Below are 57,459 nucleotides of genomic sequence, written 5' to 3' on the forward strand. Positions count from 1 at the left end.
GCCCCCGGCCCCCCCCGGGGGGGGGGGCCCCCGGCCCCCCCCGCCCCCCCCCCCCCGGGGGGGGGGGCCCCGCCCCCCCCCCGGCCCCCCCCCCGCCCCGCTGTTGTTCAGCCCGCCGCGCCGCTGCTCGCCAGCGCGTCCGACAGCTCCTTGGCCGCCTGCTGGAGGATCGGCACGATCCGCTCGGTGGCCGCCTCGGTGACCCGGCCCGCCGGGCCGGAGATCGAGATCGCGGCGGAGGTGGGGGAGTTGGGCACCGAGACCGCCAGGCACCGGACCCCTATCTCCTGCTCGTTGTCGTCCACCGCGTAGCCCACCCGGCGCACCTGGTCCAGCGCCTCCAGGAAGCCGTCCGGGGTGGTGATCGTCTTCTCGGTGGCGGCGGGCATCCCGGTGCGGGCGAGCAGGGCGCGCACCTCGTCCGGCGGGGTGTGCGCGAGCAGCGCCTTGCCGACGCCGGTCGAGTGCGGCAGGACCCGGCGGCCGACCTCGGTGAACATGCGCATCGAGTGCTTGGACGGCACCTGCGCCACGTACACGATCTCGTCGCCGTCGAGCAGCGCCATGTTGGCCGTCTCGCCCGTCTCCTCGACCAGCCGGGCCAGATAGGGGCGGGCCCAGGTGCCGAGCAGCCGTGCGGCGGACTCGCCGAGGCGGATCAGGCGGGGGCCGAGCGCGTAACGCCGGTTGGGCTGCTGGCGTACGTAACCGCACAGGACCAGCGTGCGCATCAGGCGGTGGATCGTCGGCAACGGGAGTCCGCTGCTCGCGGAGAGCTCGCTCAGGCCGACCTCGCCCCCCGCGTCGGCCATCCGCTCCAACAGGTCGAAGGCGCGCTCAAGGGACTGCACACCACCGCTGGAACCGGCGGGCTTGGAGTCGGAAGTGCTGGCGTGGGACGGCGGCACGTCAACGGTCCTTTCGAAGCGGAGGAGCAAGGCAGCAGCCTACCGGGCCCTTTCCGATCGGCCCACAGCCGACGAAGGCCGTCGTGGCCGGTCAGCGCCCGTTTGTCCGGGTGTTCGCAGGCCGGGCGTCGCCCCGGCCGTGCGGCACCTGGCCCATCCTACGTTCCGCACTCCGAAATTTACCTTTTACTTTGTGGAAACCTCTAGTGCGGCCCGGGTGCGAGGGTGAGGTCTTGACGGGTCGCGCTCCCGAGTGAAGACTCCTTCAACAGTTCGTTGAAAGTGCGAAGTGAGGAGCACCGGTGTCCGGTCCGGACGTGAAGCTGCTACTGCGCTCGACGCGCGTCGTCACCCCCGAGGGGACCCGGCCCGCGTCGGTCGCCGTCACCGGCGGGACCATCGACGCCGTTCTGCCGTACGACACCGAGGCCCCGGCCGGTGCCCGCGTCGAGGACTTCGGGGACGACGTCCTGCTGCCCGGCCTCGTGGACACGCACGTCCATGTGAACGACCCCGGCCGCACCGAGTGGGAGGGCTTCTGGACCGCCACCCGGGCGGCCGCGGCCGGCGGCATCACCACGCTGCTCGACATGCCCCTCAACTCCCTGCCGCCCACCACCACAGTGGAGAACCTGCGGGTCAAGCAGGGCGTCGCCGAGCCCAAGGTGCACGTGGACACCGGCTTCTGGGGCGGTGCGGTGCCCACCAACGTGAAGGACCTGCGGCCGCTGTACGAGGCCGGTGTCTTCGGCTTCAAGTGCTTCCTGTCGCCGTCCGGCGTCGAGGAGTTCCCCGAGCTGGACCAGGAGCAGCTGGCCCGGTCCATGGCCGAGATCGCCGGCTTCGGCGGGCTGCTCATCGTGCACGCCGAGGACCCCCACCACCTGGCGTCCGCGCCGCAGCAGGGCGGACCGGCCTACGCGGACTTCCTGGCGTCCCGGCCGCGCGACGCCGAGAACACCGCCATCGAGGGCCTCATCGCCCACGCCCGACGGCTGAACGCCCGCGTCCACGTCCTGCACCTGTCGTCCAGCGACGCGCTGCCGCTGATCGCCGCCGCCCGCCGCGAGGGCGTCCGGCTCACCGTCGAGACCTGCCCGCACTTCCTCACCCTCACCGCCGAGGAGGTCCCCGACGGGGCCACCGAGTTCAAGTGCTGCCCGCCGATCCGGGAGGCCGCCAACCAGGACGCCCTGTGGCAAGGGCTCGCCGACGGCACCATCGACTGCATCGTCTCCGACCACTCGCCCTGCACCACCGACCTCAAGACGCCGGACTTCGCCTCCGCCTGGGGCGGCATCTCCTCCCTCCAGCTCGGCCTGCCCGCCATCTGGACCGAGGCCCGGCGCCGCGGCCACACCCTGGACGACGTCGCCCGCTGGATGTCCGCCGCCCCCGCCGCCCTCGCCGGGCTGCACCACAAGGGCGCCATCGAGGCGGGCCGCGACGCCGACTTCGCGGTCCTGGCGCCCGACGCCGCCTTCACCGTCGACCCGGCCGAGCTCTTCCACCGGAACCAGGTCACCGCGTACGCCGGACGCACCCTGCACGGCGTGGTGCGCTCCACCTGGCTGCGCGGCGTACGCATCCAGCAGGACGGCACGCTCGCCGAGCCCACGGGCCGACTCCAGACGAGGAACAACTGATCATGACGGCGACAGCGCACTTCACCGGCGACGCGAACCCGTACGGCGGCGGCGATCCGTACGCCGACTACCGCACAGCCGACCACCCCTTCACCCACCTCGTGGACCTCGCCGACCGGCGGCTGGGAGCGGGCGTGATCGCCGCCAACGACGAGTTCTTCGCCGAGCGCGAGAACCTGCTCAAGCCGGAGCCCGCCCACTTCGACCCGGAGCGCTTCGGCCACAAGGGCAAGATCATGGACGGCTGGGAGACCCGCCGCCGACGCGGCACCGGTGCCGCGCGGCCGCATCCGGTGGACGAGGACCACGACTGGGCGCTCATCCGGCTCGGCGCCCCCGGCATCGTGCGCGGCCTGGTCGTCGACACCGCCCACTTCCGGGGCAACTACCCGCAGGCCGTCTCCGTCGAGGCCGTCTCACTGCCCGGCACGCCCTCGCCGGAGGACCTGCTCGCCCCGGACGTGAAGTGGACGACGCTCGTCCCCCGGACCGCCGTCGGCGGCCACGCGGCCAACGGGTTCGCCGTCGACGTGGAGCGCCGCTTCACGCATCTGCGGCTCAACCAGCACCCGGACGGCGGCATCGCCCGCCTGCGGGTCCACGGCGAGGTCGCACCGGACCCCGCCTGGCTGGCCGCGCTCGGCACGTTCGACGTCGTCGCGCTGGAGAACGGCGGGCGGGTCGAGGACGCGTCGGACCGCTTCTACTCCCCGGCGACCAACACCATCCAGCCCGGCCGCTCCCGCAAGATGGACGACGGCTGGGAGACCCGGCGCCGCCGCGACCGGGGCAACGACTGGATCCACTACCACCTGGCCGAAGAGGCGGACATCCGCGCCGTCGAGATCGACACCGCGTACCTCAAGGGCAACGCGGCGGGCTGGGCGCGGCTCACCGCCCGGGACGCGGAGAGCGGTGCGTGGACCGAGTTCCTGCCCCGGACCCGGCTCCAGCCCGACACCAACCACCGCTTCGTGCTGCCCGACGCGGTCCGCGCCGACCAGGTCCGCATCGACATCTTCCCGGACGGCGGCATCTCCCGGCTCCGCCTCTTCGGCTCCCTCACCGAACGCGGCGCGGCCCGGCTGGCCGCCCGCCACGCGGAGCTCGGCGGCTGAGCGACCGGCACTCCGAGGAGCACCGGGCTCAGAACTCCTCGTGCTCCTCGGGGTCCCCGCCGAACCGCTCCCGCCGCCCGTTCGAGATCCGCCCCAGCTCCTCGGGCGTCAGCTCGAAGCCGAACAGGTCCAGGTTCTCCTGCTGCCGCCCCGGGTCGGCGGACTTCGGGATCGGTACAGCCCCGAGCTGGGTGTGCCAGCGCAGCACCGCCTGGCCCGGGGTGACGCCGTGCGCCTCGGCGACGGCCACCACGTTCGGGTCGGCCAGCAGATCGCGGCCCCGCCCCAGCGGGCTCCAGCTCTGCGTGACGATCCCCATCGCCGCGTGCGCCGCGCGCAGCTCCTCCTGGGGCAGCCGGGGGTGCAGCTCGATCTGGTTGACGGCGGGCACCACGCCCGTCTCGTCCGCCAGCCGCTTCAGGTGCTCGGTGGTGAAGTTGGAGACCCCGATCGACCGGACGAGCCCGTCCTCCCGCAGCTTGACGAGCGCCCGCCAGGTGTCCACGTACAGCCCCACCTTGGGCAGCGGCCAGTGGATGAGATAGAGGTCCACGTAGTCCAGGCCGAGGTTGCTCCGGGACTCCTCGAACGAGGCGAGCGTCTTCTCGTAGCCGTGGTGCCGGCCGGGCACCTTGGTCGTGAGGAAGACCTCCTCGCGAGGCACCCCGCTGCGGGCGACGCCGCGCCCCGTACCGGTTTCGTTGCCGTAGTTCAGCGCGGTGTCCACGAGCCGGTAGCCGAGGTCCAGGGCCCCGGACACCGCCTTCTCCGCCGCGTCGTCGTCCAGCGGATAGGTGCCGAGTCCGACCGCCGGAATCGTATGGCCGTCGTTCAGGGTGTGCACCGGGATACCGGACATGATCGTCCCTTCTCGTCGCCTGCCGTTACGGGCGTGCCTCCCCGCCCAGCGTAGGCGGGGAGGCGGCGGGCGGCAGGGCGGCGTCAGGCGGCGTGACCGCCGTCCACGACCAGTTCGGCCCCGGTGACGAACGCGGCCTCCGCGCCCGCGAGGTACGAGATGAGCGCGGCGATCTCCTCCGCCGTGCCGAACCGGCCCACGGCGTTGGCCGCGCGCTGGCCGTCGGCGAAGGGCCCGTCGGCGGGGTTCATGTCGGTGTCCACGGCGCCGGGCTGGACCAGGTTGACCGTGATGCCGCGCGGGCCCAGTTCGCGGGCCAGCGGCTTGGTCAGGCCGGAGAGCGCGGACTTGCTCATCGCGTAGAGCGTTCCGCCGGGTCCGCCCGCGTGCCGGCTCAGGGCCGTGCCGAGGGAGATGATCCTGCCCCCGTGCTCCATCACCTCGGCCGCCGCCCGGCAGGCGAGGAACACCGCCCGGACGTTCACGGCGAGCACCCGGTCCACGTCGGCGGGCGTGAGCGTGCCGATGGGGCCGAGGACGCCGATCCCCGCGTTGTTGACCAGGATGTCCAGCCGCCCGAGCTCCTGTGCCGCCCGGTGCACCGCCGCGGCGGCGGCCTCCGGCTCGGCCGAGTCGGCGCGCAGCGCGACCGCGCGGCGGCCGGCCGCTTCGATCGCGGCGACGACCTCCTTGGCGGCGCCCTCGTCCTGTACGTACGTCAGCGCCACGTCGGCGCCGTCCCGGGCGAGCCGCAGGGCGGTCGCGGCGCCGATGCCCCGGCTGCCGCCGGTGACGAGCGCGGTGCGGGGCGTGGTCGGGGTGGTGTTCATCGCGGTTCCTGTCCGTTGCCGGTCGTGCTGACAGGGACCAGGAAAGTCGTTCGGCGGTCCGGAAACCGGCGGGAAATGGACGCCGAGTCCGAGGCGTCAGCGCCAGTCCGGTGAGCGGCCGAGCGCCGCCAGTACGCGGGGGAGCGGGCCGCCGTCCGCCACCGGCAGCGCCGGCCGGAAGGCGGCGGCCGGTCCTTCGCGCGCCGGTCCGTCCGGAACGCGCAACGCGAAGGGCAAGGCGGCCTCCAGCACCTCGTCCGGCAACGCGAGGGGCAGGCCGAGCGTCGCGGCCGCGTCCCAGGAGTGCACGACGTAGTCGATGAAGTGGAACCCCATCGCGACGGCCCCGGGGAACGTCGTCCCCGTGCTGATCTCCGGCAGCGCGAACCGCCGCTCCGCCGTCCCCGGTCGCGCGAACGCGTCGAGCACGGTCCGGGCCGTCTCCCGGTACCAGGCCACCGGATCGCCGCCGGCCGTCCGGTGCGCCCAGGCTTCGGGGTCGGCCCCCTCGCCCCGCGCGGCGGCGGCGAAGCCGAGGTGCTGGGCGCCCATGTGCTCCACCAGGAGGCGCAGCGTCCAGCCGTCGCACGGGGTGGGGCGGTCCCAGTCACCGGGGTCCGCGCGGCCGACGACGCGCACGGATTCCAGCACCGCGATCCGGTCGAGTTCGATGATGTCCATGGGGGATCCCTTCGTGAGCTGAAGGTGGGTCACGGCGTGCCGGCAGGCCACGGCACAGCCCCGGAAACCAGCCGCCACGCGGAGTCGTACACCGCCGAGCGGCTGGTGGGAGTGGCCGTCCAGGTGGCCGAGCGCAGGGTGCCCCCGTCCCGGTGGGCGCGGACGATCTCGCGGTGGTCGGGGCGGGCGACGAAGCCCATCAGGTGCTCCTCGGCCGTCCAGACGGTGATCGAGCCGGACCGGTTCATCCGGGGACCGAGGTCCACCCAGAGCCACATGCCGACCGCGCCCGGCGTCCGGGGCCAGGTGCGGCGCAGCCGCATGCCCGCCGCGCCGACGGAGAACGTGCGCCACGGGCGGTGCGTGACGAACTCGGTGACCCCGACGACCACCTCCGCGCCGGACTCCACGGCCCGGGCGGCGGGGCCCGGCTGCCACCGGGTGCTCCAGAGAATGTGCGGCACGGTCGTCTCCTCCAGGCACGCGGGGCGGTCCGGCACGGGTCTCCGCGGCGGATGCCCATGACCATACAAGTAGACGAACGATCGTGCTATTAGTTTGGCCGGACGCATTTGCTCCGACGCGACCTACACCCGACGCGGCCTACGCCTCCGCGGGCAGCGACGACGGGTCCACCGCCACCGCCCGGAGGCGTCCCAGGACCGCGCGCCAGGCCCTCGCATAGCTCTCCGCACTGCCGCGCAGCACCGAGTCACCGTTCGCCAGTTCCAGGAACGCGATGATCTCGAAGGCCAGTTGCGCGGCGTCGCAGTCGTCGCGGATCTCGCCCAGGGCCCGTGCCTCCTCGATCCGCCGCTCCACGAAGGCGAACCACCCGGCCTGCGCGGCGGCGAGCGCGTCGTGCACCGCGCCCTCGCGGGCGTCGAACTCCGCGAGCGCCGCGTAGAAGAAGCAGCCGCCGGGGAAGACCCGGTCCCGCGAGTAGGCGATCCATGCCTCGCACATCCGCCGCACCCGGCCCAGCCCGGCGGGCTCCTCGCGCGTGGGGACCACCACGTGCTCGTCGTGGATCGCGACGGCCGCCCGGACGGTCGCCAGCTGAAGCTCCTCCTTGGAGCCGAACAGCGCGAAGACCCCGCTCTTGCTCAGCCGGAGGTCCGCGGCCAGCCGGCCGAGCGACAGCCCGTCGAGACCTTCCACCGAGGCGACCGCGGCCGCCCGGGCGAGTACCAGCTGCCGGGTGCGGTTGCCGCGCTCGACCCTGCCGTCCTGGCGTGTTCCGGCCATCCGGTGACTCCGTGCTCCGGTGAGGTGCGGGCGGCCCGCGTCGGGCGCGCCGGGGGGCTCGTCATTCTAGGAGGGCGCCCGGTAGCGTGATCGCTCCCCAGTGCGAGCCGGACCCGTCTCCACGCCGTCCCCGTGGAGAGAGCAGGAACTCGAATGTCCTCCGCCGCCGTCCCCGCCCCCGTCCTGGCCCCGCCGCGCCGGGCCTGGCTCACCGATCTGCCCGTCCTGTTGGTCGCGGTGGTCTGGGGGTCGAGCTATCTCGCCGCCAAGGGCATCACCACCCCGCAGACCGTCGTCGCCGTGCTCGTGCTGCGGTTCGCCGTGGTGCTGCCCGTCCTCGCGGTCGCCGGGTGGCGCCGGCTGCGCGCGCTGAGCGCGGCGCAGTGGCGGGGCGCCGGGCTGCTGGGCCTGGTGCTCAGCGGGATCTTCCTGGTGGAGACGTACGGCATCGTGCACACCTCGGCGACCAACGCCGGGCTCATCATCAGCCTCACCATGATCTTCACCCCGCTCGCCGAGGCCGCCGTCACCCGGACCCGGCCGACCGGGGCCTTCCTCGCCGCCGCCGGGCTCTCCGTGGCCGGGGTGGTGCTGCTGACCCAGGGCGGCGGATTCACCAGCCCCTCGGCCGGTGACCTGCTCATGCTGGTCGCCGCCCTGGCCCGGACCCTGCACGTCCTGCTCATGGCCCGCATCAAGTCGGTCCGGGGCGCGGACGCGCTGTCCCTGACGACCGTGCAGCTCGGCAGCGCCCTCGCCGTCTTCGCCCTGCTGGCCGCCGCGCCGGGGACGGGCGCGGCGCCCTGGACGGTCGCCGCCGGGTTCGGGGTGCGGGAATGGGCCGGGCTGCTCTTCCTCGCGGTGTTCTGCACGCTCTTCGCGTTCTTCGTGCAGATGTGGTCCGTACGCCGCACCTCCCCGTCCCGGGTCAGCCTGCTGCTCGGTACGGAACCGCTGTGGGCCGCTGCCGCCGGCATCGCGATCGGCGGCGAGCGCCTGGGCGTCGCCGGGGCGGCGGGCGCTGTGCTGGTGCTGGCCGGAACGGCCTGGGGGCGGCGCAGCGCGGACCCGGGCGCGCCCTGACCGGCTCACTCCTTGATCGCGTCGGACGCGACCATCACGGCCGCGCCCGTCACCACCAGCACGATCGACACGAAGAGCGGGTACTCCGAGGCGAACGGCAGCCGCCGCCACAGGTTGAAGAAGCGGAACCAGTCCAGCCACAGATGGAGCAGCCCGGCGACCCCCTGGACGAAGACCAGGAACCCGGCCGTCTCGCAGAATTTCTTCATGACCCCGAGCCTCGCCGCCCGGGCGGTGCCGCCGCGTCGGCCGGTGGGCTGCCCGCCGGGTCCGAAAGTCTCCGGCTCCGCGACTTTGGTCGCTCCCGCGCCCCGGACCCCCGGAACCCGCCGCCCGCGTGCGTAGCTTTGTCGACATGACGCGTACGGAGTACCCCTGGCTGCTGCCCTCGGCGATGGCCGGACCCGAGCTGCCCGGCGACCGAGGCCGGTCCCGTCGTACCGTGCGGGACTGGGCCGTCGACCTCACCGCGTTCCTCTGCGCGGCGGGCATCGGCCTGACGACGCTCGCCGCCATCGAGGCCGACCCCACCACACCGGACACCTTCGTGCTGGTCGACTCCCTCATCGGTGCCGCCGCCTGCTGCGCCCTGTGGTTCCGGCGCCGCTGGCCGGTCGCGCTCGCCGTCGTCCTGACCCTGCTGGCCACCGTCGAACCGGTCGCGGCGGGCGCCCTGCTCGTCGCGCTGTTCAGCGTGGCCGTCCACCGGCCGTTCCGCCCGGTCGTACTCGTCGGCGCGGGGGCCCTGGCCGCCGCCCCCGTACAGCCGTATCTGCGCCCCGACCCGGACACGTCGTTCCTGGCGTCCACCGTCATCGGGATCCTGCTGATCCTGCTCGTCCTCAGCTGGGGCATGATCGTGCGCTCCCGGCGCCAGCTCGTCGTCTCCCTCCGCGAACGCGCCGTCCGCGCCGAGACCGAGGCCGCCCTCCGCGCCGAACAGGCGCAGCGGCTCGCCCGCGAGGAGATCGCCCGGGAGATGCACGACGTGCTCGCCCACCGGCTGACCCTGCTCAGCGTCCACGCGGGCGCCCTGGAGTTCCGTCCCGACGCGCCTCCGGCCGAGGTCGCCCGCGCCGCCGGGGTCATCCGGGACAGCGCGCACGAGGCGCTCCAGGACCTCCGCGAGATCATCGGCGTGCTGCGCGGCCCCCGCGACACCGACGGCAACCGCCCGCAGCCCACCCTCGCCACGCTCGACGCGCTCGTCGCCGAATCCCGGGAGGCGGGCATGAAGGTCGCCTTCGACAACCGCCTAGCCGACCCGGACGCCGTGCCCGCCGCCTCCGGCCGCACCGTCTACCGCATCGCCCAGGAGGCGCTGACCAACGCCCGCAAGCACGCCCCCGGCACCGAGGTCACCGTCGCCGTCACCGGCGGACCCGGACAGGGCATCACCGTGGAGGTGCGCAACCCGGCCCCCACCGAGCCCTTCACCCCGGTCCCCGGATCCGGCCAGGGGCTCATCGGCCTCACCGAACGGGCCACCCTCGCCGGGGGCCGCCTCGACCACGGGCCCGCCCCCGACGGCGGGTTCGCGGTGCGGGCCTGGCTACCGTGGGCCTCATGACCGACGCGCCCGTCCGCCTGCTCATCATCGACGACGACCCGCTCGTGCGGGCCGGGCTGAACCTGATGCTCGGCGGCGCCGACGACATCGACATCGTGGGGGAGGGCGCCGACGGCAGCGAGGCCGCGGCCCTGGTCGACCGGCTGCGGCCCGACGTGGTGCTGATGGACATCCGGATGCCGGTCATGGACGGCCTGTCCGCCACCGAAGCGCTGCGCGGCCGGCCCGACGCGCCGGAGATCGTCGTCCTGACCACCTTCCACGCCGACGAGCAGGTGCTCCGCGCGATCCGCGCCGGGGCCGCCGGCTTCGTCCTCAAGGACACCCCGCCGGCCCTGATCGTGGAATCGGTGCGCCGGGTCGCGGCCGGCGACCCGGTCCTCTCGCCCGCCGTCACCCGGCAGCTCATGGCCCGGGCGGCCGGTGCCGGACAGGAGGAGCGCGTGGACCGGGCCGCCCGGGCGCGCGAGCGGATCGCGCTGCTCGCGGACCGGGAGCGTGAGGTGGCCGTCGCCGTGGGACGGGGCCGGTCCAACGCGGAGATCGCCGCGGAGCTCTACCTCAGCGTCGCCACGGTGAAGACCCAGGTCTCCCGCATCCTGGCCAAGTTCGGCTTCAACAACCGCGTCCAGATCGCCCTCCTGGTCCACGACGCCGGCCTCCTGGACGACTAGGGCCTGTCTGACCATTCCCGTCCGCCGGGCGACGACGGGAATGGTCAGACAGGCCCTAAAGCGGATCGAATCCGGCCTGAACCGGCTCGATCCCGCAGGCCGCGCGGCATACGCTGAACGGGCCGGTCCTCGGAGCGGGGACGACACGACCGGGAGGGCGGGCCCATGTCCGAAGTCGTTGTGGATCTCAGCGGGTTGGCCGACTTCACCGCGAATCCGTACCCCTACTACGAGCGGATGCGCGCGACCGGACCCGTGCACCTCGTCCGCACCGACGAGTTCGACCGGATCTGGCTCGTCGTCGGCTACGACGAGGGCCGGGCCCTCCTGGCCGACCAGCGCTTCGGCAAGGACTGGCGGTCACTGCCCGGCGAGACCGGCGGTGACCCGATCAACGCCAACATGCTGGAGACGGACCCGCCCGACCACACCCGGCTGCGCAAGCTCGTCGCCCGCGAGTTCACCCCGCGCCGCATCGAGGCGCTGCGCCCCCGCGTCGAGGAGATCACCGCCGGACTCCTCGACCTGATGGTCCCCGAGGGCCGCGCCGACCTCGTGGACGCGCTCGCCTTCCCCCTCCCCATGACCGTGATCTGCGAGCTGCTCGGCGTCCCCGACCTGGACAGGTCCGCCTTCCGCAAGCTGTCCAACGGCGTCGTCGCCCCGGCGAACGCGGTGGAGGAGGGCGAGGCGGTCCGCGCGATGGGCGGCTACCTCGGGGAGCTGATCGAGGACAAGCGCCGCTCACCCGGCGACGACCTGCTCAGCGCCCTGATCGCCGCCCGCCACGAGGACGACGACGCGCTCTCGCCCGACGAGCTGGTCGGCATGGCCTTCCTGCTGCTCGTCGCCGGCCACGAGACGACGGTCAACCTCATCTCCAACGGCGTACGCGCCCTGCTCGCCCACCCGGACCAGCTCGCCGCGCTCCGCGCCGACCTCTCGCTCCTCGACGGCGCCGTCGAGGAGATGCTGCGCTACGACGGCCCCGTGGAGACGGCCACCCTCCGGTTCGCCCGGGAGCCGGTCGAGGTCGGCTCCCGGACCATCGCGACCGGCGACGCGGTCCTGGTCTCGCTCGCCGGCTCGGACCGCGACCCGGCCCGCTACCCCGAGCCCGACCGCTTCGACATCCGCCGTGACACGCGCGGCCACCTCGCCTTCGGACACGGCATCCACTTCTGCCTGGGCGCCCCGCTGGCCCGGATGGAGGGCCGCATCGCGATCCGGGCGCTCCTGGAACGATGCCCCGGCCTGGAGGCCGACCCGGAGGCCGCCCCGCTCGACTGGCTGCCCGGCACGCTGATCCGCGGGGTGCGCCGCCTGCCGGTGCGCTGGTGAGCGACGCGCCGCCGCCCTCTTCGTGCCCCTCCGGGTTGCGGCGGCACGCGCTCGGGGATACTTGCCCAGCCGGGCCGGGACCACAGGGCCCCGGCACCACCGGCAGCAGCACAGCGAGCAGCACAAGAAGGGCACGGCGTCGTGGCAAGGGTTCGGACAGGGGTACGTGCGATGGGCGCCGTGCTTGCGGCGGTGCTGGGGGTGTCCCTCATGGGATGCAGCAGCACCGGCGGCAAGCGGGCGGAGGAGCGTGCGGCCAAGGCCGCGGCCGAGGGCCGGGCCGCGGTGAACACGCCCCGCTGGACCTTCGCCATGGTCACCCACTCGGGCGACGGCGACACCTTCTGGGACATCGTCCAGAAGGGCGCCGACATGGCGGCCAAGAAGGACAACATCAACTTCCTGTACTCGAAGAGCGACGAGGGCCAGCAGCAGGCCCAGCTGGTCCAGGCGGCCATCGACAAGAAGGTCGACGGACTGATCGTCACGCTGGCCAAGCCCGACGCCATGAAGGACGTCGTCGCCAAGGCCGTCCGCGCCGGCATCCCCGTGATCACGGTGAACTCCGGCTCCGCCGAGTCCAAGGCGTACGGCGCGCTCACCCACATCGGCCAGGACGAGTCCATCGCCGGTGAGGCTGTCGGCGACGAGCTGAACAAGCGCGGCCGCAAGAAGGCCCTCTGCATCCTGCACGAGCAGGGCAACGTGGGCCACGAGCAGCGCTGCGCCGGTGCGAAGAAGACCTTCGACGGCCAGATGCAGAACCTGTACGTGGAGGGCACCAACATGCCCGACGTCCAGGCGTCCATCGAGGCGAAGCTCCAGTCCGACAAGGACATCGACGCGGTCGTCACGCTCGGCGCGCCCTTCGCGGACGCGGCCGTCAAGGCGAAGAAGACCGCCGGGAGCAAGGCCGAGATCGACACCTTCGACCTGAACGCCACCGTCGCCGCCGGGCTGAAGTCCGAGACCCTCGGCTTCGCCGTCGACCAGCAGCCCTACCTCCAGGGCTACGAGGCCGTCGACCTGCTCTGGCTCTACCGCTACAACCGCAACGTCCTCGGCGGCGGCCGCCCCGTTCTCACCGGCCCGCAGATCATCACCGCGAAGGACGCCGGAACGCTCGCCGAGTACGCCGACCGGGGCACCCGATGACCGCCGGGCCCGGATCGACCGCCGTCGCGGACGAACGACTGCTGCGCACCTCACCGCTGCGCAGGCTCCTCGGCCGCCCGGAGCTGGGCTCGGTCGTCGGCGCGCTCGCCGTCTTCCTCTTCTTCGCGGTCGTCGCCGACAGCTTCCTGCGCGTCACCAGCTTCGGCACGGTGCTGTACGCGGCCTCCACCATCGGGATCATGGCGGCTCCGGTCGCGCTCCTGATGATCGGCGGCGAGTTCGACCTGTCGGCCGGTGTGATGGTCACCAGCTCGGCGCTGGTCTCCTCGATGTTCAGCTACCAGATGACGGCCAACGTCTGGGTCGGCGTCTTCGTGTCGTTGCTGGTCACGCTCGCCTTCGGCGCGTTCAACGGCTTCATGCTGACCCGTACGAAACTGCCCAGCTTCATCATCACGCTGGGCACGTTCCTGATGCTGACGGGGCTCAACCTGGGCCTCACCAAGCTCATCAGCGGGACCGTCTCCACGAAGGGCATCGGCGACATGGAGGGCTTCCCCTCCGCCCGCAAGCTCTTCGCCTCGTACTGGACCGTCGGCGGCGTCGAGCTCAAGGTGACGCTCCTGTGGTGGGCCGGACTGGTGGCCGTCGCCACCTGGATCCTGCTCCGCACCCGCTTCGGCAACTGGATCTTCGCCGTCGGCGGCGGCGCGGACGCGGCCCGCGCGGTCGGCGTCCCGGTCATCCGCACCAAGATCGGGCTCTACCTCGGCGTCGCCTTCGCCGCCTGGGTCTCCGGGCAGCACCTGCTGTTCAGCTACGACGTCGTGCAGTCCGGCGAGGGCGTCGGCAACGAGCTGATCTACATCATCGCGGCCGTCATCGGCGGCTGCCTGATCACCGGCGGATACGGCTCCGCGATCGGCTCGGCGGTCGGTGCCCTGATCTTCGGCATGACCAGCAAGGGCATCGTGTACGCGGAGTGGAACCCGGACTGGTTCAAGTTCTTCCTGGGAGCGATGCTGCTCCTGGCCACCCTGCTCAACGCATGGGTACGCAAGCGCGCGGAGGCGACGACATGACGGCCCCCAAGGCCCCGGAAGGGCCCAAGGACACCGGCCGGCAGGCCCTCGTCGAGCTGGACGACGTGGCCAAGTACTACGGCAACATCAAGGCGCTGGAAGGCGTCTCCCTGGAGGTCCGCGCGGGCGAGATCTCCTGCGTGCTCGGTGACAACGGCGCCGGCAAGTCCACCCTCATCAAGATCATCGCGGGGCTGCACCGGCACGACGCCGGGCGCTTCCTCATCGACGGCGAGGAGACCACCCTCGCCAACCCGCGCGACGCACTCGACCGGGGCATCGCCACCGTCTACCAGGACCTCGCGGTCGTCCCCCTGATGCCGGTCTGGCGCAACTTCTTCCTGGGCTCCGAGCCCACGACCGGCGCCGGACCGTTCAAGCGCCTCGACGTGAAGCTGATGCGCGAGACCACGCGCTCCGCGCTGCTCCGCATGGGCATCGACCTGCGCGACGTGGACCAGCCCATCGGCACCCTGTCCGGCGGCGAGCGGCAGTGCGTGGCCATCGCGCGCGCCGTCCACTTCGGCGCCAAGGTGCTCGTCCTGGACGAGCCGACGGCCGCCCTCGGCGTCAAGCAGTCCGGCGTCGTCCTGAAGTACATCGCGGCCGCCCGGGACGCCGGCCTCGGCGTGGTCCTCATCACGCACAACCCGCACCACGCGTACCTCGTCGGCGACCGGTTCGTCCTCCTGAAGCGGGGCGTCATGGCCGGAAGCCACACCAAGGACAGCGTCTCGCTGGACGAGCTGACCCGGCAGATGGCCGGCGGCAGCGAGCTGGAGGAGCTGAGCCACGAGCTGGAGCGCACCTCCGGTCCGGGGACCGGCGACAGCGTGTAGCGGAGGCGCCCGGCGACCCCGCCCCCTCCGGGGTGGCAGAATCGGGACGGACGGGCGCCGTCCGCCACCGGGATCACTCCTGACCCGGTCACCCCACACCTTTCAGGGACGATGAGCACGTACCGCGACTTCGCACACCGCGGCTCCGCCCGCGCGACCGTCCTGCGGACCGTGGGCACCCGGGAAAGGCGCTCGCACCTCACGGCGCCCCGGGTCCCCACCGTCGGCATCGACATCGGCGGCACCAAGGTCATGGCCGGAGTCGTGGACGCCGACGGCACCATCCTGGAGACGGTGCGCACCGAGACCCCGGACAAGTCCAAGAGTCCGAAGGTCGTCGAGGACACCATCGTGGAGCTGGTCCTCGACCTCTCCGACCGGCACGACGTGCACGCGGTGGGCATCGGCGCGGCGGGCTGGGTCGACGCGGACCGCTCCAAGGTCCTCTTCGCCCCGCACCTGGCCTGGCGCGACGAGCCCCTGCGCGACGCCCTCGCCTCCCGGCTCGTCGTCCCCGTCATGGTGGACAACGACGCCAACACCGCCGCCTGGGCCGAGTGGCGCTTCGGCGCCGGGCGCGGCGAGGACCACCTCGTCATGATCACCCTCGGCACCGGCATCGGCGGGGCGATCCTGGAGGACGGCCAGGTGAAGCGCGGCAAGTACGGCGTCGCCGGTGAGTTCGGCCACATGCAGGTCGTGCCCGGCGGCCACCGCTGCCCGTGCGGCAACCGGGGCTGCTGGGAGCAGTACAGCTCCGGCAACGCGCTGGTCCGCGAGGCCCGCGAGCTGGCCGCCGCGGACTCGCCGGTGGCCCACGGGATCATCGAGCGCGTCAAGGGCAACATCCCGGACATCACCGGACCGCTCATCACCGAACTGGCCCGCGAGGGCGACGCGATGTGCGTCGAACTCCTCCAGGACATCGGGCAGTGGCTCGGCGTCGGCATCGCCAATCTGGCCGCCGCGCTCGACCCCTCCTGCTTCGTCATCGGCGGCGGGGTCAGCGCCGCCGACGACCTGCTCATCGGACCCGCGCGGGACGCCTTCAAGCGCCACCTCACCGGGCGCGGCTACCGCCCCGAGGCCAGGATCGCGAAGGCCCAGCTCGGCCCGGAGGCCGGTATGGTCGGCGCGGCGGACCTCGCCCGGCTGGTCGCGCGGCGCTTCCGCCGCACCAACCGCCGCCGCGTCGAGCGGTACGAGCGGTACGCGCAGATCTACGACCAGGCGGCGAGCACCCTCCGCAGCAACCGCAACACCCGCACTTCCTAGGGGCCCCACACCCATGACCGCAGCCGAGCACCCCGTCGTGCCGCGCCAGTCCCCGCCGCCGGACGAGGGGGACGGGCGGGCCCCGGAGACCCGCCGCCGCCTCATCCGCCGACGCCTGATCACGGCGACGATCATCGTGCTGCTCATCGGCATCCCCGCCGGATACCTGCTGATCTCGGCGGGCCAGAGCCGCCGCTCCGGCCAGGACAAGGCCGCCGAGGCCGCCGCGCAAGGGCTGCGCCCCGGCTGGCCGTCCCGGATGCTGCGCCGCATCTTCGAGGTCCCGATCCCCGGTTACGCGACCGGGGTGCAGTACTACGAGACGAACAACTGGAAGGCCAGCCGGATGTACGTGCAGTTCCGCACGACGTCCAACGGCCTGGACGCCTTCCTCACCGACATCGGCACCGGCCGCGCCGCGCTGGAACCCGGCAAGGTCACCATCAGCAAGCGCGACACGAAGATCGCCGGCTGGCACTTCGGCGACGGCGTCTCCTGGGCGGGCACCACCCACACGAACAAGGACCCGCGCCCCACCCAGGACATCACCGTCGACATGACGGACCCGATGTCACCCGTCGTGTACGTCGTCTCCGCCGCCACCCCCTGACCCGTCGCCCGGCGCCAGCGCCTGCACCTCGGCGTACGGGAGTGCTCCGCCCCGTACCGGACCCCCGTCCCGGATCGCGGCAGCCGTGGACACGGCCCCGGCCAGCGCCTCCCGGTACAGCAGCGAGCCCAGGCTGACCCGCCGCACCCCCAGGGCGCCCAGCTCGGCGATGCCCGGTCCGGCCGGGCTGTACAGCACGTTCAGCGGGGTGACGAGGGCGGCGGTGAGCGCGGCGATCCCCGCCCGGTCCGAGAGACCGGGCACGAACACCCCGTCCGCACCGGCCTGCTCGTAGACCGCGAGGCGGGCGGCGGTCCGCTCCTGTTCGCACCCCAGCCAGTACGTGTCCGTGCGGGCGTTGACGAACAGCCCGGGTGCGGCCTCCTTGACGGCGGCGACCTTCGCGGCGTGCAGCTCCGCCGGGGCCAGGGTGCCGTCGGCCCGCCCGTCCTCCAGATTGATCCCCGCCGCCCCCGCCTCGTACAGCCGCCGCGCGAACACGGCGACCTCCGCCGGGTCGTCGCTGAACCCCCCTTCCGCGTCCACGCTGAACAGGAACCGCCCCCGGCCGAGCCGCCGGGCCAGGTCCACGGTCGCCTCCTTCGTGGCCGCCGCCCCGTCCGGCAGCCCGAGTCCGGCAGCCACGCCGAGGCTGGTGGTCCCCACCGCTGCGAACCCCTCGGCCGCCAGTGCGGCGGCCGACGCGTAGTCCCAGGCGTTGGGCAGCAGCAGGGCCCTCCCCTCGTGGTGGAGCCGGGCGAACGGCGTCATCGGCCGGCCGAGCAGCCCCTCGGCCAGCGCGAGGGCGTGTGCCCTGCCCGGGCAGACCCGGGGCGGTGCGCCGAAGGTGAGCGGCACGGGGTGGCCCTGCTGGGCGGCCGCCAGGTCGAGGACCACCTCGTCGCCCTCGGCGATCTCCCGTCCGGCGACCCGGGTGGCCCGGGCGGCAACCCGGCGCATGACCCGCACCGGCGGATCGTCCCGCAGCACCCGGGCCGTCGGCGCTCCGGGCCCGGCCGCCGCGACGGCTCCGGCCAGCGCGGCGGTCGCGCCGCACGCCTGGGCCAGGAGGCCGATGCGATTAGCGACGGCCTCCAGCCCGGCCTCGTCCACCGGGTCCGGCGAGAGCAGGTCCACGAGCCGGGCGACGGCCCGGTCGGCGTCGGACCCGCCGTCCTCGCCGAAGTACGCGTCCGCCAGCACCGCCACCTCCCGGGCGACCCGCTCCGGCTCCGGCAGGTCCAGGGCGGCGGCGAGGCGGCTCACCACGCGCGTCCGCGGATCGCCCTCCCCGCCCGGCGCCGAGGCCGCCCGGTGCAGATCGGCCGGGGCCAGGCGGGCGAGTTCCGCCTCCACCCACGCCCGGCGCCGCAGATGCGGCTCACCGGAGGCGAACCTCGCCACCGCGGCCCGCAGCCAGGCGACGCTCGCGCCGGGCGGACCGTCGAACGGGCCGGGTGCCGGCGGGACGAGCGCGGGGTCGGCGAGCGCCGTGCGGATCTCCGCGTACTGACTGAACTCATGGGTCGTCGCGTGGCTCATGGCTCCGACCGTAGGCCCGGAACACTTCGGCCCCCGCCGAACCGTCCCTGCGCCACCATGGAGTCATGTCCTCCCTCGCCGAGACCGCCGCCCTCTTCGCCGACCGCACCCGCGCCGCCTTCTGCGAGGCGCTGCTCGACGGGCGGGCCTGGACGTCCGGTGAGCTGGCCCGGCACGCGGGGGTCACCGCGTCCACCGCCAGCGAGCAGATCTCCCGCCTCGTGGCAGGCGGTCTGCTGGCCGAGGAGCGGCAGGGGCGGCACCGCTACGTCCGGCTCGCGGGCCCCGAGGCGGCCGCGCTGACCGAGGCGCTTGCCGCGTACGCACCCGGCACGCCCCGCCCGCGCACCCTGCGCGCCTCGGTCCGCCAGGACGCCGAGGCCCGGGCGCGCACCTGCTACGACCATCTGGCGGGCCGGCTCGGCGTCGCCCTGGCGGACGCGATGACCTTGCGCGGCCTGGTCGACACCGGCTCCGGGATCGCCGTCACCCCGGCGGGCCGCGGCTGGCTGGCCGACACCCTGGACTTCCGGCAGCCCGCCGGGGCCCGGCGCCCTCTCGTCCGCACCTGCCTGGACTGGACCGAGCGCCGCTCGCACCTCGCGGGCGCCCTGGGCGCGGCGCTGTGCACGGCGTCCCTGGACCGCGGGTGGGTCCGGCGCGTCGGCTCGGGGCGGGCGGTGAAGGTGACGCCGGAGGGAAGCGCGGCGTTCGCGGAACTGCTCGGGGTGGAGGTGTGAGCCGTCCTCAGCGCCAGTCCACCTCCGTGGAGGCGAAGTAGGGCAGGCCCCGGTCGGCCCAGAGGCGGCCGTGGTGCGCCAGCCGCTCGCGGTATTCGGCCCATTCCGGGGCGCGCCCGCACCACGCGGCCTCCGCGACCGAGGCCAGCCGGGGCAGCAGGAGCAGGGAGACGTCCTCGAAGCCCCTGAACCTCTCGGCGAAGACCGTGGCCTCCACGCCCGCCACGTTCGCGTCCGGGACCGGGCAGGCGCCCGGGTCCCAGGCGGCCGTGTGCCGGACACCCAGCGGGCGGTAGCCGTCGAAGCCGAGCCGGGCGGCCTCGGCGGACTGCTCGGGCGGGGCGAACTCCGTCGCGTACCGGCGGTCCAGGTAGAGGTGCGACTGCGGGGAGAGCAGCACGCGGCCGCCGCCCTCGACGGTGCGGCGGAGGTCGTCGTCGGTGGGGGCGAAGAAGGTCTTCAGGGCCGTGATGATCTCCATGGTCCGCCCGGAGGCGACGAGTTCGGGGCGGGCGGCCAGTTCCTCCGCCGTGTCCGGGAGGTCCATCATCGCCACGTCCACCCAGTACTGCGCGATGTCCTCGGGGCCGATCCCGGCGCGTGAGGACTCCTGCCAGGCCACCGGGCGCTTGCCCAGGTCGCGGACGAGCGCGCGCAGTGCGCGTACGGAGGCGTCGAAGCTCTCCGGGGTCGCGCCGAACGCCTCGTCGGCGCCGATGTGCACGTAGGGGCCGGTCGTCAGCGCGCAGACCTCGGTGAGGACGCGGGCGACGGCGGCGCGGGTCGCCGCGTCGGTCAGGTCGAGCGGGGGCACGAACGGGAAGCGGTCGGCGAGCCCGGCCGGGGCGGGGGCCGGGGGGAGGCCGGGCACGGCGGCCCGGAGCGTCGCGCAGTGGCCCGGCAGGTCGATCTCCGGGACGACGGTGACGAACCGCCGGGCCGCGTACTCCTGAAGCTCCCGGTACTCGGCCGCCGTGTAGTACTCCGTGCCCGGGGGCGTCAGCGCCGGGGTGCCGGGGAGTTCGACGCGCCAGCCCTCGTTGTCGGTGAGGTGCAGGTGCAGGACGTTGAGCTTGTAGAGCGCGGCGAGGTCGATGATCCGGCGCACCTCGTCCGGCGTGAGGAAGCTGCGGGCCGGGTCGACCATGAGCCCGCGCCAGGCGTAGCGCGGGGCGTCGGTCAGTTCCTGGTGCGGGAGTCGACCCGTGGCGATGAGCTGGAGGGCCGTGGTCGCGCCCCGGAACACCCCGGCCGGGGTGCGGCCGCGGCAGGTGATGCCGTCGGCGTCCACCCGGAGCCGGTAGCCCTCGTCCACCGGCTGGGCGGCCCCGTCCGGGGAGACGCCGAGGGGCGGTTCCGACACCGACTCGTCCAGTCCGAGCACCAGTTCACGAAGCGGCGTGCCGGGCGCGTCCGGCAGGTGCGGGGCGAGCAGCGCCCGTACGGTCTCCGCCACCTCCGCCAGTGCCGGGTCGGTCGCCCGTATGTGCCAGGGGCCGGCCGCGGGCAGTGCGCCGGCGGGCGAGGACGGTCGGGCGTCGGGGTGCGGAATGACGGCGTTCACGGGCTTCTCCCTGAGGCGCGGGGCGTGGGCCGGGGGCCGGAGCGGCGGCGTCGGGTTCCGTCGGGTCCGGCCCCCCGGGCATTCGGTGCCGGAGCGGGACCGGACCGGCCGCCTCTTCTCCCGTACCGCTGCCACCTGTACGCTAACACGAAAACCGATCAATGAACGCTTTTTGCGGAGGGGGCGAACGGCCCGCCTCCGGGCGAAAGGAGAACCCGATGGTGCATGAGGCCGGACCCGGTTTCGCCCTGCCGGAAGGCTTCCTCATGGGGGCCTCGACCTCGGCCCACCAAGTCGAGGGCAACAACGTCTCCAGCGACTGGTGGACCCTGGAGAACCACCCCGAGAGCTTCGTCCAGGAGCCCAGCGGGGACGCGGCCGACAGCTTCCACCGGTGGCCCGAGGACATGGACCTGCTGCGCGAACTCGGCTTCGACTCCTACCGGTTCAGCATCGAGTGGGCGCGCGTCGAGCCCGAGCGCGGCCGGATCTCACGCGCCGCCGTCGAGCACTACCGGGCCATGGTGCGCGGCGCGCTGGAACGCGGGCTGACCCCGGTCGTGACCCTCCACCACTTCACCTCGCCCCGGTGGTTCAGCGACCTCGGCGGCTGGACGGCCCCCGGCGCGGACGAACTGTTCGCCGCCTACGCGCGCAGCTGCGGGGCCATCCTGCGCGAGGGCGTCCGCCATGTCGCCACCATCAACGAGCCCAACATCATGGCCCTGATGTACGCCCTCAAGCGGCACGCGGCCGAGCACGGCTGGGGGAGCGTCGCGCACGGGGCGAACGCCGCCCGCGAGGCCGGGGCAGCCGCCGTCGACCCGGCCTCCTTCGCCCCGGACTCCGAAGTGACCCGGGCCCTCATCCGCGCCCACCGGGCCGCCACCGCCGCGCTGAAGGAGGCCGTGCCCGGCGTCCGGGTCGGCTGGACCGTCGCCAACCAGGTCTACCAGGCGGAGCCCGGCTGCGAATCGGCCGCGACCGCCCACGCACGGCCCCGCGAGGACGTCTTCCTGGAGGCCGCCCGCGAGGACGACTGGATCGGCGTCCAGGCGTACACCCGCCACCGCATCGGCCCCGACGGCACCCTCCCCCCGCCCCCGGGCGCCGAACTGACGCTCACCGGCTGGGAGTTCTACCCCGAGGCGCTCGGCGAAGCGGTGCGGCACACGGCGGAGGTCGTCGGCCCGCACGTCCCGGTCCTGGTCACCGAGAACGGCATCGCCACCGACGACGACGAGCGCCGCATCGCCTACACCGCCCGCGCCCTGGCGAGCCTCGCCGGGGCGATGGCCGACGGCGTCGACGTACGCGGCTATCTGCACTGGAGCGCCCTCGACAACTACGAGTGGGGGAGCTACCGGCCGACGTTCGGGCTGATCGCGGTCGACCGGGACACCTTCGCCCGGACGCCCAAGGACTCGGCGCGCTGGCTGGGCGCCCTCTCCCGGGAGCGGCGGCTGCCCGCCGGAGCCCCGCTCGGGTCGGTGACCGCACCTTCCTCCCGTTAGGGTGACCGGCATGGCGAAACGGGGCCCGTACGAGAAGGGCGAGGCAAAGCGCAGCGAGATCCTGCACGCGGCACTGGAGATCTTTGCCGCCGAGGGGTACCGGGGTACCTCCCTGCGCAAGGTGGCGGCGAAGTGCAGCCTCAGCCTGCCCGGTCTGATGCACTACTTCGACTCCAAGGAGGACCTGCTCACCCAGGTCCTGCGGATGCGTGACGAGACCGCGCGGGCCCGGCAGGTGGAGCGCGCCGATCCGTACGGCTACCGCGAGATCATCCGGGAGGGCGCCAAGACCCCCGGCCTGGTCGAGCTCTTCGTCTCGCTGGCGGCCGCCGCCAGCGACCCGGCCCACCCCGCCCACGCCCACTTCGCCGAGCGCTACCCGGTGGTGCGCGAACGTGTCGCGGACTTCGTCCGGGAGGGGGTCGCGGAAGGACGGATCAGCTCGGCGGTCCCGCCGGAGCGGCTGGCCGTGCTCCTGGTCGCCGTGGCCGACGGCATCCAGCTGCAATGGCTGATCGACCGCTCCACGGACATGGAGCAGCCCATCGAGGACCTGCTCTCCATTCTGGATCCGCGTCCGGCGCCCGAAGGCCCCTGAACCGCGGAACGAGGAGGGGCGGCGCCGTGTGGCGCCGCCCCTCCTCCTCGCGTGTCCCGTACGGTCAGCGCGCCGCCGTGCGCGCCTCCACCTCGTCCGCGAGGGCGGGCAGGCTCTCGGGGGACAGCGGGCTCTGCGGGAACTCGCAGATCACGTCGAGCGGCACCCCGGCGAGGAACCGCAGCATCATGGGATCGGCGAGCGCGCCCGCGGACTCGTCCGTACGGGACTTCGCGAACGCCTCCATCAGCAGCGGGCCGCCCACCGGGTGCTCGAACCACTCGGCGAGGGTGTTGCGGCCGGTCAGCCGCAGGCCCGAGGGGTCGCCCCCGATGTCGTGCCCGACCGAGGCGCGGATGTCGCGCGAGGAGGCGCCGGCCTCGAAGCGGTAGCGTCCGCCCTCGACCTTCCAGCCGCCCTCCCGCTCGCTGAAGTACGCCAGATCCTGCCGCGCCACCCGCACCGCCACCCCGGCACTCGCGCCCGGCTCCAGGGACACCGAGGCGAAGCCGCGCAGTTCGCGCACCGGCCGCAGGACGCGTGAACCCTCGGGCCCGGCCACGTAGAGCTGGACGACCTCGCGCCCGGCCACCGCACCGGTGTTGGTGACGGTCAGCGTGACGTGGAAGGCGTCCCCGTCCTCCCGTACGGTCAGGTCCTCGTAGCCGAACGTCGTGTACGACAGGCCGTGACCGAACGGGAACGCGACCTCCCGGCGCTGCGCGTCGTATCCCCGGTATCCGACGAAGATCCCCTCGCCGTACCGGGCCCTGCCCTCCTCGCCGGGGAACGAGAGGTGGCTCGGGGAGTCCTCAAGGCGCAGCGGGACGGTCTCCGTCAGCTTCCCGGACGGGTTGACCGCGCCGAACAGGACGCGGGCGAGCGCGCCGCCGCCCGCCTGGCCGAGCAGCCACGCCTCCACGAGCGCCGGCACCCGGTCCTGCCAGGGCGCGGTGCGGACGACACCGCCGTTGGACAGCACCACGACCGTGCGCGGGCTGACGTCCAGGACCCGCCGCAGCAGCTCGGTCTGGGCGGCGGGCAGGTCCAGATGGTCGCGGTCGAAGCCCTCGGACTCGTCCTGCGCGGGCAGGCCGAGGAACAGCACCGCCGTGTCCGCCGACTCCGCCAGCCGCACCGCCTCGTCGGCCAGTTCGGCGTCCGCCGGACCGTCCTCCGCGCCCGGCAGCGCGTACCCGGCGGCGAACCGCACGTCCGCGCCCGTGGCCAGCTCGCGCAGGCAGTCCAGCGGGACGTCGAGCCGGGTCGGCGTGACCTGCGAGCTGCCCGCGCCCTGGAAACGGGGCGTACGGGCGAACTCGCCGATGACCGCGAGGCTGCCGCGCGCCGGGTCCAGCGGCAGCAGCGCGTCGTCGTTCTTCAGGAGCACCACGCACTGGTCGGCGGCCCGCCCGGCGACGCGGTGCGAGGCGTCCGCGTCGAAGGTTCCGGGCGCCCCGGTCCCGCCGGTCGCGCGGTCGGCGAAGAGGGCGAGCCGTTCGACGGTCCGGTCGAGCACCGCCTCGTCCAGCGCGCCGGACTCCACGGCGGCGGCCACTTCGCGGTCCGTGTGCCCGCCGGGGCCCGGCATCTGGAGGTCGAGACCGGCGCGGAGGGCGGCGACCCGGTCGCGTACCGCGCCCCAGTCGGAGACGACGATCCCGTCGAAGTCCCACTCGTCGCGCAGGATCTTGGTGAGCAGACGGGTGTGCTGCGCGACGGGCACGCCGTTGACGCCGTTGTAGGAGGCCATGACGGACCAGGGGCGATCGCGGCGGACAACGCGTTCGAAGGCGCGCAGATAGATCTCGCGCAGCGGGCGCTCGTCGATGTCGGCGCTCACCCGCATCCGGTCGGTCTCCTGGTTGTTGGCCGCGTAGTGCTTGAGCGACGCCCCGACCCCGGCCTTCTGGAGCCCGCGCACCATCGCGCCGCCCAGCTCCGAGGAGACCAGCGGGTCCTCGGAGAAGTACTCGAAGTTCCGGCCGCACAGCGGTGAGCGCTTGATGTTGATGCCCGGCCCGAGCACCACGTGGACGCCGTGCGCCACGGCCTCGGCCGCGATGGCGGCGGCGACCTCCTCGGCCAGCTCCGGATTCCAGCTGCTGCCGAGGGCGACGGCGGGCGGGAAGCAGGTGGCGGGCGCCGCGCTGTGCAGGTCGAGCTGGCCGCCGTCGCCGCTCTCCCGGGGCAGCCGCAGCCCGTGCGGGCCGTCGGACATCTTGACGGCGGGCAGCCCCGCCGCCTCGGACCCCTCGCTCACGAAGTCCCCGGAACCGCTGGTCAGGGCGGCCTTCTCGGCGAGCGGCAGGGCGGTGGCGGGGGAGGGGCGAGGGGTGGATCGCTGAGTCATACGAACACCTGTCGGGCTTCCGTGAGGGGGGCGGGGTGCCGGGGCGAGGAGCCGTCCGGCGGAGCGAACCGGGGCAAGACGGCATGCGACCCAAAAACGTATGGTGATCGGTTTTCGGTGTCAAGGGTCCCCGCGCGCGGCGTGCGGGGACCCTTCGAGCGGCCGGATTCCATTTCGGGCGCGGCCCTTGACGGCCAGAAACCGATCATCGTACGGTTTTCGAGCTCGGGCGGTCCGCTCCGATGAGCTCCCTGCTGCTGCCGTCCGTCCCGTCGGCTCCGCTCTCCCCTGAATCGAGGAACGGTCATGTCGGTATCCGGTCGGTCGACCACCCCCGCGCTCCGAGAGGCGGGGCGCTCCCGCGTTCCGCGCCTGGCCCTCGCGGCGGCGGCGGCCGTCGCGCTGCTCGCGGGCGCCGCCTCGCCCGGCGCCGCCGCCCCGGCCGCCCCGGCGTCCGGCGAGCCCGTCCGCTACGTGGCGCTCGGCGACTCGTACAGCTCCGGGCTCGGCATCCCGCAGCAGACCGACACCGTCTGCGGGCGCTCGGACCGCAACTACCCCTCGCTCGTGGCTGCGGCGGTGGGCGCCGCGTCGTTCACCGACGTCACCTGCGCCGGGGCCGACACCACACACATGGCGGGACCGCAGGACGCGGTGGCGCCGCAGCTCGACGCGCTGCGCCCCGACACCACCCTGGTCACCCTCGGAGTCGGCGGCAACGACCTGGACCTGGCCGGGGTCATCACCCGGTGCGTCCTCGTCGGCTACCTCGCGCCGCACGGGTCGCCCTGCAAGGGCAGCTTCACCCTGTTCGGCACCGACGAGATCGGCTCCCGCATCAACGCCACCGCGCCCAAGCTCGACGCGGTGCTCGACGCGATCCGCGCCCGCTCGCCGCAGGCCCGGATCCTCGTCGTCGGCTACCCGGCGCTGCTGCCCGACGACGGCAGCTCCTGCCGCGCCACGATCCCGCTCGCCGAAGGCGACTTCGGCTGGGTCCGGGACAAGGAGAAGCAGCTCGACGCGATGATGGCGCAGCGGGCCGGGACGCGCGGCGCGGGTTACGTCGACAGCTACGGCCCGTCCGTCGGGCACGACGCCTGCCGGGCCGCGGGGGTGCGCTGGATCGAACCGGCCGACTCGGCAGAGGGTGCCGGCTTCCACCCGAACGCCGCCGGACACCGGAGCACGGCCGATGCCGTCCTCGCCGCCCTCGGCCACTGACGCCTCAGCCGCGCCCCTCCGTCGCCACACCGCAGCGGCGGAGGAAGGCGCGGACCTGCTCCGCCATGTCGACCGCGTCCGGATCGAGGAGCCACTGCGTCTGGAGCCCGTCCAGCAGGGCCAGCAGCTGCTGCGCCACGGCCGCCGGATCCTCGTGGACGCCCGCCGCCGCGAACAGCTCCGCCAGCAGGCCGGTCAGCTCGCGGCGCAGGACCTCGTAGCGCCGTACGAAGTAGAGGTGGGCGGGGTGGCCCGGATCGGACGCCTCCGCCGACAGCTTCGCGTACAGCGCGACCAGGCCCGGCGTACGGGCGTTGCGCTCGACCACGTCGAGCAGCAGGCGCAGCCGCTCGGCGGCCTCCGGCTCCGGTTCGCCCGGGTCGAGGACGCCGGGGAAGAGGCGGCGCGCGTCCAGTTCGTCCCGGCGGCTCAGTACGTCCAGGAGCAGCGCGTCCTTGCCGGGGAAGTGGTGCAGCACCCCCGCGTGAGTGAGCCCGGCATGGGCGGCGATGTCCCGCAGCGAGACCGCGAGGAAGCCGGAGCGGGCGAACAGCTCGGCCGCGGAGTCCAGGATGCGGGCGCGGGTGCGCTCGCCCTTCGACCGTCGTCGGGGCGCCTCAAGAGCGGGGTCGGTCACTTCGGTCTCCTGCCGCGATCGAGTGTCGTCCAGCGGAACTTACCGGCTGGTTCATTCCACCCAGCAAAAACCTACCAAGTGGTTAATTCCGTGTGTAGGCTCACCGGCAATCTTCGCCGGGGCGGTGCCCCCGGCTCTCCAGACGGAGCGAAAGACATGAGCAGAACTGCCCGAACCGCGACGGCTGCCGCCTGCGTCGCGGCCTCGCTCACCCTCGCCGGATGCGCCGGCGACAACGGCGGCGCCGCGGGTGCCGGATCGTCCACGCTGAACATCGCGACGATGACCCTCCCGCAGAGCCTGGACCCCGCTGTCGCCACCGGCAGCGGCCTGCCGTACTTCCAGGCGGTGTACGACACCCTCATCAAGCGCGAACCCGACGGCACCTTCAGCCCGATGCTCGCGACGGAGTGGACGTACGACAAGAAGCACACCGCGCTCGCCCTGACCCTGCGCAAGGACGTGAAGTTCGCCGACGGCACCGCCTTCGACGGCGCGGCGGTCAAGGCGAACCTGGAGCGCTTCCAGAAGGGCGGCGGTGCCTCCGCGAAGTGGCTGAACGACCTGGAGGCCGTCGACGTCACCGACGCCACCCACGTCACGCTCAAGCTCAAGCAGCCCAACCCGGCCATGGAGTTCTACCTCAGCGACGCACCCGGTCTGATGGCCAACCCCCAGCAGTTCGCGAAGGGCGACAGCCTCAGGACCACACCGGACGGCACCGGCCCGTACCGCCTCGACAAGGCGCGGACCACCGTCGGCACCAAGTGGTCGTACACCCGCAACGCCGACTACTGGGGCGACGAACTTCCGTACAAGAACATCAGCATCAGCTTCTTCGACAACGAGACCGCCATCACCAACGGCCTCAAGACCGGGCAGATCAACGCGGCGCTCCTCCAGACCGCCGACCAGCAGATCGCCATCGAATCCGACCCCGAGGTCACGACGGAGAAGCAGGAGTTCGACTTCCAGGGGCTGCTGCTCTTCGACCGCGACGGCAAGATCACCCCGGCCCTGCGCGACCCCCGCGTGCGCCAGGCGCTCAACTACGCCGTCGACCGCGACACCATGCTGGACCGCATCCGACAGAACCGCGGCCGGACCACCTCGCAGGTCTTCGGGCCCGAGACCCAGGCGTACGACAAGAAGCTGGACGGCTACTACGCGCACGACCCGGCCAAGGCCAAGTCCCTGCTCAAGCAGGCCGGTTACGGAAACGGCTTCACGCTGAAGCTGCCGAGGATCACGGCGATCGTCAACGACGCGCTCGCCGCCTCGCTCCAGTCCGACTTCAAGGCCATCGGCGTGAAGCTCGTCTGGGACACCCTCGACGGCGCCTCGGCCGTGCAGAAGGTGTTCAAGGACCGCCAGTACTCCGGCATGGTCATGAACATGGGCCAGTCCACCTCGGACTGGGCGGCGGCCGACGAGCTGGTCACCCCGGGCGCGTTCAACATGTTCGGCACCACGGACAAGGTCACGCGGAAGCTGCTGCCCGCCCTCAAGGCCGGCAGCGAGGCCGAGGCGGAGTCGGCCGCCCGCGAGCTGAACCAGCACCTGGTCGAGGACGCGTGGTTCGTCCCCTTCTACCGGATGAGCTACCTGCACGTCTCGGACGGCACCGTGAAGATCGCGCCGCAGTCCGGCATGGCCGTCCCCTCGATCTACAACTACGCGCCCGCCAAGTAGCGCCCCGCGCCGACGGATACCGAGTGTCATGCTGAACTTCATCGCCCGCAGGATCACCTCCGGAGCCCTGCTCCTGGTCGTGATCTCCTTCCTCACCTATCTGCTGCTGTCCGTCCCGCACATCGACGTGGGCCGGCAACTGCTCGGCGAGAGCGCGTCCCAGAGCGCCATCGACGCCAAGAACGCGTCGCTGGGCCTGGACGACCCGGTGCTCCAGCAGTACGGGACCTGGCTGTCCCACGCCGTCCGGGGCGACCTCGGCACCTCCTGGTTCACGAGTGAGGACGTGGGCCGGGCCGTCGGCAACCGCCTCCCCGTCACGGCGAGCCTGATGCTCGGCGTCACCGCCGTCACCACGGTCCTCGCCTTCCTGCTGGGCGTGTGGGCCGGAGTGCGGCGCGGCGCCGCCGACCGCTTCGTGCAGGTGCTGGGCGTGGTGGGGTACGCCCTGCCGGGGTTCCTGCTCACCCTGGTCCTGGTGCTGGTCCTCGCAGTACGGCTGCGTTGGTTCCCGGCCATCGGCTACACCGGGTTCACCGACTCGCCCAGCGGCTGGCTGTCCACCATTACCCTGCCCGTGCTCTCGCTGTCCGTGGCGTCCGTCGCGGGTGTCTCGCAGCAGGTGCGGGGCGCCGTCATCGACGCGCTCCGGCAGGACTACGTACGCACCCTGCGCGCCCGCGGCCTGCCCGCGTCCCGCATCGTGTTCAAGCACGTCCTGCGCAACGCCTCGGCGCCCGCGCTCTCCGTGCTCGGCATGCAGTTCGTCGGCCTGCTCGGCGGCGCCGTCCTCGTGGAACAGATCTTCGGACTCCCCGGCATCGGCTCCATGACCGTCACCTACACCACCCGCGGCGACATCCCCGTGATCATGGCGCTCGTCATGCTCACCGTCGTCGGCGTCGTCCTGATCAACCTCCTGGTCGACATCCTGATCGGCTGGCTCAACCCCAAGGCGAGGGTCGCATGAGTACCGGCCGCACCCTGCGCAGGGTCCTGCGCAACCCCCTCGGCGGGTTCTCCGCCCTCCTGCTCCTGCTCATCGTCGCGGCCGTGCTCCTCGCCCCCGTGATCGCCTCGCAGGACCCGGGCGCCTCGTCGCTCAGCGAGGCGTTCGCCGGTCCCAGCGGCGGACACCCCCTGGGCATGGACTCGGCGGGACGCGACATCCTCGCCCGGGTGCTGTACGGCGGCCGCAACACGCTGGGCGGCGCGCTGCTCGCCCTCGCCATCGCGCTGGTGCTCGGTGTCCCGTCGGGGCTCTTCGCCGGGTACCGGGGCGGCTGGTTCGACTCCGTCGCCAACTGGACGGTCAACCTCGTCATGGCCCTGCCCGCCATGGTCGTCCTGCTCGCCTCCCGCGCCATCCTCGGCCCGGACGTCAAGGTCCTGATGATCGTGCTCGGCGTCCTGGTGGCGCCCAGCTTCTTCCGCCTGGTGCGCGGCATCGTCGCCAACGTCCGGGGCGAGCTGTACGTGGACGCCGCGAAGGTCTCCGGACTCTCCGACACGCGCATCGTCGCCCGGCACGTCCTGACCGTCGTACGCGGCCCCATCATCATCCAGACCGCCCTGGTCGCCGGCATCGCGATCGCCCTCCAGGCCGGCCTGGAATTCCTCGGCGTCGGCAGCGGATCGTCCGCGACCTGGGGCGCGATGCTCAACGAGGCGTTCCAGAACATCCAGCGCGCGCCCCGGCTCATCCTCTGGCCCGGACTCGCGCTCGGCCTCACCAACTGCGCGCTCGTCCTGCTCGCCGGAGCCCTGCGCGACGCCCTGGAGGACCGGGCGCCCCGGCCCGCCCGCCGCCGGCGGACCGGGCCCGCCGCCCCCGCCGAGTCCGTGGAGTCCACCGCCCCGCGCGCCGAACTGCTCTCCGTGCGCGGCCTCACCGTCGCCTACGCCCGGCCCGACAGCACCGACAAGGAGGTCGTGCACGGCATCGACCTCGATGTGCGCCCCGGCGAAATCGTCGGCCTGGTCGGGGAGTCCGGCTCCGGGAAGACCCAGACGGCCTTCTCGGTCCTGGGCCTCCTGCCCGAGGGCGGACGCGTCACGCGCGGCAGCGTCACGGTCAACGGCCGGGAGACGGTGGGCATGCGGGAACGCGACCACCGCGCGCTGCGCGGCCGCACCCTCGCGTACGTGCCGCAGGAACCCATGAGCAACCTCGACCCCGCCTTCACCATCGGCAGCCAGCTGATGGAGCCCGTACGCCACCACCTCGGGCTCGGGCGCAAGGAAGCCGTCGAAAGGGCGCGCGAGTTGCTGCGCCTGGTCGAGATCCGCGACCCGGACCGCACCCTGCGCCTCTACCCGCACGAGATCTCCGGCGGCATGGCCCAGCGCGTCCTGATCGCCGGAGCCATGTCCTGCGATCCCGACCTCCTCATCGCCGACGAGCCCACCACCGCGCTCGACGTACGCGTGCAGGCCGAAGTGCTCGCCCTGCTGCGCCGCCTGCGGGACGAACGCGGCCTCGGCGTCCTCCTGGTGACCCACAACCTCGGGGTCGTCGCCGACCTCTGCGACCGGGTGGCCGTGATGAACGCCGGGCGCGTCGTGGAGACCGGGACCACCGAACAGATCCTCGGCGCGCCCCGGGACCCGTACACCCGCACCCTGCTCGCCGCCGTCCTGGACGACGCACCCGCCCGCGCCCCCTGGCAGCCCCGAGAAGCAAGGACCGTCACCGCATGAAGACCCCAGACGCCGTCGCGCCCGACGCCGCCGCCGAGGAGGACGCCCTGCTCGCCGTGCGGGACCTGCGGGTATCCTTCCCCGGCAAGGGGCGGCGGGCCCCGGAGACCGAAGTCCTCAAAGGCGTCGGCCTCACCGTCCGGCCCGGGGAGACCCTGGGCCTGGTCGGCGAGTCCGGCTCCGGCAAGTCCACCATCGGGCGCGCGGTCCTCGGGCTCGTCCCGGTGCGGTCCGGCACCATCACCTTCGACGGCGAGCGCGTCGAGCACGCCGCGCCCCGGCGCCGCAGGGCCCTCAGCCGCGACCTCCAGGTGATCTTCCAGGACCCGTACACCTCCCTGAACCCGTCGCGCACCATCGGGGACACCCTCGCCGAGCCGCTGATCGGGCAGGGCACGGCGGCGCGGGAGGCCCGGGGGAGGGTCGCCGCGCTGCTGGACCGCGTCCATCTGCCGTCCGACGCGGCGGGGAGGCTGCCCCGGGAGTTCTCCGGGGGACAGCGCCAGCGGGTCGCGATCGCCCGGGCGCTGGCCCTGCGGCCCCGGCTGGTCATCTGCGACGAACCGGTGTCCGCGCTGGACCTGACGACCCAGCGCACGGTGCTCGACCTCCTCCTGGAGATCCAGGAGGAGACGGGGGTCGCGTATCTCTTCGTCTCCCACGACCTGGCGGTCGTCCGCTTCATGAGCCACCGGGTGTCGGTCATCCACCGGGGCGAGATCGTGGAGACGGGCGACGCCGCGTCGGTCACCTCCGAGCCGCGCCACGCCTACACGCGCACACTCCTGCTGGCCTCACCGGTGGCGGACGTGGCCGGGCAGCGCAGGCGGCGCGCGGCGGCCGCGGCGGCGGGCGGGCTGGACTGACCTGCGACGACACGGACGAGCGGGGCGCCCACCGGGCGCCCCGTTCCGCGTGCCCGGGGGCTCTTCGGGGCGGACCGCTATCGGCTACTCAGGGTACTTGTCGCACTTTTCAGTGTGTTACACGGCATTTATCCCGCGTGCCATGGCATCTCTTAGGTCGATCGATTGATCAGTACGACAATCATCCCGGCTCAAAGGAGTTCAGCATGCGCATTTCCGCTTCTGTCCGTGCCCGCAGCGTCCGCGCGGGCACCGTCGCGGCCGCCGTGGCCGCGGCCGCCGCCGCCACGCTGGGCGGGGCGTCCGCCGCCTTCGCCGCCCCCGGCGACAGCGGTGACATCGACATCCGCCCCGGCGGCTGGGCGGCGCGCGGCGGCGACGGCAACGAGGTCTGCAAGTTCGTCCTCCAGGCCAGCAACTTCGGCGACATGCCGGCCGTGCCGTGGACCATCACCGCGCAGCCCCCGACCGTTCCCCCGGGGGACACCCTCGCCAGCACCCTTCCGCTGGTGAACGGCTCGGCCCGCAGCCAGGAGTACCTGCTCCCCGAGGGCACGTACCAGCTGGTGTGGATCGTTCCGTCCGGCCCGAAGAACAAGGCGTTCAAGGTCAACTGCACCAAGCCGGCCGGTAACAACGGGTCGAGCGGCAGCGCCGAGCGCGGTTCCGCCGCCTCGGGCTCCGAGGCGGGTTACGAGCAGCCGTCCGGCGGCGTCCCCGCCGGTGGCGGCGGCGTCCCGGACATGGAGGGCGTCAGCTCCGAGAGCGACTCGAACGTCGGGGCCACCGCCGCGCTGGCGGCCGGCGCCGTCGGAGCCGCCGGGCTGATCATGGTCCGCCGAGCCGCACGCCGCCGTGCCCGCAACGAGGCATAGCCCGCGCAGAAGACGCCGACGGGGCCCGAGCCGGGCGTGTCGTCTCACGATGACATTGAGCGTGACCTCCTCGCTGGTGACCGGCATCGTCTGGGCGAGTTCCGACTCGTCCGACGATCCGGTCGCCGCCGCCCACGGCAACGACGCCGCGGGCGGCGGCGACCGGCCGGTCTCGCACGCCCCCCTGTCACCGTCGCGGCCGGTGAAGGTCGCGGTGCCCGCGATCTTCATCGAGGCGCCGGTCACCGGCCTCGGACTCGACAAGAAGGGGCACCTCGGGGCCCCGCCCATGAGCAGACCCAGGGAGGTGGGCTGGTACCGCGACGGGCCCTCGCCCGGCGAGAAGGGCACCTCGCTGATCGTCGGTCACCGCGACACGGAGACCGGACCGGCGATCTTCCTCAACCTCAACGCCCTGCACAAGGGCGACAAGGTCACCGTCACGCGGGCCGACAAGCAGAAAGCCGTCTTCACCGTCGACGCGGTCGAGACGTACACCAAGGACAAGTTCCCCGACGACAAGGTGTACGGCAGCACCGGCCGTCCGGAACTCCGCCTGATGACGTGCGGCGGGCGCTTCAACAAGAAGGACGGCTACGCGGCCAACGTCGTCGTCTTCGCCCACCTCACGTCGCTGAAGAAAGTATGACGCCCCCTCACCCGGCGCACCGCTCCCGTACGGCGAAGGCGTTCAGGGTCAGGGACAGGCTCGCGGTCAGCCGCCGTGCGTACGGCACGTGCAGCGACTCGTTCGGACCGTGGGCGTTCGCCCCCGGGCCCAGGACTCCGCAGGCCAGGAACTGGGCCCCGGGGAACTGCCGGGACAGCTTCCCCATCAGCGGGATCGTGCCGCCCTGCCCGATCCGGGCGACGTCCGCCCCGTCGAAGCAGGCCCGGCTCGCCCCGGAGAGCGCCGCGCTCAGCCACGGCTCCTCGGCGGGCGCGTGCCAGCCGTCGGCCAGGACCCGGTCGGGCGTGAAGCGGACCGTCGCCCCGTGCGGCGGGTCCGCCTCCAGGAGCCTGCCCAGCTCGGCGACCGCCGCGGCGCCGTCCACCGTCGGCGGCAGCCGCAGCGCGAGCTTCACCCGGGTGTGCGGGCGCAGCACATTGCCGGCCGAGGCGACCGGGGGCAGCCCGTCGGCGCCGGTGACCTCCAGGCTGGGGCGCCACGCCCGGTTGAGCAGCAGCTCCCCGGGGTCGTCGGCCACGGCCGAGGTGTCTCCGTACCAGTCGAAGCGCTCCCTGACCCGGTCGCCGAGCAGGGCCGCCGCCGCCCGGGTCTGGTCCCGGCGCTCCGGAGGCACCTCGCCGTGCAGGACGGCGGGGCGCAGCGTGCCCGTCGCCCCGTCCTCGACGCGGTCGAGCAGCTGCCGCAGCACCCGGAACGACGACGGCACCACGCCTCCGGCGTCCCCGGAGTGCGCGCCGTCGCCGAGGACCCGCACGTCGAGCGTGCCGCCGCAGGCCCCGCGCAACGACGTGACCAGCCAGAGCCGTTCGTAGTCGCCCGCGCCTGAGTCCAGGCAGACCACGAGGCCCACCTCGCCGATCCGGTCCGCCAGTGACCCGAACCAGTGGTCCAGGTCCGGGCTGCCGGACTCCTCCCCGGCCTCGAACACCCCGACGCAGCGGGGCCGGGCCGCGCCCTGTTCGGCCAGGGCCCGGATCGCGGTCACCGAGGCGGGCAGCGCGTACCCGTCGTCGGCGCCGCCGCGCCCGTACAGCCGGGTGCCGTCGAAGGACGGCTCCCACGCGGTGCGGCCCCCGGTCCAGCCCTCGCCCTCGGGCTGCTTGTCGAGGTGGCCGTAGAAGAGGACGGTCTCATCGGACCGGGTGCCCGCGCCGGGGACCTCGAAGAAGATCAGGGGCGTACGGCCGGGGGCGCGCAGGACCTCGGTGCGCAGGCCGGGCAGCGGCACCGCGCGCAGCCAGGCCGCCGCCGCGTCGACGGCCCGGTCCAGGTGCCCGCGGGCCTCCCACTCCGGGTCGTACGCGGGGCTGACCGCAGGGACCCGGATGTGGTCCCGCACCAGCGGCAGGATCCCGGTCTCCCACTGCGCGTCGCAGAACTCCCGTACCGGGACCGGGTCGACGCGGAACGGCTCAGACATGGGCGAGCGCGTTCTCTGCGGGCGCGAACTCGATGCCGAGCAGCGCCTCGACGGGGGCGTAGACCTCGGGCATGTACATCGTCGGGGACAGCAGCAGGTTCTCCGCCGGGGCGACCAGGACCTCGATCCGCTTCCCCACCTCGACGTCGGCGGAGGCGAGCGGCTGCCCCGCCTCGTCGAACGTCGTGATCAGGTCCGGGAACGCGGCGCGGCGTCCGCCGGCCAGGTCGAGCGCCATGTACTCGTTGACGAAGTGCAGGGTGGTACGGGCGGCGTCGTCCAGGACGGCGACGCCCACGTCCAGGCCCTCGCGCTGCTCGCAGCGGTACCCCAGGACCGTCCCCGCCGCGGCGATCTCGCCGCCCAGATGCCGGGCCGCGCCGGCCGGTCCTTCGGCCAGGAAGCGGTGGCCCAGCTCGATCGCGAAGCCGATGGCGCCCGGGGCGCCGTTGCGCACGGCGTAGCCGACCTCGACCGGGTTGCGGGCCACGCCCACCCAGCCGCCCGCCTCCACGGACGCGCGCCGGACCACGTTCGACGTCGCGTCCAGACGGCCGGAGACGGCGCCCTCGACATAGGCGTGCGGCTTGCCGCCCGCGTACCCCTGGCTGGACCGGTAGCCCTCCCGGCGGTGCAGGCCCATCGCGCCCATCTGGCTGGAGGGGTGGGCGCGGCCGTTGCACGCCAGGTCGATGACGGGCAGGCCGGTGAGCGCGGAGTGGAACCAGCCGTTGATGGTGGTCTCCGCGCCGTTCTCGTTCGTGTGCAGCGCGACCAGGTCGCCCGGCAGCTCGCGGCGCAGCAGTTCCAGCGCACGCACCAGGTGCGTCGGCAGCACCTGCGGGTCGGGTGCGGCGGGAGCACCGACCAGGGCCACGGTCGCGGTCAGATCGCCGTCCGCGAACTCGTCGGCGCTCCACAGCTCGGGCGTGCCGACCTGAAGGGCCAGTTCGGCGGTGCGCAGGCCCCGCTCCACGAACCCGCCGCCGCCTCCGCCGAGTACGGCACCGCCGTACACGGCCGCGCGGATGTCGTCATGGGTCAGCTGTCGCTTCACGGGTTCTCCCAGGGTGGTGCTTGTGCGGGTGGTACGGGTCGATGGAGTGGGGTCCGGCTACTTGGCGGCCTTGAACACGCCGTTACCGAAGGAGTAGAGGGCGTCCCCGGCGATCGCACCGCCGGCGAAGACCTCCAGGTCGCCCTTGACGTCCCGGCCGAGCAGGCGCGGAGCGAGGACGCGGGCGGCGATACCGGCGGCGACCATCCAGCCGGCCATCGGGGTCGTGATCAGCAGCCCGGTCGCGAGGAGGATGCCGAGCTGCCGCTTCGATCCGCCGACGAGCTGCACGATCGCGCCCGGGATCGCCCACAGCGCGAGGTGCTTCGCGGTCTCGACGGAGGGGCCCGCCTTGATCGCGGCGACGTACGCGGCGTCGATCGGGGCGGTCTGCCCGTTGTCGAAGAACATCCGGTACGAGACGAGGACGACGACGATCGCGACGCCGAAGCCGATCATCGCGGCGATCAGCTGCTGGCGGCGGCCCTCCAGCTCGAAGGCCGGGTCGGCGTTCTCGCCGCGCAGCAGGTAGCCGGTCTTCAGGTCGTAACCCATGTCCGCGAAGGCCGGACCGGTTGCCGCGGTGAAGCCGGAGAGCACCACCAGCGCCTCCGGCGGGAAGCCGATGAGGATGCCGAGCAGGAGAGTGATCAGCGCGATGGCGAAGGCCGGGAACCAGCCGGAGTGCATGGACGCGATGCCGACCAGCAGCTCGTGCAGGAACGCCGCGACGGACGCGTAGACCAGGAAGCCGATCAGCATGCCCGGGCTCATGTGCGTGGCCGCGCCGGTCCCGAAGGCGAGCAGGACGGAGATCGCGAGGTAGGCGCCGAGGCCCAGTCGCATCGAGCGCCCCAGCCGGCGCGCGCCCTCCTCCGCGCCCTCGGGCGCACCGGCCGAACCGGCCCGCGCCGCGTTCGTCCGCCGGGCGCCGAGGATGGTCCGGCCGACCTGGACGAGGGCGACGAGACCGGCGCCGATCATCATCCCGTGCGGCAGGTACATCGCGTTCAGGTCGAGGCCGAACAGCGGGTCCGCGTACTGCGTGAACAGCAGGCCGACGCCGAACGCGGCCATGGCGCCGAAGCCGCCGATCAGGGCCACGCCGAACGCCGACATCGGCAGCGAGAACACCGCGCCCACCAGGCCGGTCACCAGACCCAGCCCGAGCACCCGGGCGCGCCGCCCGCCCTGGTCGCCCGCCCTGATCGCCTCGGCGGCGGCGAGCCCCAGCGGCCACGGGTTCTTCGCGGGGAAGGCCGGGGTGTCGTACATCCGGTACAGCAGCCAGGCGTCGACCAGCATCGCGACCGAGACGCCCACCAGCATCGGGACGATCATGTCGTCCATCCCGAACAGGAACGGGATGCCGATCGGCAGGAACAGGCTGTTCGCGGCGCCGAAGGTGGCCGACGAGATGCTCGTCTGCGCCAGGTTCTGCGCGTGGACCGAGCGGAAGCCGCGGAAGGCGACGAGCGGCACCCGGGCCAGTGTCATCGCGGCGAGCGCGCCGATCAGCGAGGTGCTGGGCGTGACGCCGAGCGTGGCCAGCAGCTGCACACCGACGACCGCGCCGAACACGCTGAGAACCACGGTGAGGATCAGATTGCCGGGCGCGAGGGCGCGGGGATGACGCGCTCCGTCGGCCGCGGTGTGCGGGGCGTCGGTGACGGCCCGGTTCGTCGCGTCGGTGCTCATGGATCTCCGGTGCTTCCGTGCGGGGCGGCGTGTCCGCCACTCCAGGAGTTCCAAAATATGGAACTGTGTGTGAATATCTGGATGTGCTGGATCATCTCCGGGGCACGCCCGCCCGTCAAGGGGGTGGGCGGCGGTCTCGGTATGTGGGCGCCCCTTACGATCGGACGCACGGGCCCGGGGGCCCGGGGGAGGCAGGAGAACGGTGAGCACACTCGCCAACGCGCGGGACGTCCTGCGGCTGCTGGCGCGCCTTCAGCGCGACCTGACCGTCACGGACGTGGCGGGCGCCCTCGACCTGCCGAAGAGCTCCGTGTCGCGGACGCTGAGCATGATGGCCGAGTACGGCTTCCTGGACCGCGACCCGGTGAGCCGCGCCTACCGGCCCGGCGAACTCGTCATGGAGGCCTCGTACCACTTCCGCGCGTCCCGCTCCACCGCCTCGCTCCTGGAGGAGGAGCTGGCCAGGCTGGTCGCCGACATCGGCTACACCGGTTACGTGGACGTGCTCGACGGCTCCGAATCGCTGGTCCTGCACATGCGGATCGGCACCGTCGGCGCCCTCCAGGCGTACACCCCGGCCGGCACCCGCGCGCCCGCCTACGCCAGCTCCATGGGCCGCGCCCTGCTGGCCCGCCTGGACGACGCGCAGGTGCTGCGGCTCGTCGACGCCCGTCTCGAACAGGCCACCGGATCGGCCCCCCGCACCCCCGGCGAGCTGGTCTCGTCGCTGGCCCGGGTGCGTGCCGACGGCTGGGAGTCCTCGCGCGGCGAGTTCGTGCCGAACGTCGCGGGCATCTCCGCGGCCGTCGTGGACGGCGATACGGGACAGGTCTTCGGGATAGGGATCGCCCTGCCCGCCCCCGAGCTGCGCCACGAGAACGAGGCCCGGTTCGGCCGCGCGGTGCGGGACGCCGCACGGCGCGTGGGGAAGCGGATCGGCGACCCGTACTGGCTGCGGTACGTGGCCGAATAGCCCTCGGCCCGGGCCCGTTGCTCAAGCGAGCAGCGGGCCCAGCATCGCGCCCACCACCGCACCCGGGGTCAGCACCGGGGCGGTGATCCCGGCCGCGCGCAGCGCCTCGCGGTGCCGGGTGCCGTAGCCCATGCAGTCGAGCACCAGCGCCTCCGCCCCCGCGTCCAGCCGGGCGCGGGCCGCCGCGCACAGGGCGCCGTCGTCGTCGGCGTACGGCGAGGCCGTGCCGAACTCCGGGGCCGGGGCCGGCGCCCGCCACTTCGCCCGCGCCTCCGCCACCTGCTCCGGCAGCGGGACGACGATCCCGACCCGGGCGCCCCGCAGTGCCGCGCCCACGTAGCCCGTGAGCAGCGCGTCCGGCTCGACCAGCCGCGCCCGCCGGGTCCGCAGCCCCGGGAACTCCCCGGTGCACAGGAGCACCACGACGTCCGCCCCCTCCGCCTCCACCCGCTCCACGAGGGCGGCGAGCCCGGCCCCGACGGCGTCGGCGTCCAGGGTCACGGAGGTCCCGTCGGCCAGCCTGGTCAGCAGGGTCGCCCGCCCGTGCACCGCCCCGAACCGCGCCTCCACCTCCGCCCGGCCGAGCCCGTCGAGGACCCCCGCGTGCCGTATCCGGGCGTTGGGCGGGAGCTCCGCCTCGATGGCCGCGGAGAGATCCGGGCGGGGGGACTGGCCGATGGTCAGGAAGGTCACGGTGTGCACAGGGCCTCGCTTCAACGCTGTTCCATATATTGGAAGTCGGTTGTCTTCTGCGCAATAACGTAATGCCGTGCACGGCCCCCTGGCAGGCGGGGGCCCCCGGCGGCGGTCACCACCGGGGGCGTTACGGGGCGGAGCAGGTCAGTCCGGACCGGTGCCGCTCGCCTCGTCGCGGCGGACCGCCACCGCGGCCCGGTGGCCGGGCGGGACGGCGATGTCGGCCAGGAGCCAGCCGCCCGGGGCGGCCGGTGCCGGTCCGGCACCCACGTACTCCGTCGACGGGTCCGCGCCCAGACCGATGCCGAGGCCCTTCAGATACGCCTCCTTCCTGGTCCACACCCGGGCGAAGGCGGCCGGCCGCAACGCGGGTGCCAGCGCGGCGAGTTCCGCCGCCTCCAGGGGATGGACGACATCGGCCGCCTCCAGGAGGGTGCGCGGGTCCGGTACGGGTTCGACGTCCACGCCGACCGGGGTGGCGGCGACGGCGATCAGGCTCAGGCCCTCGCAGTGCGAGAGCGAGAAGTGCAGGGGCCCGTCCGGGAGTACGGGCCGTCCGTGCGGTTCGCCGCAGCCCGGGCAGGGGGCCCGGGCCACCGACACGGTGCGTGGGGCGACGCCGAGGTGGTTGCCGAGGACCCGGCGCAGTCCGACGTGGGCGCTCAGATACGTGGCCCGGTCGGTGGGGCGGCGGAACTCCTCGGCCCGGGCCAGCTCGGCGGGTCCGAGCACGAGCGGGGCGTACCGGGCCGCGCTCTCCTCGTGCGCGGCGGTGGCCACCAGCCAGAGCTGCGGGCGGCCCGGGCCCGGCCCGGCCGGTGGCGGGAGCGCGGCGGGCAGCGGCGGGAGCGCGGTGGGCAGGAGGACGGATTCGAGGACGGGCGACGGGCGGGGGTCCAGCAGGGACATGGCTGCCTCACACGGCGGTGACGGTGGGCTCGGGGGCGGCGGAGGCCTTCACGGCGGGGGCGTTCCGCGTCAGGGGGGCGCGCAGGGCGAGCGCGGCGGCGACCGGCGAGAACAGTGCGACGGATGCGCACAGCAGCCAGGTGCCGGTCACGCCCAGGGGCGCCGAGAGCGAACTGAAGACGGCCAGGGACAGGGGCGCGGCCCCGATGCTGGACAGCGAGAACGTGGACATCGCGGCGCCCAGCTTCCCCTCGGGCACGGCCTGTTGGTACGCGGTGACCAGGGCGGGTCCGTTGAGCCCCGAGAACAGGCCGACCGCGCACGCGGTGACCGCGAGGACGGCCGGGGAAGGCACCAGGGCCATGCAGCCCATGCCCACGGCGAGCCCGGTGCCGGTGACGATCAGCTTGACCGGGACCGGGATGCGGTGGGCGAGTGCGGCACCGGCCGCCGCCGACGCCAGGGCACCCGCACTGAACGCGGTCAGGGCCGCCGCGACCGAGCCGATGCCCCAGCCCTCGCCGGACGCGCGCAGCGGCAGGGCCACCTCGGCCGGCCAGAGGAACGCGAAGTCCATGCAGAAGCAGGCGACGAACATCCAGCGCAGCCGGGGGTGACGGCCCAGCAGCGCCACGCCGTCGCCGGAGCGCCGGAACAGCGACATGCCCCCCGCCCGGGCGCCGCGCTCCGGCCGGGTCGTACCCCGGGTCACATGGAACGCGCACACCAGCCACACGGCGCACCCGGCCGCCGAGACGAGCATGACCCCGGACAGGCTGCCCGCCACCACCAGCCACGCGCCCAGCGGTGATCCGGCCATCGGGGCCAGCCGCATCACCATGGAGAACAGGGAGTTGGCGCGGCCCAGGTGCTCCTGAGGGGCCAGCCGGGTCAGCAGGACGCCCGACGCCGGGCCGGTCAGGCCGAGCAGTGACCCCTCCACCACGGCGACGGCAATCAGCGGCCAGATGCTGTGGGCGCCCGCGGTGACCAGGGCACCGATCACCAGCACGACGAGCCGGGTGGCGGTGGCCCGGAGGACGACCGCGCGCGGGCCGAGGGCGTCGGCGAGGGCGCCGCCGAACAGCAGCATCAGGGCGCGCGGCAGCGTGGAGGCGAGGATGACGAGCGTCACCGCGGACCGGCCGCCGAGCTGAACGGCCGTCCAGTTCATGGCGATGATCAGCGCGAAGCTGCCGCACTGCACGGCCGCCTGGCCGGTGACGAAGCTGCCGATGCGCCGCCAGTCGGGCGCGGGGCCCGCCTCGGACGGTGGGGCGGTGGGGTTCGTTGTCATGGGTTCGGCTTCCTGGGTCGGCTTTCCGGGGTGGGGTTCTCTTGGCTTCGTGCGGGGCGAGCGTCGTTTCAGCGGTGCGTGACGCGGACGTCGACGCCGGTGTCGTCGCCGCGCAGCGTCGCCGCGACGGCCAGCGCGGCGGCCCGGCCCACGGCGCGCCGCAGGGCCCGCCGGTCGCGGGCGGCGCGGGTGCGCCCGGGGGCACGGAGTTCCAGGCAGCCGCCGAGATAGCCCCGGCCCGCCTCGGCCAGGGCCCGCTGGGCGGCGAGCCGGGCCGCGTCGGCCACGGGGTCCCGGCCGTCCTCGCCGCGTGCACCGTGACCGACGGGCCCGACCACGACGCCGGGGGCCTCCCGCAGCACGAACCGGGCCCGTACGGTGCGGTAGCGGCCGGTGACGCGGTGCGGCTGCCGTGACGGGGTGGGCCGGTCCCCGGGGGTCCGCCGCGCCCCGGACCCCGCGCGCCCGGTCACGGCGTCGCTCCGGCGGACGCGGGGTCGGCGGGCAGCGGTGCTCCGGTGTCGAAGGGGCCGCCGTCCGGCCACCAGAGGTCCTCGGGGCTCAGTGCGCCGACCCCGTACTTGCCCAACGCGCTCACCAGGAGGCGCAGTTCGAGTGCGATGCTCTCGGCGAGGCGTACCAGGCCGTGGTCCGGGTCCTCGTCCACGGCGATCAGTGCGGCGCGGCCGAGCCCGACGGCCGTGGCGCCCAGGGCGAGGGTGCGCAGGGCACGTCCGCCCTCCCACATCCCGCCGCTCGCGAGCAGGCAGCCCCCGGGCCGCCCGATCCGGCGCAGGCACTCCGCGAGCGGCAGGCCGACCTGGTCCAGGAAGACCCGGGGTGCCCAGCCGGTGCCGCCCTCCGCGCCGTCCACGGTGACGGCGTCCGCCCCGGCCGCCCAGGCGGTGCGGGCGGCGTGCGCGATGTCGCGGCCCGGGTGGAACTTCACCCACGTACGGGCCTTGGGGAAGTTGTTCCGCATGAAGCGCAGCTGCTGGCGCAGGATCTCGTCGGTGAAGGTGCCCGGCGTGGCGCAGCGCAGCCTGCGCCCGTCGTCCGCGCCGAACGGGTCGGTGACAGTGAAGCGGTCCGCCAGCGCCTCCGCCTCCGCGCCGCCGACGACGGTCATGCCGCCGAGGCCCGGTTTGGCGCCCTGGCCGGTCTTCAACTCGAAGGCCAGGCGCCCGGATTCGAGCAGCGTCCGGGTGGCTGGGTCGCTGTAGAGGAGGTTCCAGACCTCCGAATCGGCGTCCTCGGTGGACTGCTGGACGACGATCCCGCCGAGCCCCTCGGGCGCCGCGTCGAGATACGCCTCGATGCGGGCGAGGAGCGCGGAGCGGGCGGCGTCCCCGCCGCGCCGGTAGCCGTGCACGGGGACCATGTTCTCGCCGATGACCATGGGGATGCCGAGGCGGCCGGCCTGCCGGGACGCCTGTACGGCCAGGTCGCCGCTGCCCGCCCGGGTCGACCCGAAGGCCGACAGGTAGAGCGGCAGCGCGGCGGAGAACCCGCCAGTGCGTACGCCCAGTTCGACGTCCCCGAACTCCGGCTCGCGGGCGAGGTCGATCAGCTTCTCCAGCCGCTCCGGCATGAAGACGGGCGGCACGATCCTGGCCCGGTCGAGCGCGTCCGTACCGGCCGCGCTTGCGGGGCCGAAGAGCTCTCCACCGTACGAGCCGGGGTCGGGGAACACCTCGGCGGTGCCGCGCCGGGCGCGGGCGCGTATCGCGGGCTCGGGGAGGCCGGGGGCGGCGAGGGCGCTCACGGGGCCACCACCCCGGGGAGCTTCGGGTAGGCGCTGACCTGCCACAGCGCGTCCAGGCCGGTGAGGAAGCGGACGAGGCGCTGAAGGCCCATCCCGAAGCCCGCACTGGCCGGAATGCCCTCCCGGGCCTCCTTGAGGTACCAGGCGTACTTGGCGGGGTTCTCGCCGCTCTCCCGCATCCGGGTGACGATGGTGGCGTAGTCCGACTCGCGCTCGCTGCCCGAGACCAGCTCGCCGTAGCCGTGCGGCGCGATCAGGTCGAAGTTCCGCAGCACACCGGGGCGTTCCGGGTCCTCCCGGTCGTAGAAGCCGCGCGAGCCCTTCGGATAGTCGTTGATGAAGAACGGCCGGTCGCTCTCCAGGGAGAGGAGCCGTTCGCCGGTCCAGTCGATCTCGCTGTCCGGGCTCTGCGGGTGACCAGATGTCAGGAGCCGTGCCACAGCCTCCTGATGGGTGCACACGTCGTACTTTCCGCTGCGGACGTCCGCGAAGTCGGCCTCCTGGCGTCCGAGTTCGGCGAGAAGGTCCGGCACGGCGGTCCATACGTGCTCGGCGACGTGGGTGAGGAGCCCGGCGGCGACCTCCTGCGCGTCCTCGCGGCTCGCCCCGGCGATCTCCACGTCGATCTGGTGGAACTCGACCAGATGGCGGCCGGTGGTGGCGGTCTCCTCCGGCTCCACGCGGACGTTGGGCGCGATGTAGAACAGCTTCGGGAAGCCGTGCAGCGACGCCTGCTTGTACAGGATCGCGCTGGTCATCAGCTTGTACGGGCGCCCGTAGTAGTCGACGTCCAGTGCCTTGGCCCCGCGCCCGCCCGGGTCGGTGACGGGTCCCACGAGCGGGGGCAGCAGCTCCGTGAAGCCCGCCCCCCGCAGGAAGTCGCGGGCGGCCCACAGCGCTTCCTGCTGGACGAGCATGGCGGCGCGCAGCTGCGGGGAACGAAGGTGCTCACCGAGCGGGGGCGGCAGGGCGGGTCCTGCGGCCTGCGGGGCGTGGTCCATGACGGGCTCCTCTTCGTGGCGGTGGTGAGGGGTGTCGGTGCGGGGTCGGTACGGGGGCACGGGGTCGGCCGGCGGCCGGTCGTAGCGGTCGGCCATGTGGTTCAGAGCGGTGAGCAGGCCGTTGGAGGTCAGCGGCGCCAGGTCGGGCGGGGCGTCGGGGCGGATCGGCATCGCGCCGGTGTCCGACCAGCGCAGCCGCCCGTCCGCGCCGATGACGCTGCGGGAGCGGCCCGCGTTGTCGGGGTGGAGGCAGAACGGCACGTCGAGCAGGCCGCGTTCGAAGGCGGCGGGGAGCGCGCGGGCCAGGTCGGGGTGCAGCCCGAGCACGGCCTCCACCAGAACCCGGGCCTCCGTGTACACCTCGGAGTCGTCCCGGCCCACGGGCAGCGGGGGACCGGCGAGCGCGGCGGCCGCGGCGGCGGTCTCCAGGGCGCGGACGTTCTCCTCGACGGTCGGGATGCGGCGGGACTCGGCGGTCGTCTTCACGAGGATCCGGTCCGCCCCGGCCCGCACCGCGAGCCGCGCCGACGCCTCCAGCAGCCGCGTCGCCCCGCGCTCGGTGCGCGGGTAGACGCCCATGTAGGTGTAGAGGACGACGTGGTGGTCGACGCCCGCCGGCAGCAGCTCACCGGCCAGGCGGCGCAGGGCCCGTATCGCCTCCTCGTCCTGGCCCGGGTCCGTCTGCTGGGCGTAGCTCAACGAGACGCTGCGCACCCCGTGCTGGGCGAAGAACAGGCATTCCAGCACGCTCATCGCGACCAGCAGTCCGGGCGGGCAGAGCTGGCCGAGCAGGCAGCCGCCGAAGCTTTCGAGGTGCGGCACGGAACCGGGGCGGGCGTGCCCCGCGAGGAGTTCGCACCCCTCGGCCCAGGCGACGACGGACTCGCGCAGCGGGGTGCGGCCGTACGGCAGGCAGTAGGAGACGGGCCCGCCCTCGGTGGCGTCGAGCCCCGCGGCGAGCAGGGCCCGGACGATGGCCTGTGGGCGGGCGGAGCCGTGGCGGACCTGGACCGGGAACCCGTCGTCGCGCACCCCGTCGAGCAGGGCCCGGGTGACGGCGAGCGGGTGCGTGGCGATCGGGTAGCCGTTGATCCCGGCCCCCTCGGCGAGCGCGGCACCGGCGCCCGCGAGGTCGCCGACGCGGGTGTAGCTGTCGATGGTGAGCGTCCCGACGGTCGTGGCCGTGGCGGCCCGGGTCCGCTCCAGCCCCGTACGCATGGCGGCCGGGTCGCCGAACCCCATGCGGGGCTGGACCACCAGCCGTCCGGCGGACGCGGAGGCCGCGACGAACGCGCCGAACGGGCGCGGCGCTGCGGCGGTCATGCCACCACCCGCGCGGGCGCCGCGAGGAACGCGCACAGCGCGTCCAGGTCGGCCGCCCCGTCCCCGAGAACGGCGTCGCAGCCCGTCGCGCGCAGCCGGGCCGCCTCGTCCTCCCGGGAGTGGTCGGCCGTGTCCAGCTTGCCGCCGACGGCCACCGGGAGGGCGCCGAGCCCCGGTTCGGCCCGCAGCGCGCGCACGGCGGCGAGCGCGTCCCGGTAGCCGTGGCCGTTGACGCTGCTGAGCACGACCGCGTCGGGGGCATGCCGGCGACAGGCGGCCGTGAGCAGACGGGGACTCACACAGGGGCCCAGCGCGACGACGTCGTGCCCCCGTTCCTCCAGGAACAGCCCGAGATACACGAGGTTCCAGGTATGGGAGTCCGAAGCGGTTCCGCTCAGGAGTATCTTCATGCCTCGATATTATTTTTCCGGACCCCTTCCGGGCGGAAGTAGAGGCGGAAGTCGAGCGGCAGTAACGGGCGGCAGTTTCCCCTTTCCGGGTTTTCCGGGGAATGGGGCCGGCGGGCATACGAAAACGCCGTGCCCCCGCACGAGCTGCGGGGGCACGGCAGGGGCGCTGCGGCCGGTCAGGCGTACTGGGCGACCAGGCTTCGGGGGCGGATGTCGGTCCAGTGCGCGGTGATGTACTCCAGGGCCTCGGCGCGGCTACCGGGCCCCCAGACACCTTCCCAGCCTGCCGGGATGTCGGCGAAGGCCGGCCACAGGGAGTGCTGTCCCTCGTCGTTCACCACGACGTGGAAGGAGCCCTCGGCGTCGTCGAAGGGGTTCGCGATGTCGCTCATGAATAACTCCTCGTTTCGTTTTCCCGCAGGCTGTTTTCCTGCAGTGCGGAGATTTTCTCCGCGAGGACTTTTCCGATGTGTGCGAGAGGTTCTTCCTCGGCCATTCGGAGATGCGTGGAATTCACGGTGTGGTTCTCGACCCGGCCCGTCAGATACGGGTTCCAGGTGGCGGCCAGCGCGCCTTCCGGTTCGCCGGGCCTGAGGGCGGTGAAGAACACCGCGCCGGTGTCCGCGACGTCGGGAACGTGCCGCGCCATGAGGGCCGCGTGGGTCTCGGAGGCCCGCTGCGCCGCCCGGATCTCCTCGGCGCTGAAGCCGTCGAGCACCGGGTCCGCCGCCTCCGGCAGGGCGTCCTCCTCGGGCGCCGCATCCGGCTCCCGCGCCGGCAGTACGGACACGCTGCCCGGCCCCGTCCGGTGGACGTCCATCAGCGCGAGCAGTTCGACGCGCTGGCCGGCCGCGCGGAGCCGGACGGCCATGGTGTGGGCGACGATCCCGCCGAAGGACCAGCCGAGCAGCCGGTACGGGCCCCAGGGCTGGACCTGCCGGATGCGCTCCAGGTAGTCGTCGGCCATCTCCTCGACGGAGCGCGGGAGATGGCCCGGCTCGCTCAGCGCGCGGGCCTGGAGGGCGTACAGCGGCTGGTCCTCACCGAGGTGCCGGGCCAGGCCCGCGTACGACCAGCCGACCCCGGTCCCCGGGTGCACGCAGAACAGCGGGCGCCGGGTACCCCGGGTGTTCAGCGGCAGCAGGACGCCCATCGCACCGGCCGTGCCGTCCGGGTCCTGCGCGCCGAGCAGCCCGGCCGGGGTCGGGGCGCGGAACAGGTCGCGGACCGTCCGGTCGATGCCGAGGACCGAGCGCACCCGGCTGACCAGCCGCACACCGAGCAGCGAATGCCCGCCCAGCGTGAAGAAGTTGTCGTCCAGACCGACCCGGGGCGCGCCCAGGATCTCGGCGAACAGCCCGCACAGCACCTCCTCCCTGGCGTTGCGCGGCGCCCGGTACCCGACGGCGGCCCGGTCCGGCGCGGGCAGCGCCCGGCGGTCCGGCTTCCCGTTCACGGTCAGCGGCACGGCGTCCAGCACGACGACCGCCGACGGCACCAGATGGGCGGGCAGCACGGTACGGGCCAGGGCGAGGACGTCCGCCCCCGTGACCTCGGACGCCCCGGTCGCCTCGGACCCGGCGCGCGGCACCACGTACCCGACCAGGGTCCGCTCGCCCGGCCGGTCCTCGCGCACCACGGCGAGGGCCTGGCCGACCGAGGGGTGCGCGGCGAGCGCGTGCGCCACCTCGCCCGGCTCGATCCGCACCCCGCGCAGCTTGACCTGGCCGTCCGCCCGCCCCAGGAACCGCAGTTCGCCCTCCGGCGTCCAGACGACCCGGTCACCGGTGCGGTACATCCGGCTGCCGTCCGCCTCGAACGGGTCGGGCACGAACCGCTCGGCGGTCAGGTCCGGGCGGCCGGTGTACCCGCGCGCCACATGCGTACCGGCGATGTACAGCTCACCGGGCACCCCCGGCGGCACCGGCCGCAGCGCCGCGTCCAGGACGTGGCTGCGGGTGTTGTCCATGGGCCGGCCCAGGTGCAGCCCGGACGCGCCGAGCGAGCCCCGGCCGCCGGTGAGCCACTGGTTGTGCGAGGCGAACGTCGTCTCGGTCGGGCCGTAGGAGTGGACGAGGACGGTGTCCGGGCAGTGCGTCAGGACCCGTTGCACGGCGGTGGGCGAGGCGACGTCGCCGCCCGTCCACACCTCGCGCAGCAGCCGCAGCGTGTCCAGCGCCTCATCGGCCATCACATGGAACAGGCCGACGGTGAAGTAGGCCGCGGTGACGCCGTGTTCGCGGACGGCGCGGGCGGTCTCCGCGAGGTCGGTGCCGTCGCCGCGCATGACGACCAGGCTGCCGCCGTTGAGGAGCGGCACCCACATCTCGAACACCGAGGCGTCGAACCCGGTCGCGGAGTGGACCAGCATCCGGTGGGGACCGGCGGCGGTGGTGTCGCGGTCGGCGGCCAGCTCCGTCACGTTGCGGTGGGTGACGCCGACGCCTTTCGGGCGGCCGGTGGACCCGGACGTGAACATCACGTACATCAGGTCGTCCCCGTCGACCGCCACGGCCTCGCGGTCCGCAGGAGGGGCGTCCTCGGCGGGCGCGTCGGTCAGGAGGACCGGTACGGACACCTCCTCCGGCACCGCGTCCGCCTGCCCGGTGTCCGTCGCGACGAGACGCACATCCGCTTCCTGGACCATCAGCGCGATCCGCGCCCCGGGCAGCGCCGGGTCCAACGGCACATACGCGGCACCGCACTTGAGAACGGCGAGCGCGGTCACCACCAGCAGGGCACCGCGCTCCAGCAGGACCCCGACGGTGTCGCCCCTGCGCACCCCGGCCGCGCGCAGCCGGGCGGCCAGCACGTCGGCGCGGGCGTCGAGCTCGCCGTAACCGAGGGTCTCCGCGTCGGTGATCAGCGCGGGCGCCTCCGGCGTGAGCGAGGCCCGGCGGGCGATGACCTCGTGGACGGGGGCCCGGTCGCGGGTCACGGTGGCCGTGTCGTTGTACTCCGCGACCAGCCGGAACCGATCGGCGTCGGTGAGCAGGTCCACCGCCCCGATCCGTACGCCCGGATCGGCGGCGACGGTGTGCAGCAGACGCCCGATGTGGGCGGCAAGCAGGTCGGCGGTGGCGGCGTCGAACAGGTCGGTGGCGTATTCGAGGCCGCCCGCCAGACCGGCCGGCAGCCCCGCCTCGTCCTTCCGCTCCCACAGGGCGAGGGTCAGGTCGAACTTGGTGGACAGCGTTTCCAGCGGCGCCGGTTCGGCCCGGAGCAGCGGCCCCTCGGCGTGGTCGGCCGTGTAGTCGTGGTGCAGCTGGACGACGAACTGGGTCAGTGGGTGGTGGGCGGTGGAGCGGGCCGGGTTGAGGTGTTCCACGATCCGGTCGAAGGGGAGCCGCTGATGCGCGTAGGCCGCGAGATCTGTATCGCGTACCCGCCCCAGCAACTCGCTGAACTCCGGGTCGCCCGAGGTGTCGGTGCGCAGGACCAGCGTGTTGACGAAGAAGCCGACCAGATCGCTCAGCGCCTCGTCGTCGCGCCCGGCCGTCATGGTGGCCAGCGGCAGATCGGTGCCTGCCCCGTGCCGGGTGAGGACGGCGGCCAGAGCGGCCTGCAGCACCATGAAAAGCGTCGCGCCGTGGCGCCGGGCCAGCTCCTCCAGGGCCTCATGGGTGGCCGCGTCCACGGTCAGCGGCGCGTGGCCGCCCCGGTGGGTGGCCTCGGCGGGGCGCGGCTTGGCGGCGGGCAGTTCGAGGACGGGCGGCGCGTCGGCCAGGGCCCGTTCCCAGTAGGCGAGGTGGTCATGCGCCGCCGGGCCGTCGAGAAGTTCCCGCTGCCAGAGCGTGTAGTCGGCGTACTGGACGGGAAGCGGCTCCGAGGCCGGTGCGCGGCCCTCGGCGCGCGCGGCGTAGGAGGCCCCCAGGTCCGCGAGCAGCGGCCCCGTGGACCAGCCGTCGGCCGCGATGTGGTGGACGAGCACGACGAGGACCTGACCGCTGCCGTCGTCCGGGGTGAGCAGGGCGGCCCGCAGCGGGAGTTCCGCGGCGAGGTCGAAGACATGCCCGGCCGCCGAGGCGACCGCCGCCCGGAACCGCCCGGCCGGGACCGTCCGTACATCGAGCACGGGCCGGGCGTCCGCAACGATCTGCTGGTACGGCTCCCCGTCCACCGACGGATAGCGGGTCCGCAGCACCTCGTGGCGTTCCACCAGATCGGCCAGGGCACGGCCGAGGACCTCGGCGTCCAGCGGCTCGGCCGGACGCAGCACCAGCGGAATGTTGTACGAAGAGCTGGGCCCTTCCAGCGCGTCGATGAACCAGAGCCGGTGCTGCGCCCGGGACAGCGGCAGGCGCTCCGGCCGCTCCGTGCGGCGGACCAGCGCGGGCCCCTCGTCGCCGGGGGCCCGGTGCTCCGCGATGCGGCGGGCCAGGGCGGCCGGGGTCGGGGCGAGCAGCAGGTCCCGGACATGGACGTCGACGCCCAGGCGGGCCCTGATCCGGTTGGCGAGGCGCACCCCGCTCATCGAGTGGCCGCCGATAGTGAAGAACCCCTCGTCCGGACCGACCTCGTCCAGCCCCAGGATCTCCGCGAACATCTCCCGCAGGGTGTCCAGGTGTTCCGCGTCCGGTGCGCCGCCCGCCCGGGCCGCCTCGGCGTCGGCGGCCTGCCGGGCGGTAAGGGCCGCGACGCGCTCACGGCGACCGGCGAGGGCCAGGCGCTCCTCGTCGCCCAGCAGCCCGGAGTCGGTGATGGGCGCCCCGGGCCGCTCGGCAGCCGTACGCAGGGCGCGTTCCAGGGCGCCGAGGAGGAGGCGGGCGGTGTCCTCGTCGAGGACGTCACGCGCGTACTCCAGGCCGAGTTCGAGCCCGGCGGGGGAGCCGTCGGCGGCGCGGTGCTCCACGCAGGCGGCGGTCAGGTCGAACTTGGTGGTCGCGGGGCCCTCGGCCCGGAAGCGGCCGGTGAGCGCGCCGAACGCGAAGGGGGCGTCGTCCGGGGCCGCGGTGCGCAGGGTCAGCATCGTCTGGAAGAGCGGGTGAACCCCGGGCGTGCGCGGCGGGTTCAGATGCTCCACCAGCAGGTCGAAGGGGAGGCCCTGGTGCTCGTAGGCGGCGAGGTCCGTGTCGCGTACGCGTTCCAGCAGCTCGGCGAACGCCGGGTCGCCCGATGTGTCGGTCGGCAGGACCAGCGTGTTGACGAAGAAGCCGACGAGCGCGCCCAGCGCCTCATCGTCCCGCCCCGCGACGGGTGTCCCCACGGCCACCCGCTCCCTGCAGCCCGCCGCCCGCAGCGCGAGGGCCAGCGCGGCCTGGATCACCATCAGCATGCTCGCGCCGTGCGCGTCGGCCAGCCCGGCGAGCCGGGCGTGCGCGGCCGGCTCGAGGCGCGTGGCGACGACACCGCCCCGGTGGTCCGGCACCGCCGGGCGCGGCCGGTCCAGCGGCAGATCGGTGACGGCCGGGAGCCCGTCCAACGCGGCGCGCCAGTGGGCGAGCCCGCGCGCGACGGCGGAGTCCGGGTCGCCGGCCGTACCGAGGACGTCGTGCTGCCACAGGGTGTAGTCGGCGTACTGGACGGGAAGGGGCTCCTGCTCCGGCGCACGCCCCTGCGCACGGGCGGTGTACGCGGCGGCCAGGTCGTTCATCAGCGGCGCCAGCGACCAGCCGTCGCCCGCCACATGGTGCAGCAGCACAGCCAGCACCGCCGCCGGACCTTCGCCCCCCTCGGGCACGAAGAGCGCCACCCGCAACGGCAGTTCCCGCGCGAGGTCGAACGTCTCGGACACGAAGCCCTGGACCCGCTCCCGCAGTTCAGCGGCCGGGCACTCGACCGTACGCGCCCGCACCGCCGACGCGGCCAGCACATGCTGGTACGGCTCGTCCTCCGGGGCCAGGAACACGGTCCGCAGCACCTCGTGGCGCTCGGCGAGATCCGCGACGGCGGCGGCCAGCGCCGCCCGGTCGGGCACCCCGTCCAGCTCCAGCACGACCGGCATGTTGTACGCGCAGGACGGCCCGTCCAGCTGATCCAGCAGCCACAGCCGGCGCTGCGCGTGCGAGAGCGGCACCCGGTCCTCGGCGGGCAACGGCTCCTCGTGGACGACCGAAAGACGCGGGTCCGTGGTCCGCAGCGCCTTGCGGTTGATCTTCCCGGAGCTGGTACGGGGCAACGCGGCGACGATCCCGACGGCGGCGGGTACGGCGGCGGCGGGCATCCGCTCGCGCACCAGGCCGCGCAGCTCCTCGGCCCCCACCCCGCCCTCGGTGACGACAAACGCGACGAGCCGCTTGACCCCGTCCGCGTCCTGCTGGGCGACGACGGCGGCTTCCCGGACCTTCGGGTGCGCCGAAAGGACCGAGTCGATCGCGGCGGGGTCGATGCGCTGCCCGCCGATCTTCACCTCGTCGTCCAGCCGCCCGTGGTACAGGATCTGCCGGCCCTCGCCGATCGTGACGAGGTCCCCGGTGCGATAGGCGCGCTCCCCGTCCAGCTCGGTGAACCGGCGGGCGTTCAGCTCCGGGTTGCTCAGATAGCCGTACGACAACCCGCCGCCGAGCAGCCACAGTTCACCGCTGACGACGGCCGCCCGGACCCCCGGCAGCGGCCGGCCGATCGGCACCGGACCGTCCCCGTGCCGGGTCAGGTCGGCGACGGTCGCGACCACCGTGGTCTCCGTGGGACCGTACGCGTTCAGCAGCCGCACCCGCTCCCCGGTCAGCTCCCGCCACTGGGCGACCCGCTCCGGAAGCGCCGCCTCCCCGTAGATGACGACCGTGTCCAGGCAGCCGGGCAGCGTCACCGCACCGGTGCTGAGGACGTGGACCAGCTCGTGCCAGTACGCGGCCGGCAGGTCGAGCACCGTGATCCCGTGCCGCACGCAGCCGGCGAGCAGATCGCGTACGTCCAGCATGTCGTCCGTCCGCAGCACCAGCGTCCCGCCGGCCCCGAGGGTCGCGAACACCTCCTGCACGCTGGCGTCGAAGTGCAGCGGCGAGAACTGGAGGACCCGCGAGTCGGGCCCGATGCCGTACGCGGGGACGGCGCCCGCGATGAAGTGCGCGAGCGAATCGTGGGCGACGACGACCCCGTTGGGGGTGCCGGTGGAGCCGGAGGTGTAGATCACATACGCGGCACCTGCCGGTGCGCCCGGGCCGGGCAGCACGAGTTCACCGGCGGCGGCCACCTCGGCGGGCGTCGGCGCGAGGTCGCCGCAGCTGTCCTGGAGGATGGCCGCGTTCCGCGCGTCGGGGGCCTGGATGTCGAGAGGCAGGTAGGCGGCGCCGGTGGTGAGCACGGCGAGAAGGCCGACGATCGCGTCGATCCCGCGCGGGCGGTGGAGGGCGACGAGGCGGCCGTGGGCGGCGCCCTCGGCGGAGAGGGTCAGGGCCCGTTCCCGTACGGCGTCCGCGAGTTCCGCGTACGTCAGCCGGGCGGTGTCGTGGACCAGGGCGACCGCGTCGGGGCGGGTACGCGCCTGGTGGGCGATGAGGTCGAGCACCGGCGGGGCGGGCGAGGGAGAGGGGCCGCCGTCGAGCAGGTCGTCCGTTCTGATGGGGGGCATCCTGGGGTTTCCTCCGTCTGGGGCGCCGAGAGACCGGGGCGAACGGTTCCTCTCGCCTCCGTGCCTTCACGCTAGGGGTCCCCGACCGCCCCTCTCGGCAGTCCACCCGGCAGCTCCGAGCGGCAGAAACGGGGGTACGGAGCTGCCGCTCCGCACCCCCGTCCGCCCGCTCGGGTCACCCCCGCCGGGCACCCGCCCTGGTCCGGCGGCGCAGCGTCGGAGCGGCCACCGGACCGGAGTCCTCCGGCTCGATCGCGTCCGCCACGGCCCCGGCGAGCCGCCGGGACAGGGTGGCCGCCGTCGGATTGCGGAACACATCGCGCAAGGTCAGGTCCTGGCCGAACTCCTTCCGGATCCGGTTCAGCAGCCGCACTGCCAGCAGCGAGTGCCCGCCGGACCTGAAGAAGTTGTCGTCCGCCCCGACGTCCCGCCCGCCCAGCACCTCCCGGAAGATCCCGAGCAGCCGCCGGTCCGCGTACCCGCCGCCCGCCGGTGCGGCGGCCGGGCCTGCTGCGACGTCCTCGGACAGCTCCGCCGGGTCCTCGCCCGGAGCGGGCAGCCAGGCCGTCCGCACCACCCGGGACGGGGCCAGATACTCGGGCAGCCGCTCGGCGGCCCAGGCGCGCAACGCGCTCTCGGCGGGCGGCGTCCCCGGGGCGCAGGTGACGAAGACCAGCAGCCGCCCGTCGCGGACGAGGACCCGCGCCCCGGTCACCGCCGGATGACGGGTGAGGACACCTTCCACCTGACCGGGCTCCACCGGATAGCCGTTCACGCGCTCGACGGGCACCGGCCGCAGCACCCCGTCCTCGCCCCGGAACGCCCGCCGCCCGGTGGCGCGCAGCCCACCGCTCGGCGCCGGCTCGTGCACCTCGCCCGGCACGCGGACCGGCACCCGGCGCCCCTGCGCGTCGAGGACCACCTCCGGGCCGCCCGGCGCGGGATGCCCACCGCCCAGCGCGGAGAGCGGCGCCTCCGGGTCCGCCGCGCACGCGTCCAGCGTCTCGGCGAGGCGCCGGGCCAGCAGCAGGGCCGTCTCCGCGTCGTACAGCGCGGTGGCGTACTCCAGAGCGCCCCGCAGCCCGGCCCGCTCCCCGTCCGGGCCCACCGTCTCGGTGAGCGCGAACGTCAGGTCCGACTTGGCGCCCGCACCCGGGAACGCCACCGGCTCGCCGTCCAGCGCGGACGGGGCCGCCGAGGCATCGCCCGCGCCCGCCGCGTGCACCTGAAGCATCACCTGGACGAGCGGCGCGTGCGCGGACGAGCGGTGCGGGCTCAGGTGCTCCACGAGCCGGTCGAACGGCAGATCCTGATTGCTGTACGCCCCGAGGCCCCCGTCGCGGACCCGGCGCACCAGCTCGGTGAAGGCCGGGTCGCCCGAGGTGTCCGTGCGCAGCACCAGCGTGTTCACGAAGAACCCGACGAGCGGGTGCAGCGCCTCGTCGCCCCGGCCCGCCACGGTGGTGCCGATGGGCAGGTCGTCACCGGCCCCGTGCCGGGTCAGCAGCGCGGCGAGCGCGGCCTGCACCACCATGAACAGGGTGACGCCGTTCTCCCGCGCACACCGCAGCAGCGCCCGGTGGGTCTCCGCGCCCACCTCGAATTGCGCGAGCGCGCCCCGCCCGTCCGGCTCCGGCCCGCGCGGCCGGTCGGTGGGCAGCGCGAGCAGCGGCGGCATCCCGTCGAGCGCGGTGCGCCAGTACGCCAGCTGCTCACCAGCCACCCCGTGCTCACCGTCCAGCAACTCGTGCTGCCACAGGGTGTAGTCGGCGTACTGGACGGGAAGCGGCTGCCACCCGGGCGCCCGGCCCGCGCACCTGGCCCGGTAGGCCCGGTCCAGATCAGCGAGCAGGCAGCCGGTGGACCAGCCGTCCCCGGCGATGTGGTGCACCAGCAGCACCAGCACCTGGCCCCCGTCGGTCTCCTCCAGGAGCCACGCCCGGAACGGGATCTCCGCGGCGAGGTCGAACACGTACCCGGCGGCGGTGTCCACGGCCGCCCGCAGCTCCTCCGGCCCGCCCGTCCGCACCACGTCGAGCACGGGCTCGGCGTGCGCCAGCACCTCCTGGTAGGGCTCCCCGTCCGCCGAACGGTGCACCGTGCGCAGCACCTCGTGCCGCCGTGCGACATCGGCGAGCGCGGCGCGCAAGGCGGCCGGCTCGACCGGACGGTGCAGCCGGGTCACCACCGGGATGTTGTAGGTCGCGCTCGGTCCCTCCAACTGGCCGACGAACCACAGCCGTTGCTGCGCGGCGGAGAGCGGGAGCCGCTTCGGCCGCAGCACGGCGGGCACCGGGCGCAGCGGCGGCCGGACCGGCCCGTCGCCGTGTTCCGCGAGGCGCCGCAGCAGCCGGGCGGGCGTCGGCGCCAGGAACACATCACGGATGGCGGCCTGGACGCCGAGCGCCTTGCGGATGCGGTTGGTGAGCTTCCCGGCCAGCAACGAGTGCCCGCCCAGCTTGAAGAAGCTGTCGTCCGGGCCGACGTCGTCCCGGCCCAGCACCTCCGCGAACAGGCCGCGAAGGATCTCCTCGCGAGGGTCGGCGGCGGCGGCGGTGCGCCGGTCCTCGCCGTCACGCGGCTCGCCCTGGGTGGCGGCGGCCCGCTGTTCGGCCCGGGTCAGGGCCTCGTGACGGCGGTCGATGGCCTCGCGGTCCGAGGCGGTGAGCAGACCGGTCCGGCTGAGGGGTGTGCCGGCCGGCTGTTCCGCGTACGCGGTCAGCGCGCGGTGGAACAGGGTGAGGAGCAGGCGCGCCGTCTCCTCGTCGTACAGGTCGGTCGCGTACTGCAGGCCGAGCAGTACCCCGACGGGATCGCCGTCGGGGCCGTACGTCTCGGCACAGTTGAAGGTCAGATCGAACTTGGCGGTGGCCAGGTCCGCGGCGTCGAGGGTGCCGGATACGGCCCCCAGGGTGCAGGTGGTGTCCTGCGCGGTCTGCGTGGTCAGCATGACCTGGAAGAAGGGGTGCAGGCCGAGGGACCGTTCCGGGTTGAGGTCCTCGACGAGCAGGTCGAACGGCAGGTCCTCGTGGGCCATGGCGGCCAGGTCCCGTTCCCGGACCCGGTCGAGCAGCGTGCCGAGGTCCGGGGTGTCGGACATGTCGGCGCGCAGGGCGAGCGAGTTGACGAAGAAGCCGACGAGGTCGTGCAGATCCTCTTCGGGCCGGCCCGCCACCGGTGTCCCCACCACCACGTCGGGCCCCGCCCCGGCCGCCTGCAAGGCGGCGCAGAGGGCGGCCCGGGCGGTCATGAAGAACGTCGCACGGTGGGCGCGGGCGGTCGCGGCGAGCGCCTTGTGGGCACGGGCGGAGAGGCGGGCGGTGACCAGCGCTCCCCGGTGGCTCGGCTCGGCGGGGCGCGGGCGGTCGGCGGGTAGCCGGGTCGCGGCTGGTGATCCCTCCAAAGCCTCGCGCCAGTAGGCCAATTGTTCGTGTGCCAGGCTGTCGGGATCGGCGGGTTCGCCGAGCATGTCCCGCTGCCACAGCGCGTAGTCCGCGTACTGCACGGGCAGGGGTTCCCACCCG

46 protein-coding genes (1 of these 46 only partly in view) are annotated in these 57,459 nt (G+C 73.9%); 22 read left to right on the plus strand and 24 right to left on the minus strand.

The window, feature by feature from the left end; translation table 11 throughout:
• Positions 1-107: 107 nt before the first annotated feature.
• Positions 108-908 carry an IclR family transcriptional regulator gene (locus ACZ6C6_RS32850; RefSeq protein WP_360861727.1) on the minus strand — a complete coding sequence of 267 codons (801 nt, stop codon included), beginning with the start codon at positions 906-908 and terminating at the stop codon, positions 108-110.
• 302 nt (positions 909-1,210) lie between these two features.
• Between ACZ6C6_RS32850 and allB the strand changes: the two genes are divergently transcribed.
• On the plus strand, positions 1,211-2,554 hold the full coding sequence (gene allB / locus ACZ6C6_RS32855; protein ID WP_469208206.1) for an allantoinase AllB: 1,344 nt from the start codon (positions 1,211-1,213) through the stop codon (positions 2,552-2,554).
• 2 nt (positions 2,555-2,556) lie between these two features.
• Positions 2,557-3,672: an allantoicase gene (alc, locus tag ACZ6C6_RS32860; protein WP_469208208.1), complete on the plus strand. Its 1,116-nt coding sequence runs from the start codon at positions 2,557-2,559 to the stop codon at positions 3,670-3,672.
• A 28-nt stretch (positions 3,673-3,700) separates the two neighbouring features.
• Here the strand turns inward: alc and ACZ6C6_RS32865 are convergent, their stop codons facing one another.
• The 5 genes from ACZ6C6_RS32865 to ACZ6C6_RS32885 form a co-directional block, all read right to left on the minus strand.
• Complete coding sequence (locus ACZ6C6_RS32865; protein ID WP_469208210.1) at positions 3,701-4,531, minus strand: aldo/keto reductase; 831 nt, start codon at positions 4,529-4,531, stop codon at positions 3,701-3,703.
• An 83-nt stretch (positions 4,532-4,614) separates the two neighbouring features.
• Positions 4,615-5,361, minus strand: coding sequence for an SDR family oxidoreductase (locus ACZ6C6_RS32870; protein WP_469208212.1), 747 nt, complete (start codon positions 5,359-5,361; stop codon positions 4,615-4,617).
• 96 nt (positions 5,362-5,457) lie between these two features.
• Positions 5,458-6,042, minus strand: a complete 585-nt coding sequence (locus ACZ6C6_RS32875; RefSeq protein ID WP_469208214.1) for a TIGR03086 family metal-binding protein — start codon at positions 6,040-6,042, stop codon at positions 5,458-5,460.
• Between the two features lie 29 nt (positions 6,043-6,071).
• Complete coding sequence (locus ACZ6C6_RS32880) at positions 6,072-6,506, minus strand: hypothetical protein (protein WP_469208216.1); 435 nt, start codon at positions 6,504-6,506, stop codon at positions 6,072-6,074.
• 139 nt (positions 6,507-6,645) lie between these two features.
• A complete protein-coding gene (locus ACZ6C6_RS32885; RefSeq protein ID WP_469208217.1) occupies positions 6,646-7,290 on the minus strand; it encodes a TetR/AcrR family transcriptional regulator in 645 nt (214 codons plus the stop codon).
• A 153-nt stretch (positions 7,291-7,443) separates the two neighbouring features.
• On the opposite strand from ACZ6C6_RS32885, the gene ACZ6C6_RS32890 reads away from it, so the two are divergent.
• Positions 7,444-8,373, plus strand: a complete 930-nt coding sequence (locus ACZ6C6_RS32890) for a DMT family transporter (protein WP_469208219.1) — start codon at positions 7,444-7,446, stop codon at positions 8,371-8,373.
• Positions 8,374-8,378: 5 nt separating this feature from the next.
• Here the strand turns inward: ACZ6C6_RS32890 and ACZ6C6_RS32895 are convergent, their stop codons facing one another.
• Positions 8,379-8,582 (minus strand): hypothetical protein, encoded by a 204-nt coding sequence (locus ACZ6C6_RS32895; RefSeq protein ID WP_469208221.1) that lies wholly within the window; start codon positions 8,580-8,582, stop codon positions 8,379-8,381.
• A 146-nt stretch (positions 8,583-8,728) separates the two neighbouring features.
• Here ACZ6C6_RS32895 and ACZ6C6_RS32900 point away from each other — a divergent pair, with 146 nt between their 5' ends.
• The 8 genes from ACZ6C6_RS32900 (at position 8,729) to ACZ6C6_RS32935 (ending at position 16,880) form a co-directional block, all read left to right on the plus strand.
• The gene (locus ACZ6C6_RS32900; protein ID WP_469208223.1) at positions 8,729-9,943 is read left to right on the plus strand and encodes a sensor histidine kinase; all 1,215 of its coding nucleotides are present in this window, start codon (positions 8,729-8,731) and stop codon (positions 9,941-9,943) included.
• Positions 9,940-10,617 (plus strand): response regulator, encoded by a 678-nt coding sequence (locus tag ACZ6C6_RS32905; RefSeq protein ID WP_469208225.1) that lies wholly within the window; start codon positions 9,940-9,942, stop codon positions 10,615-10,617. Before ACZ6C6_RS32900 ends, ACZ6C6_RS32905 begins: the two co-directional genes overlap by 4 nt.
• A 165-nt stretch (positions 10,618-10,782) precedes the next feature.
• On the plus strand, positions 10,783-11,958 hold the full coding sequence (locus ACZ6C6_RS32910) for a cytochrome P450 family protein (RefSeq protein WP_469208227.1): 1,176 nt from the start codon (positions 10,783-10,785) through the stop codon (positions 11,956-11,958).
• A 141-nt stretch (positions 11,959-12,099) separates the two neighbouring features.
• A complete protein-coding gene (locus ACZ6C6_RS32915; protein ID WP_469208228.1) occupies positions 12,100-13,113 on the plus strand; it encodes a sugar ABC transporter substrate-binding protein in 1,014 nt (337 codons plus the stop codon).
• Positions 13,110-14,156, plus strand: coding sequence for an ABC transporter permease (locus tag ACZ6C6_RS32920; RefSeq protein WP_469208230.1), 1,047 nt, complete (start codon positions 13,110-13,112; stop codon positions 14,154-14,156). Before ACZ6C6_RS32915 ends, ACZ6C6_RS32920 begins: the two co-directional genes overlap by 4 nt.
• On the plus strand, positions 14,153-14,995 hold the full coding sequence (locus tag ACZ6C6_RS32925) for an ATP-binding cassette domain-containing protein (protein ID WP_469208232.1): 843 nt from the start codon (positions 14,153-14,155) through the stop codon (positions 14,993-14,995). The genes ACZ6C6_RS32920 and ACZ6C6_RS32925 overlap by 4 nt, the downstream gene beginning before the upstream one ends.
• A 111-nt stretch (positions 14,996-15,106) precedes the next feature.
• Complete coding sequence (locus tag ACZ6C6_RS32930; RefSeq protein ID WP_383294016.1) at positions 15,107-16,270, plus strand: ROK family glucokinase; 1,164 nt, start codon at positions 15,107-15,109, stop codon at positions 16,268-16,270.
• Positions 16,271-16,283: 13 nt separating this feature from the next.
• Positions 16,284-16,880, plus strand: a complete 597-nt coding sequence (locus ACZ6C6_RS32935; protein ID WP_469208235.1) for a hypothetical protein — start codon at positions 16,284-16,286, stop codon at positions 16,878-16,880.
• Here ACZ6C6_RS32935 and ACZ6C6_RS32940 read toward each other — a convergent pair.
• The gene (locus ACZ6C6_RS32940) at positions 16,842-18,422 is read right to left on the minus strand and encodes an isocitrate lyase/phosphoenolpyruvate mutase family protein (protein WP_469208237.1); all 1,581 of its coding nucleotides are present in this window, start codon (positions 18,420-18,422) and stop codon (positions 16,842-16,844) included. The two genes, ACZ6C6_RS32935 and ACZ6C6_RS32940, sit on opposite strands and share 39 nt — an antisense overlap.
• A 65-nt stretch (positions 18,423-18,487) precedes the next feature.
• Between ACZ6C6_RS32940 and ACZ6C6_RS32945 the strand changes: the two genes are divergently transcribed.
• Entirely contained in the window at positions 18,488-19,162 is a 675-nt protein-coding gene (locus ACZ6C6_RS32945) for an ArsR/SmtB family transcription factor (protein WP_469208239.1), read from the plus strand.
• Between the two features lie 7 nt (positions 19,163-19,169).
• On the opposite strand, the gene ACZ6C6_RS32950 is transcribed toward ACZ6C6_RS32945, so the two are convergent.
• Positions 19,170-20,726: a family 20 glycosylhydrolase gene (locus tag ACZ6C6_RS32950; protein ID WP_469208241.1), complete on the minus strand. Its 1,557-nt coding sequence runs from the start codon at positions 20,724-20,726 to the stop codon at positions 19,170-19,172.
• A gap of 218 nt (positions 20,727-20,944) precedes the next feature.
• Between ACZ6C6_RS32950 and ACZ6C6_RS32955 the strand changes: the two genes are divergently transcribed.
• Complete coding sequence (locus tag ACZ6C6_RS32955) at positions 20,945-22,240, plus strand: glycoside hydrolase family 1 protein (protein ID WP_469208243.1); 1,296 nt, start codon at positions 20,945-20,947, stop codon at positions 22,238-22,240.
• A gap of 10 nt (positions 22,241-22,250) precedes the next feature.
• Positions 22,251-22,838, plus strand: coding sequence for a TetR/AcrR family transcriptional regulator (locus ACZ6C6_RS32960; RefSeq protein ID WP_469208245.1), 588 nt, complete (start codon positions 22,251-22,253; stop codon positions 22,836-22,838).
• A 64-nt stretch (positions 22,839-22,902) separates the two neighbouring features.
• On the opposite strand, the gene ACZ6C6_RS32965 is transcribed toward ACZ6C6_RS32960, so the two are convergent.
• Positions 22,903-25,191, minus strand: coding sequence for a glycoside hydrolase family 3 C-terminal domain-containing protein (locus ACZ6C6_RS32965; RefSeq protein ID WP_469208247.1), 2,289 nt, complete (start codon positions 25,189-25,191; stop codon positions 22,903-22,905).
• A 306-nt stretch (positions 25,192-25,497) separates the two neighbouring features.
• On the opposite strand from ACZ6C6_RS32965, the gene ACZ6C6_RS32970 reads away from it, so the two are divergent.
• Positions 25,498-26,415: an SGNH/GDSL hydrolase family protein gene (locus ACZ6C6_RS32970; protein WP_469208249.1), complete on the plus strand. Its 918-nt coding sequence runs from the start codon at positions 25,498-25,500 to the stop codon at positions 26,413-26,415.
• Between the two features lie 4 nt (positions 26,416-26,419).
• On the opposite strand, the gene ACZ6C6_RS32975 is transcribed toward ACZ6C6_RS32970, so the two are convergent.
• Positions 26,420-27,052: a TetR/AcrR family transcriptional regulator gene (locus ACZ6C6_RS32975; protein ID WP_469208251.1), complete on the minus strand. Its 633-nt coding sequence runs from the start codon at positions 27,050-27,052 to the stop codon at positions 26,420-26,422.
• Positions 27,053-27,208: 156 nt separating this feature from the next.
• On the opposite strand from ACZ6C6_RS32975, the gene ACZ6C6_RS32980 reads away from it, so the two are divergent.
• The 6 genes from ACZ6C6_RS32980 to ACZ6C6_RS33005 all read left to right on the plus strand — a co-directional run bounded on the left by ACZ6C6_RS32980 (position 27,209) and on the right by ACZ6C6_RS33005 (position 33,834).
• Positions 27,209-28,744, plus strand: a complete 1,536-nt coding sequence (locus ACZ6C6_RS32980; RefSeq protein WP_469208252.1) for an ABC transporter substrate-binding protein — start codon at positions 27,209-27,211, stop codon at positions 28,742-28,744.
• Positions 28,745-28,772: 28 nt separating this feature from the next.
• Positions 28,773-29,714 (plus strand): ABC transporter permease, encoded by a 942-nt coding sequence (locus tag ACZ6C6_RS32985; RefSeq protein ID WP_469208254.1) that lies wholly within the window; start codon positions 28,773-28,775, stop codon positions 29,712-29,714.
• Positions 29,711-31,444 (plus strand): dipeptide/oligopeptide/nickel ABC transporter permease/ATP-binding protein, encoded by a 1,734-nt coding sequence (locus ACZ6C6_RS32990; protein WP_469208256.1) that lies wholly within the window; start codon positions 29,711-29,713, stop codon positions 31,442-31,444. The genes ACZ6C6_RS32985 and ACZ6C6_RS32990 overlap by 4 nt, the downstream gene beginning before the upstream one ends.
• The gene (locus tag ACZ6C6_RS32995; protein WP_469208257.1) at positions 31,441-32,310 is read left to right on the plus strand and encodes an ABC transporter ATP-binding protein; all 870 of its coding nucleotides are present in this window, start codon (positions 31,441-31,443) and stop codon (positions 32,308-32,310) included. The genes ACZ6C6_RS32990 and ACZ6C6_RS32995 overlap by 4 nt, the downstream gene beginning before the upstream one ends.
• Before the next feature lie 206 nt (positions 32,311-32,516).
• Positions 32,517-33,185: a hypothetical protein gene (locus ACZ6C6_RS33000; RefSeq protein WP_469208258.1), complete on the plus strand. Its 669-nt coding sequence runs from the start codon at positions 32,517-32,519 to the stop codon at positions 33,183-33,185.
• 49 nt (positions 33,186-33,234) lie between these two features.
• Positions 33,235-33,834 (plus strand): class F sortase, encoded by a 600-nt coding sequence (locus ACZ6C6_RS33005; protein WP_469208259.1) that lies wholly within the window; start codon positions 33,235-33,237, stop codon positions 33,832-33,834.
• Positions 33,835-33,841: 7 nt separating this feature from the next.
• On the opposite strand, the gene ACZ6C6_RS33010 is transcribed toward ACZ6C6_RS33005, so the two are convergent.
• Genes ACZ6C6_RS33010 through ACZ6C6_RS33020 form a run of 3 tightly spaced genes read right to left on the minus strand, consistent with a single transcriptional unit; the run spans position 33,842 to position 38,051 of the window.
• On the minus strand, positions 33,842-35,296 hold the full coding sequence (locus tag ACZ6C6_RS33010; RefSeq protein WP_469208260.1) for a M20/M25/M40 family metallo-hydrolase: 1,455 nt from the start codon (positions 35,294-35,296) through the stop codon (positions 33,842-33,844).
• The gene (locus ACZ6C6_RS33015) at positions 35,289-36,353 is read right to left on the minus strand and encodes an S-methyl thiohydantoin desulfurase domain-containing protein (protein ID WP_469208261.1); all 1,065 of its coding nucleotides are present in this window, start codon (positions 36,351-36,353) and stop codon (positions 35,289-35,291) included. The genes ACZ6C6_RS33010 and ACZ6C6_RS33015 overlap by 8 nt, the downstream gene beginning before the upstream one ends.
• A gap of 57 nt (positions 36,354-36,410) precedes the next feature.
• Positions 36,411-38,051 carry an OPT/YSL family transporter gene (locus ACZ6C6_RS33020; RefSeq protein WP_469208262.1) on the minus strand — a complete coding sequence of 547 codons (1,641 nt, stop codon included), beginning with the start codon at positions 38,049-38,051 and terminating at the stop codon, positions 36,411-36,413.
• Between the two features lie 202 nt (positions 38,052-38,253).
• On the opposite strand from ACZ6C6_RS33020, the gene ACZ6C6_RS33025 reads away from it, so the two are divergent.
• On the plus strand, positions 38,254-39,024 hold the full coding sequence (locus tag ACZ6C6_RS33025; protein WP_469208263.1) for an IclR family transcriptional regulator: 771 nt from the start codon (positions 38,254-38,256) through the stop codon (positions 39,022-39,024).
• 21 nt (positions 39,025-39,045) lie between these two features.
• Here ACZ6C6_RS33025 and ACZ6C6_RS33030 read toward each other — a convergent pair whose 3' ends face one another.
• From ACZ6C6_RS33030 to ACZ6C6_RS33075, 10 genes are all read right to left on the minus strand, one after another.
• Positions 39,046-39,741 carry an AroM family protein gene (locus ACZ6C6_RS33030; protein WP_469208264.1) on the minus strand — a complete coding sequence of 232 codons (696 nt, stop codon included), beginning with the start codon at positions 39,739-39,741 and terminating at the stop codon, positions 39,046-39,048.
• Between the two features lie 123 nt (positions 39,742-39,864).
• A complete protein-coding gene (locus tag ACZ6C6_RS33035) occupies positions 39,865-40,629 on the minus strand; it encodes a 4'-phosphopantetheinyl transferase family protein (protein WP_469208265.1) in 765 nt (254 codons plus the stop codon).
• A 7-nt stretch (positions 40,630-40,636) separates the two neighbouring features.
• Positions 40,637-41,926 carry an MFS transporter gene (locus ACZ6C6_RS33040; RefSeq protein ID WP_469208266.1) on the minus strand — a complete coding sequence of 430 codons (1,290 nt, stop codon included), beginning with the start codon at positions 41,924-41,926 and terminating at the stop codon, positions 40,637-40,639.
• 68 nt (positions 41,927-41,994) lie between these two features.
• Complete coding sequence (locus ACZ6C6_RS33045; RefSeq protein WP_469208267.1) at positions 41,995-42,399, minus strand: hypothetical protein; 405 nt, start codon at positions 42,397-42,399, stop codon at positions 41,995-41,997.
• The gene (locus ACZ6C6_RS33050; RefSeq protein WP_469208268.1) at positions 42,396-43,691 is read right to left on the minus strand and encodes a glutamate synthase-related protein; all 1,296 of its coding nucleotides are present in this window, start codon (positions 43,689-43,691) and stop codon (positions 42,396-42,398) included. The genes ACZ6C6_RS33045 and ACZ6C6_RS33050 overlap by 4 nt, the downstream gene beginning before the upstream one ends.
• Complete coding sequence (locus ACZ6C6_RS33055) at positions 43,688-46,015, minus strand: amino acid--tRNA ligase-related protein (protein WP_469208269.1); 2,328 nt, start codon at positions 46,013-46,015, stop codon at positions 43,688-43,690. The genes ACZ6C6_RS33050 and ACZ6C6_RS33055 overlap by 4 nt, the downstream gene beginning before the upstream one ends.
• The gene (locus ACZ6C6_RS33060) at positions 46,012-46,425 is read right to left on the minus strand and encodes a cobalamin B12-binding domain-containing protein (RefSeq protein ID WP_469208270.1); all 414 of its coding nucleotides are present in this window, start codon (positions 46,423-46,425) and stop codon (positions 46,012-46,014) included. Before ACZ6C6_RS33060 ends, ACZ6C6_RS33055 begins: the two co-directional genes overlap by 4 nt.
• Positions 46,426-46,601: 176 nt before the next feature.
• Positions 46,602-46,817 (minus strand): MbtH family protein, encoded by a 216-nt coding sequence (locus tag ACZ6C6_RS33065; RefSeq protein WP_161209194.1) that lies wholly within the window; start codon positions 46,815-46,817, stop codon positions 46,602-46,604.
• Entirely contained in the window at positions 46,814-53,935 is a 7,122-nt protein-coding gene (locus ACZ6C6_RS33070; protein WP_469208271.1) for an amino acid adenylation domain-containing protein, read from the minus strand. The genes ACZ6C6_RS33065 and ACZ6C6_RS33070 overlap by 4 nt, the downstream gene beginning before the upstream one ends.
• Positions 53,936-54,110: 175 nt before the next feature.
• On the minus strand, positions 54,111-57,459 hold the 3' portion of the coding sequence (locus ACZ6C6_RS33075) for a condensation domain-containing protein (RefSeq protein WP_469208272.1). Its footprint extends 470 nt past the window's final position; 3,349 of the gene's 3,819 nt are visible here — the last part of the coding sequence; its start codon lies off the right edge, out of view — the gene reads right to left on this strand; the stop codon is at positions 54,111-54,113.

The sequence above is a fragment of the Streptomyces sp. NPDC041814 genome, from assembly GCF_055590565.1.

Bases quoted from the DNA above. Each gene is read 5' to 3' on its own strand.
- ACZ6C6_RS32960 (WP_469208245.1), top strand. From the start codon at position 22,251: ATGGCGAAACGGGGCCCGTACGAGAAGGGCGAGGCAAAGCGCAGCGAG.
- ACZ6C6_RS33065 (WP_161209194.1), bottom strand. From the start codon at position 46,817: ATGAGCGACATCGCGAACCCCTTCGACGACGCCGAGGGCTCCTTCCAC.
- ACZ6C6_RS32970 (WP_469208249.1), top strand. From the start codon at position 25,498: ATGTCGGTATCCGGTCGGTCGACCACCCCCGCGCTCCGAGAGGCGGGG.
- ACZ6C6_RS33060 (WP_469208270.1), bottom strand. From the start codon at position 46,425: ATGAAGATACTCCTGAGCGGAACCGCTTCGGACTCCCATACCTGGAAC.
- ACZ6C6_RS32935 (WP_469208235.1), top strand. From the start codon at position 16,284: ATGACCGCAGCCGAGCACCCCGTCGTGCCGCGCCAGTCCCCGCCGCCG.
- ACZ6C6_RS33055 (WP_469208269.1), bottom strand. From the start codon at position 46,015: ATGACCGCCGCAGCGCCGCGCCCGTTCGGCGCGTTCGTCGCGGCCTCC.
- ACZ6C6_RS32900 (WP_469208223.1), top strand. From the start codon at position 8,729: ATGACGCGTACGGAGTACCCCTGGCTGCTGCCCTCGGCGATGGCCGGA.
- alc (WP_469208208.1), top strand. From the start codon at position 2,557: ATGACGGCGACAGCGCACTTCACCGGCGACGCGAACCCGTACGGCGGC.
- ACZ6C6_RS33040 (WP_469208266.1), bottom strand. From the start codon at position 41,926: ATGACAACGAACCCCACCGCCCCACCGTCCGAGGCGGGCCCCGCGCCC.
- ACZ6C6_RS32910 (WP_469208227.1), top strand. From the start codon at position 10,783: ATGTCCGAAGTCGTTGTGGATCTCAGCGGGTTGGCCGACTTCACCGCG.
- ACZ6C6_RS32920 (WP_469208230.1), top strand. From the start codon at position 13,110: ATGACCGCCGGGCCCGGATCGACCGCCGTCGCGGACGAACGACTGCTG.
- ACZ6C6_RS33035 (WP_469208265.1), bottom strand. From the start codon at position 40,629: ATGTCCCTGCTGGACCCCCGCCCGTCGCCCGTCCTCGAATCCGTCCTC.
- ACZ6C6_RS32985 (WP_469208254.1), top strand. From the start codon at position 28,773: ATGCTGAACTTCATCGCCCGCAGGATCACCTCCGGAGCCCTGCTCCTG.
- ACZ6C6_RS32945 (WP_469208239.1), top strand. From the start codon at position 18,488: ATGTCCTCCCTCGCCGAGACCGCCGCCCTCTTCGCCGACCGCACCCGC.
- ACZ6C6_RS32930 (WP_383294016.1), top strand. From the start codon at position 15,107: ATGAGCACGTACCGCGACTTCGCACACCGCGGCTCCGCCCGCGCGACC.
- ACZ6C6_RS32940 (WP_469208237.1), bottom strand. From the start codon at position 18,422: ATGAGCCACGCGACGACCCATGAGTTCAGTCAGTACGCGGAGATCCGC.
- ACZ6C6_RS33010 (WP_469208260.1), bottom strand. From the start codon at position 35,296: ATGTCTGAGCCGTTCCGCGTCGACCCGGTCCCGGTACGGGAGTTCTGC.
- ACZ6C6_RS32995 (WP_469208257.1), top strand. From the start codon at position 31,441: ATGAAGACCCCAGACGCCGTCGCGCCCGACGCCGCCGCCGAGGAGGAC.
- ACZ6C6_RS33070 (WP_469208271.1), bottom strand. From the start codon at position 53,935: ATGCCCCCCATCAGAACGGACGACCTGCTCGACGGCGGCCCCTCTCCC.
- ACZ6C6_RS32890 (WP_469208219.1), top strand. From the start codon at position 7,444: ATGTCCTCCGCCGCCGTCCCCGCCCCCGTCCTGGCCCCGCCGCGCCGG.
- ACZ6C6_RS32865 (WP_469208210.1), bottom strand. From the start codon at position 4,531: ATGTCCGGTATCCCGGTGCACACCCTGAACGACGGCCATACGATTCCG.
- ACZ6C6_RS32870 (WP_469208212.1), bottom strand. From the start codon at position 5,361: ATGAACACCACCCCGACCACGCCCCGCACCGCGCTCGTCACCGGCGGC.
- ACZ6C6_RS32905 (WP_469208225.1), top strand. From the start codon at position 9,940: ATGACCGACGCGCCCGTCCGCCTGCTCATCATCGACGACGACCCGCTC.
- ACZ6C6_RS33020 (WP_469208262.1), bottom strand. From the start codon at position 38,051: ATGAGCACCGACGCGACGAACCGGGCCGTCACCGACGCCCCGCACACC.
- ACZ6C6_RS32925 (WP_469208232.1), top strand. From the start codon at position 14,153: ATGACGGCCCCCAAGGCCCCGGAAGGGCCCAAGGACACCGGCCGGCAG.
- ACZ6C6_RS32965 (WP_469208247.1), bottom strand. From the start codon at position 25,191: ATGACTCAGCGATCCACCCCTCGCCCCTCCCCCGCCACCGCCCTGCCG.
- ACZ6C6_RS32990 (WP_469208256.1), top strand. From the start codon at position 29,711: ATGAGTACCGGCCGCACCCTGCGCAGGGTCCTGCGCAACCCCCTCGGC.
- ACZ6C6_RS32885 (WP_469208217.1), bottom strand. From the start codon at position 7,290: ATGGCCGGAACACGCCAGGACGGCAGGGTCGAGCGCGGCAACCGCACC.
- ACZ6C6_RS33000 (WP_469208258.1), top strand. From the start codon at position 32,517: ATGCGCATTTCCGCTTCTGTCCGTGCCCGCAGCGTCCGCGCGGGCACC.
- ACZ6C6_RS32875 (WP_469208214.1), bottom strand. From the start codon at position 6,042: ATGGACATCATCGAACTCGACCGGATCGCGGTGCTGGAATCCGTGCGC.
- ACZ6C6_RS32895 (WP_469208221.1), bottom strand. From the start codon at position 8,582: ATGAAGAAATTCTGCGAGACGGCCGGGTTCCTGGTCTTCGTCCAGGGG.
- ACZ6C6_RS32955 (WP_469208243.1), top strand. From the start codon at position 20,945: ATGGTGCATGAGGCCGGACCCGGTTTCGCCCTGCCGGAAGGCTTCCTC.
- ACZ6C6_RS33005 (WP_469208259.1), top strand. From the start codon at position 33,235: ATGACATTGAGCGTGACCTCCTCGCTGGTGACCGGCATCGTCTGGGCG.
- ACZ6C6_RS32980 (WP_469208252.1), top strand. From the start codon at position 27,209: ATGAGCAGAACTGCCCGAACCGCGACGGCTGCCGCCTGCGTCGCGGCC.